Source organism: Streptomyces sp. NPDC051662, assembly GCF_040681655.1.
GTDB lineage: Bacteria > Actinomycetota > Actinomycetes > Streptomycetales > Streptomycetaceae > Streptomyces.
In genome coordinates, this window is record NZ_JBFAZD010000003.1 from 56,319 (window position 1) to 113,819 (window position 57,501).

Genomic DNA, 57,501 nt, shown 5'->3' on the forward strand with positions numbered 1-57,501 from the left:
GCGCGTTGGACCGTGACGGCGGTGCGTAGTTCGTGCGCGGCATTGGCGGCGAACCGTTGCCGGGCCGCGACCAGATGCTCGATCCGGTCGAGCATCTGGTCGAAGGTGTCGGCGAGTTCCTTGAGTTCGCCGGGCGGTGACCGGAGTGCGAGCCGTTCGTGCAGGTTCTCTTCGGAGAGTCGTCGGGCCCTGGCGGTGATGACGCCGACGGGGTGGAGCACCCGGCCGGCCATCCACCAGGCCAGCGCGGCGGAGACGACCGCGAACGCGACCAGGGAGAGGCCGGAGACGGTGAGCAGACGGCTCAGAGCCGCGTCCCCGGCGACCTGGCTCACCGTCTCGGCGACTCGGGTTCCGTCGTCGGCAGGTGTGCCCACCGTGTTCAGCGGGGCCGTCTTCTCGGCCGCGTCCACGCCGGGGTGAAGTGTGAGGGAGACCGCGGCGACCGCGCGACCGATCTGGGATTCGAGGCTCTGCTTCAGCAGGAGGTACACGAGGCCGGTCAGCAATATGCCGGCGAGCATGAGGAGTCCGGTGTAGAGGGCGGTCAGCCGGGCCCTTTCGCTGTTCACCGGCTCGCCCGGAGGCGATAGCCGCAGCCGGGGACCGTTTCGACCACGGGAGGGTCGCCGAGCTTGGCCCGGAGTTTGGAGAGGGTGACGCGGACCGCGTTCGTGCGGTAGCTGGTGCCCTCTTCCCACACCTGCTCGATCAGGTCGTCGCCGCTGACGACCGCGCCGTCGGCCCGCATCAGTGTCTCAAGCACGGCGAACTCCTTGCGGGACAGGGCGAGGAAGCGGCCGTCCCTGGTGACCTGGCGCCGGGCGGTGTCCAGGACAAGTCCGGCCCGTTCGATGACCGGAGGCAGCGCGGGCCAGGCACGGCGTCCCAGGGCGAGGACGCGCGCGAGGAGTTCGTCGTAGACGAACGGCTTGGCGAGGTAGTCGTCCGAGCCCAGGCCGAGGCCGTGCACCCGGTCCCGTACGTCGCCGGCCGCGGTGAGCATCAGGATGCGGGTGAGCAGTCCCTGCCGTACGACGCTGCGGCATACCTCGTCGCCGTGCAGCCCCGGCAGATCGCGGTCGAGAATGAGGACGTCGTACGCCCCGGACCGCAGCTTGTCCAGCGCGGTCAGGCCGTCGTACGCCACGTCTACGGCGATGGCGTCGTGCCGCAGGCCGTCCGCGACTGTCTCGGCCAGGAATTCCTCGTCGTCCACCAGCAGTACCCGCATGGGCCCATTGTGTGCACAACGCGGGGTTTCGTCGTTGTAAACCGAATCGTTGAGAGAAACGAAAGGCGGGATCACGGCACTCTCAGGGCGTTCGCACAGATCACACCATTGACGTCCAGGAGATCGCCGTGCAGAAGCAGAACTCGCTCCCGAAGCGAGTCGTCCGGAGTGCCTCACCACAGCTGTCCGTCCGTGAGCGCCCAGGCCGGAGGCGTCGCCATGTCGCCGCCGCTTGCTGCGTGGCCGTGCTGGCCCTGTTCGGCACGGCGTGCTCGAACAGTGGGGACTCGAAGGACTCCGGGGCCTCGAACGCGAAGACCGCGGCCGACAAGGCCCTGGAGTACCGCAAGTGTCTGCGCGACAACGGGCTGGACATGCCTGAGCCGAGTGAGGGCACGGCCGCGGATCCGGGAATCCAGCTCGGCGGCGGCAACAGCAACGCGACAGTGGAGAAGGCTCTCAAGGCGTGCAAGGACAAGGCTCCCGCCGGCGACGCCGACAGCCAGGAGTCGCAGGCCGACAAGGACAAGCAGCTGAAGTACCGCAAGTGCATGCGTGAGCACGGCCAGGACATGCCGGACCCCAAGGAGGGGCAGGCGCAGCCGCTGCCCGAGCGGAAGAGCGGGGCTGAGGCGAAGAAGTTCGAGGAAGCGAGTAAGGCGTGTGAAGGCGAACTTCGATGAAGCGCGGGAACGTCATCCTGGCCGCACTCTCGCTGCTGGCCGTGGCGGGCGGCTCCACCGCGTTCGTCGCCCTGACCTCTTCCGATGACAGCGGCACGCCACGGGACTCCGGGCTGCCGCCGGCCACCGCCGCCGTCGAACGGGAGAACCTCAGCGAGAGCGTGCTGGCCGACGGGACCATCGGTTATGCGGGCAAGCGGAAATTCAACGCGACTGCCGCGGGCGTCCTGACCTGGACCGCGAAGGCCGGCTCAACGGTTCAGCGGAACGGCTGGTTGTACGCGGTCGACGGCGGGAAGGTCCGGCTGATGTACGGCTCCGAACCGATGTACCGGATGCTCAAGGCCGGCACCGAGGGCGGGGACGTACGGCAGTTGGAGGAGAACCTCGCCGCTCTCGGCTATACGGGCTTCACCGTTGACGACGAGTACACCGACCTCACCGCCCGCGCCGTCAAGCGCTGGCAGAAGGCGAACGGCGACAAGCAGACCGGCACCCTGGGCCCGGAAGACATCGCCTTCGCGTCCGGTGCCGTCCGGATCGAGAGCGCAGACATCTCCGTGGGCGACCTGACGGCACCCGGGCAGGCCGTACTGACCGCGACCGGTCCCAGCCGCGTCATCACCGTGCGACTCGACGTGGAGGAGAGCGCGTCCGTCAAGAAGGGCGACAGTGTGACCGTCACCCTGCCGGACGGCAGTTCCGCACCGGGCAGGATCACCACCGTCGGCACCCAGGCCAAGCCGGGCAGCGACCCGGACGACGACTCCCCGAAGATCACCCTCAAGGTCACCCTGGACAGAGCGGACAAGACCGGTGCTCTGGACCAGGCGCCTGTCACCGTGCGCTTCGTGGGGGAGACACGCGAGGGCGTCCTCACCGTGCCCATCGAGGCACTGCTCGCCCTGCCGGACAAGGGCTTCGGACTCCAGGTCGTCGAGCACGGCAAGGCCCGTGAAGTACGGGTCGAACTCGGCCTCTTCGCCCAGGGCCGGGTGGAAGTCACCGGCGACGGGGTGCGCCCCGGTACGAAGGTGGGGGTGCCGAAAGTATGACGCGTGTCGTCGACCTCAAGGGCGTCACCAAGCGGTACGCGGGTGGCGTCATGGCGCTGCGCGGCGTGGACCTGACCATCGAGAAGGGCGAACTGGTCGGCATTGTCGGGCCGTCCGGCTCCGGAAAGTCCACACTGCTGCACATCATCGGCACCCTGGACCGGCCCACCTCCGGGTCGGTCTCCATCGCCGGGTTCGATGTCCCGGCCCTGTCCGACCGTGAACTGTCCGCCCTGCGCGCACGCCATGTGGGATTCGTCTTCCAGGCGTTCCACCTGGTGCCGGGTATCAGTGCGATGGACAACGTGGCGGAGGGGCTGCTCTACTCCGGGCTGCCACGCGCCGAACGGCGCAGGCGGGCCGCCGACGCACTGGAACGTGTCGGTCTCGCCGACCGCCGAGGACACCGGCCGCACGAGTTGTCCGGGGGACAGAAGCAGCGGGTCGCCATCGCACGTGCCGTCGTCGGCGCCCCCGAACTGCTGCTGGCGGACGAGCCGACAGGCGCGCTGGACTCGGTGTCGGGCGAGTCGGTGATGAGGCTGCTGTACGACCTGAGCGCGACGGGGGCGACCATCGCCATCATCACGCACGACCTTGAGGTCGCGGCACGCCTGCCCAGGCAAGTGCGGCTGCGCGACGGCGAGGTGGTCCAGGACGTGAGGGGTGGCGTAGGGGAGGGCGGCGCGGGGACGCGCCGACGGGACGGCGAGGGAACGGGCGTACCGGGCGGCACCCCGCCTGACGCACCGCCTGACGTACGGGATGGCGCGTCGCCCGGCCTGGCCAACGACGCCTGGAGCGGCTCCTGATGGCCCGCCGCAAGCTCAGACCGGCCCGGCTCAGCCCGCGCGACGTCCTCCACGTCGGCTCCGGCGGTATGCGCAGCCGCCCGCTGCGCGTCGTGCTCTCCGCGCTGGGTATCGCCATAGGCATCGCCACCATGATCGCGGTGGTCGGCATCTCCGCGTCGAGCAAGGAGCAGCTGTTGCAGCGGCTCGACAGACTGGGCACGAACATGCTGGTGGCGGAGCCCGGAGAGTCGATGTTCGCGGGGGAGGACGTCAAGCTGCCCAGACACTCCGTCGGTGTGGTGAGCCGTATCGACGGGGTGGAGCAGGCGGGCGCGACCGGCACCGTCAAAGGGTCCGTACGCCGCAACGAGAAGGTGTCCGAGGACGAGACCGGCGGCATCAGCGTCCGGGCCGCGTCCGAAGGGCTGTTGAAGGTCGTACGGGGCGAGGTCGGCAGCGGAAGCTGGCTCAACAAGGCCAATAGCCGCTATCCGGCCGTCGTACTCGGCCATGTCTCCGCGCGGCGCCTCGGTATCGGCGCGGCGGGGCAGCAGGTCTGGCTGGGCAACCGCTACTTCACGGTCGTCGGCATCCTCGAACCGCTGCCCCTGGCTCCGGAACTCGAACGCGCGGCCCTGGTGGGCTGGGAGGCCGCCGAGCGGTTCCTCGGCTTCGACGGCCATCCGACCGCGGTGTACGAGCGCTCGACGAACGACACCGTCGAGAACGTCCGCGATCTGCTCGCTGCCGGCATCGACCCGCAGAACCCGCAGAACATCAAGATCACCGACCCGTCCGCCAAGCTACAGGCGCAGGCCGCGATGGAGGGGGCGTTCAGCAGCCTGCTCCTCGGGCTCGGCAGTATCGCCCTTCTCGTCGGGGGAGTCGGAGTCGCCAACACCATGATCATTTCGGTGCTGGAGAGACGGTTCGAGATCGGTCTGCGGCGTTCGCTCGGCGCGTCACGGGGCCAGATCCGTATCCAGTTCATCACGGAGTCGCTGCTGCTGTCCGGCCTCGGCGGCCTGGCCGGCGTCCTGCTGGGCGCCGCGATGACGGGGATCTTCGCACGCGTCGACGGGCTGCCGTGGGTGGTTCCGTTGTGGGCCGTCGGAGGCGGATTCGGAGCGACGCTGGTCATCGGGACGGTCGCGGGGCTCTATCCGGCGGTGCGTGCGGCCCGCCTCTCGCCGACGCTGGCGCTCCACGCGGCGTAGCACCGGAACCCTCCTCGGCCCTCGGCACGGTGTGTGACCCCACTTGGGCGGGTCACACACCGTGCCGCCGCGCGCCCGCGCGCCGCGGTGAGCGCCATTTCCGGGCCCCGATGAGCGGGCCGAGATCTTCGCGAGGCCGTCGCGGTCCGATTCGCTCCCACGCGTCCGGCGCCTGAGTGCCCCTCATGAGGGGCCCCTGACCAGGAACTTAGACTATTTCTTTACCTAAGCTTGGTCATCCTTGTACCTTGGGAGTCCCACGCCAGAGGGAGGAACCCAGGTTGGACGTCTCCATGACCATGTGGGTACTCACAGTCGTAGGACTGTGCGTACTCATCGCGGCCGACTTCTTCATCGGCGGCCGAAAGCCGCACGAAGTCTCGATGAAGGAAGCGGGCACCTGGTCGATCGTCTGGATCGCCCTCGCGTCCCTCTTCGGCGCCGGCCTGCTGATCTGGGGCGACGGACAGGCATCCGGTGAGTTCTTCGCGGGCTACATCACCGAGAAGTCACTCAGCGTCGACAACCTCTTCGTCTTCGTCCTGATCATGGCCAAGTTCTCCGTCCCCTCCATCTATCAGCAGCGCGTACTGATGATCGGCGTACTCATCGCACTCATCCTGCGCGCCGTCTTCATCGCCGTCGGCGCCGCCGCCATCAGCACCTTCGCCTGGGTCTTCTACATCTTCGGCGCCTTCCTCATCTGGACCGCCTGGAAATTCATCCAGGAAGCACGGGCCGAGGAGGAAGAGGACTGGGAACCCGGCCGCCTCATGCAGGCCATCCAGCGCCGCGTGCCCTCCACCGACACCTGGCACGGCACCAAGGTGACCATCCGCGAGAACGGCAAACGCCTGGTCACCCCCATGCTGATCGTCATGCTGGCGATCGGCATCACGGACGTACTCTTCGCCGTGGACTCCATCCCGGCGATCTTCGGCCTCACGCAGGACCCCTACATCGTCTTCACAGCCAACGCCTTCGCCCTCATGGGCCTGCGCCAGCTGTACTTCCTCATCGTCGGACTCCTCAAGAAGCTCGCCCACCTCGCCTACGGCCTCTCCGTCATCCTCGCCTTCATCGGCGTCAAGCTCGTCCTGCACGGCCTCCACGAGACAACAAGCCTCCACGTGCCGGAAATCTCCATCCCCGTCTCACTGGGCGTCATCTGCGGCGTACTGGTCATCACCACCATCACCAGCCTGATCGCCGCGAAGAACACATCGAAGACGGCCACAGAGACGGCCACAGAGACAGCCGCGGAGACACCGGCGGAGAACACCGAGGACGGCCGGACGAAGCCGACCGACAGGGCCGACGCCCAGAACTGAGCCCTTTTCACATCAGTCCGGCCGCCCCAGCAACGATGCTGGGGCGGCCGGTTCCCTTAGGCGATCGCGAACTTGGCGACGTACTCGTCGAAGGGTTCGATGCCGACTTCCGCGCGGAGTTCGTCCATGCGCTCGGGCTCCTCGCAAGGCCACGGGATCGGTGCCCCGTCCTTCACACCGGCGATCTGAGTGCCGTAGATCTGCTCGCGGCCCTCATTGACCCGTGTGCGGTCGAGCAGAAAAGCGAGCTCGCGGGGGCCGGCCGAGCCCGCCGACACCGCCTGCCGCATCAGCTGGAGGGCGCGCCGCTGGATGTCGAGCTGCCGGTCGGCGTGCTGAGCGATCAGCCACGCCGCGCGTGCGGCCTCCTCGCCGACCAGTTCCGCCGTCGGCCAGCCGTACTCGGCCATGATCTCGCCGAGCCGGTCACCGTGGCGTGCGGTCAGCCGCCGCCACTCCAACTGCTCGGCCGGATCATCGCTGTTCGCGCGGATCGAGGACTGGTGGTCGGCCGCGGCCATGTCCTTGAGTTCCACCGCCAGCGCGGCGATGTCGTGCGCCATGCTCGACTCCTTTGTGTTGTGTCGGTGTGTTGTGCTCGTTGACCGCAACTCTAAAGGGGCAAATCCACTATAAAGATCATTCCGGAGAACGGTGACAAGCACCTGCGCGCACCTGGATAATGGATCTATACCCGGAGCCGGAGCCGGACCGCTGTGGCGCAGCCGGGCACCTGTTGGCTGTTGGCTGTTGTGGGTGTGTCAGGGGTTGGTGATCTCTGCGATGACTGTGGCCGCTGGGGGGAGTTCGGCGATGTCGGCTGCGATGTGCTGGGCGTGGTGGCGGTAGGTGTGGTGTGTGAGTACCGCTGTTACGGCCGGGGAGATCTCAGGTGGCGAGTCGACGGTGATCGAGGCTCCTGACGCGGCGGCGCGGGCGGCGTTGATGGGTTGGTCGGCGCCTTGGGGCCAGAGCACCATGGGGAGACCGCGTGTGAGGCTGCCGGTGATGGTGCCGATGCCTCCGGCGCCGACTACGAGGTCGGCTTTTTCGAGTAGTTGGTCCAGGGGGATGAAGGGTACGTACCGCACGTTCGTCGAGTCGGTTGGGGCGGTCTGGTTCGCGGTGGGGTGCCTGAGGGATGAGCCGAGTGTGGCGATCACGTTGGCTCCGGTGTCCGCGACGGCTGCCACTGCGGCGGAGAGGGTGTCCGGGTCGGAGAAGATGGTGCCCAGGGTGACGAGTGCTGTGGGTTTGTCGCGTTCGTCGAAGTCGGGCAGGTCGAGGGTGATGTCCTTGGGGCGGCGGTGGGCCTGGGGCCGGACTGTCCGTACCGGGGTGAGGGGGGACCAGTGCGGGTCCTGCAGTTGCCGTGGGCTGGGGTCGATGTAGCTTGAGGCGGTGACGGGGTGAAGGTGGAGCGGCTCGTAGCGGGCCGAGGCCGCGCGTTCGATCTCATCGGTGATCACGGCGGGCAGTGAGGGGCCGATGCCGGCTTGGTGCCAGGGGGTGCCGAGATGGGCGGCGACGAGCGGGCCGACCGCGTCGAACGGCTCGGCGAGGATCAGGTCCGGAGCCCATTGGGTGGCTTGGGTGATGCTGTCCTCGGCGGCGAGGTCGAGGCGGGCGCCGCCGAAGATCTCACCGATGGTTGAGGGTGTCGGACGGAACACGTCGGCACCGGTGCGGCGGCCCGCCTCCGCGGAGAACACGTCCGGCATCACGCCCGCGGCGAGGAACTCCACCTCCGGAGGGAGTTCCTCGCCGACCGCGGCCCGGAACTCCGCACTCGACAGCAGTCCCACGGTATGCCCGGCACTGACCGCCGCCTGCATGAGCGGGACCAAGGGCAGTATGTGACCAAAGGCGGGGGTAGCGCTGAACAACAGTTTCATGAACATCCTCGGAGCTGTCCGAACTGACTCGGTGACTGTGGAACATGTATGCCGGGCAGGACGACGAACCACCTGGGGCAGCCACTATCTGTCCTGCTCGACCCTCGACCGCCCGGACGGCCCAACGCCGGGAGCCGCCGTACGGGCCGCCCGTGCGGCGGCGGCCCGGACGGGCGCAGGCATGTCAGGTCGGTCGGTTGGTTCAGCCGTTGTGAGGAGCGGTGACGTCCAGGACCCAGGTGACGCCGAAGCGGTCGGTGAGCATGCCGTACAGCGGCGCCCACTGCGCGGGCTCCAGTGGACTCACGATGGTCGAGCCCTCGGCGAGCTTGCCCCACAGGACCCTGATCTCCTCGGCTTCGTCTCCACGAACGGACACGAAGAACGAGTTCTCGCCCTGGTTCCAGGGCAGTTGCGAGGGCACGTCGTAGGCCATGACGTGGAAGCCGTTGTCACCGGCCACCGCGCCCCACATCACCCAGTCCGCCTCGCTCTCGTTCCGTACGGCTCCCGCGTCCTTGTAGGTGACCGCGACAGTACGTCCGCCGAAGACGGACTGGTAGAAGTCCAGCGCCTCACGTGCGGTGCCCCGGAAGTTCAGGTGAGTGGTGGTCGTGATGGACATGACCTGCTCCTTGCCTCGGTGTGACACATGTGTGCCGTCGGCCGTCGATGCCGAGCGGCGGCTGCCGTGACCAGGGGTTATGCCTCCCGATCGGCTCGTATGCCACGATGGCAGAGGTAGCGGACAGGGTGTGTCCGGTACTCCGGGAAGTATGGGTGTCATGCATAAAACGTCCGCTCGGCTGCTCGCGCTGCTCTCTCTCCTTCAAACGCCCCGTGACTGGTCCGGCGATGATCTCGCCGAGCGCCTAGGCATCACCTCGCGCACGGTGCGCCGTGACATCGAACGCCTTCGCGAACTCGACTACCCGATCACGACCGTCAAAGGACCGGCCGGCGGCTACCGCCTGGAGGCCGGCACTCATCTGCCGCCTATGTTGTTCGACGACGAGCAGGCCGTCGCCCTGGCCATCGCGTTGCAGACCGCGGCCACCGGCACCACCGTCGCCGAAGACGCTTCCCGCGCCCTGGCCACTCTCAGACAGGTCATGCCGCCCCGTCTGCGCCACCGCGTCGACCTGCTGCACATCACCGCGGTCCAACCGCCCCCGGCGGCCGGCGGCACCCCCCAGGCCGACGCCCAGGTCCTGATGGATCTGAGCCGCGCCATCCACGCCCGCGAGGAACTGCGCTTCGACTACGCCCCGGGTCTGAGCACCTCGGCCGATGACACCCGCCGCGTCCAACCACACCACCTGGTCACCTGGCGTCATCGCTGGTACCTGGTGGCCTGGGACCTCCACCGCGAGGACTGGCGTACCTTCCGAGTCGACCGCATCCGGCCCCGTACACCCACCGGCCCCCGCTTCGCCCCGCGCGACCTCCCCGGCGGCAGCGTCGCCACCTTCGTCACCAGCCGATTCCGCGGCAACGACGGCACCACCACCGACTGGCCCTGCCGAGGCGAGGTCATCCTCCACCTCCCGGCCGCCGACGTCGCGCCCTTCGCCCAGGACGGAATCGTCGTGGAACTCGGCCCGCACCGCTGCCGGCTCATCCTCGGCTCCTGGTCATGGACCGGACTCGCCGCCGCCATCGGCCGCTTCGACACCGATATCGAGGTCATCGGCCCACCCCAACTGGCCACCGCGTTCGGAGACCTCGCCACCCGCTACGCGCGCGCCGCTCGCACCGCAGAACCAGAGACCGGCCCGACGCGGTGAGAACGGAACTCACCACGAAAGCGCTCGATCAGTGACGGGTGCCCTTCGCGCTGGACACAGTGCGTGCGGATGCGTGTTCATGCTCGCGTCGAATCAGTACGAATGGCTTCACTGATGATGCGCACCGCGCGTTCCACGCTCTGCGCCGTCTCTTCACGGGAAGCCTCCTCGGATTCATGGATGAACGCGGTGGCGCCGCGTCGGCTGCCGCAGTAGTCGACGATGCCGTGCTCGATCTGTGTCCGTAGGGAGGTCTCGTAACCGTGGCGCTCGTATGCGTCGGCATCGGCGCCGGCGACGGGCAGGAGATGCGTGGTCAGCCACTGAAGCCTCGGCCGCACGCCCGAGGAAGGGGAGTAGTCGAAAGCCCAGCCGTTGAGGAAGACACGATCGATCCACCCCTTGAGCAGTGCGGGCACCGACCACCAGTACACGGGGAAGACCAGGACGAGATCGGTGACGCGTTCGAGACGACGGTGCTCGCGGACGACATCGGCCGGGTAGGCGCCGCCCTCGCGGTAGGTCCGGCGATCCGCCAAGGTGAACCTGGGGTCGAACTCCTCCTTGAACAGGTCGGCGATCTCGACCGGCCGGGGGTGAAGTGCTTTCTCAAGGCTTCCGAGTATGTGATGTGTCAGGGACTCAGGGTCCGGGCTTGCGGTGACCAGCAGGGTGGACGAGCTGGTGTCGGTGCTCATCACGGTCCTTCCATCATCTGAGAAATGGTGGTTTCGATGTCGTTGAACGGGGTGTCGGCTCGTGGGGCGTCCGCCCCGGTACTGCACCGACCCCCGGCGAGCAGGGTGTCTCCGCTCATGACAACGATGGGAACACGACCGGGGTGGACGATCCATGGGCAGGAAGCCGGGATACCTTTGTGATCGTCCAACCTATTGAGCTGGACGCGTTCAGTGACCTCATCCGCGGATCGGGGTGCGAGTCCACTGGAGGAAAACGGGAGCGACAGCCCTACCGGGTTGAGCACCGACAGCGACTTCACCGCCCACGCCCTGCTCGCCGCCACCCGGGCCGACCCCGTCGAGCACCTGGCCGGACAGGAGTGCGTGCCGCGCGAGCAATTGCGTGCGCAAGGAGCCCCTCGCGGGGGTCACTGGGGCGCGATATGCGACTCCCGACCGGATGATTTTCGGACTTGTTTCCTCGGATCGGCCAGAGGCGTCGCCCAAGCGCGGGGCCTCATGCCTATGCTTCTACAGCTTTGTAGATATTGCGCGGGCGCCGGGCTTCCGGCTGCCCGCCCGCGACGGCCTTCCGGCAGGGAGAAGTGGGCCATGTGCACGCGGCGCCGCCCTCCGGTGAGGCACGTTGGGCGATTCCTCATTCATCCGTATCCCCCTGGGAGGGCTTTCGTGGCTTCGATCGACCTGGACAAGATGCTGGACAAGGCGTGGGCGGACAAGGAGCTGCCCGAGATCCTCGCCGCGCCGGTATCAGCGCTGAAGGGCGTCTCGGACCGGGACGGGGAGCTGCTCCAGGAGGCGTTCGGCGTCAAGACCGTCGCCGATCTGGCCGATCTGAAGTACGCGCGCTGGGCGCAGGCCCTGGCCGTACTGGGCGCCTCCGCCAAGTGATCACGTGCCGCGGTCCGGTGCGTTCCGCCTGATTCCCGCGCACCGGGCCGCGGCTCAGGGACGACACGTAACAGAGAAGGAGTGAACGCGACGATGGTGTTCAAGCGGCTGCTCGGCTCGTTCGGCATGGGTGGCCTCGCGGTGGACACGGTCCTCGACGCGGACGCGGTGCTGCCCGGCAGCGCGCTGACCGGGCAGGTCCATCTGAAGGGCGGCGGCGCCGACTTCACGATCGAGCACATCGCCCTGGAGCTTGTGGCCCGGGTCGAGGTCGAGCACGACGACGGGGAGTCGGACGGGACGGTCGCCTTCGGCCGGTTCGGCGTCGGCGGCGACTTCCGTCTCGCGGCGGACGAGCGACGCGGCATCCCGTTCAGTGTGGCGCTGCCCTGGGAGACCCCGGTCACCGAGCTGTACGGCCATCCACTGTGGATCGCCCTCGGCGTTCGCACCGAGGTGTCGGTGGCCGGCGCCAGGGACAAGGGTGATCTCGACCCGTTCTCCGTACGCCCCCTGCCGGCCCAGGAGGCGGTCCTCGGGGCCCTCGGACAGCTCGGCTTCGGATTCAAGTCCGCGGACTTGGAGTACGGGCAGATCCGTGGCACCGGCCAGGAACTACCGTTCTACCAGGAGATCGAGCTCACGCCCCCCGCGCGGTACGCGCACCAGGTGAACGAGATCGAGGTGACCTTTCTCGCCAATCCCGGCGGCATGGAGGTGGTCCTGGAGGCCGACAAGCGCGGCGGTCTCCTCTCCGGAGGTCATGACGCGGTATCCCGTTTCGCCGTCAGCCACTCCGACGTCGGACAGATCAACTGGTATGCCGAGGTGGACGGCTGGGTGCGTCAGTTGGTCGAGCGCCGAGCCGTGCATGGCTCCCACGGTTGGCCCGGGCACGGCGACACGCACCACGGCGGAGGCGCCCAGTACGGCCGTGGGAGCCACTCATACGGCCACGGCGGACATGACCACGGCGAGGAGCAGGGGCACCGCTCCGGACCCGGTATGGGCACCGTGATCGCCGCCGGAGCGGCGGGACTGGCCGTCGGCGTGGTCGGCGGGATGGTCGCGGCCGAAGTGGTCGACGAGGTCGGTGACTTCTTCGAGGGCGACGACGAGGAGTGACGGTCAGTCGGTCAGCGCCGCGAGCTCCGCGTTGGCGCGCTCGGTGACCAGGGCGAGGACGCGGCCGGCGGCGGCGAGGTCCGCGGCGGGTATCCCGCCCCAGACGCGGGCGCTGACGGGGGCGGTCTCCGCGCCGACAGTGGCGGTCAGTTCGCGTCCCGCCTCCGTGGGCCGAAGATGCGCGCCGTCCGCGACGAGCAGCCGCTTGGCCAGCAGTTCGTCGAGAGTGGCACGGATGTCGGCCGGGTCGGCCTTGAGGTAGCCCTGGACCTGGGTGACGAGATCGTCCGGCGTCCGCGGGGCGTCGGCGGTGAGGGCGGCGCGCAGGGCGATCTGCTGCTGGAACGTGATGCCGTGCCGGGTCAGGACGGACTCCAGGATGCCGCGGGCGGCGTAGTGGGCCAGGGCGAGGGCGCGGGAGTCGGCGACGGGTTCGGTGGTGGTGGACGCGGTGGTGGCGGACGTCGTGGTGGTGGATGGCGTGGTGGTCATGGTGGTGTCCCCTGAGTGCTCTCGTCGTTCAACACGGATGGAGTGAGAGGTGCGTTGAGCAGGGTCGTCAGCTCGTCGGCGAAGGCGCGCGTCCGTGGGGCGTCGAGGCCGCCGAGCGGCTCAAGCAACTGCTGAAGCAGTTCCTGGACCGCCGCGATGGCCTGCCGCGTAATGGCCTGACCCTGCTCGGTGAGGGCGAGCTGTACGGCGCGCGGATCGCGGGGGTCCCGGGTGCGCTCGATCCGACCGGCCGACTCCAGGGCGCGCGCCAGCTTCGAGACGTACAGCGCCTCCAGGCCGGTGTGGTCGGCGAGTCGGCGCTGGCTGGGCCGCTCGCCGCTGCGCTGCATGCCGTGCAGCGACGCGACCACTACGTACTGCGCGTGGGTGAGACCCAGCGGAGCCACCGCGCGATCGACCGCTACGCGCCACTTGTTGGCGAGCCGCCATACCAGGAAGCCGGGCGTGGGGCCCGGTGGAACCTTGCTCATGGCGAATAGAGTACATAGACATTATGTCCATGGCTACTATGTTCCTCGGCCGGAGCTCGCGCCGTGCCGCCGCCGGGCGCGGTCGCACGGGATACGGGCCGTATGCGGGCCGTACTCGCGGATCGGCGGGTACGGCTCGATGAACTGCCGGCCCTGCTGCAACCTACTTATTTGCCAAAAGCACCGCCCGGAATGCCTGGCCAATGCAGTATTCGCCGTCCTCAAGAGTGGCTGCAAGGCGACGGGTGGCTATTTTGTCACCGCTGTTGACTAACTAGTTGGCGGGTGTCAGCATCGCTGCGACTTCTGGAGATTCGTCCGCCCGGTCAAGATCGCACAGGAGACCCGACGTATGACGTCCCGCAGTACTGCTGTGTCCGTACACAATCCAGGAACCGGTGAAGTCCTCGGCGAAATCGAGGACTTCACGGCCGAGCGCATCGGCGTCGCCCTTGAGGCCGCGGCGCGGGGTCAACGGGCCATGGCCGCGCTACCCGCTCATGCGAGGGCACAACTCCTGCTGAAGGCAGCGGAGTTGATCGAGGGAGAGGCCGACGCGCTGGCCCGGCAGCTCGCCGCGGAGAACGGCAAGCCGGTCTTCCAGACCACCGAAGAGGTCCGCGCCGCCATCAGGATCTTCCGTGGCTTCGCGGGCGAGGCCACCCGGCTGCTGGGGAGGCAGATTCCCCTCGACGCGGTGCCGGGCCTCGAACGCCATCTCGCCGTCACGATCCGCGAACCCCTCGGCCCCGTCGCGGCGTTGGTGCCCTTCAACTACCCCGTCGAGCTGTACGCCCACAAGGCGGCGGCGGCACTCGCCGCGGGCAACGCGGTGCTCGTCCACCCGCCGGTGCGCTGCCCGCTGACGCTCATCCGGATCGCGGAACTGATCGCCGCCGCCGGATTCCCCGCCGGTGCGCACCAACTGCTCACCGGCGGCGTGCACGTCTCCCAGGAACTGGCCACCAGGGCGGGCGCCGCCGCCATCAGCCTGACGGGATCCACCACCGCCGGCCGCGAGATCGCCCGCCGCGCCGCGGACACCCTCAAGAAGGTCCACCTCGAACTCGGCGGCAACGACGCCCTGATCGTCTGTGACGACGCCGATGTGGAGGCCGCTGCGCAGGCCGTGATCCTGGGGCGCCTCGCGCGCGGCAACGGCCAGATCTGCTGCGCGGTCAAGCGCGTATACGTCCAGAGCGGTGTGCACGACGCCTTCGTGGACGCCCTCCTGTCGGGCGCCGCCAAGCTCAGTGTCGGCGATCAGCTCGCCGACGGCACCGATGTGGGCCCGCTCATCAGCGAGGCCGCCGCCCAGCGCGTGGAGCAGGCCGTGGGCACCCTCGTCTCGGACGGCGCCCGCAAAGTGGCGGGCGGCGCCCGCCGCGGTGCCTTCTACGATCCCGCCGTCCTCGTCGACGTGCCCACCGACAGCGCGGCCTTCAACGAGGAGATCTTCGGGCCCGTCGCCCCCGTGGCCCGTTTCGAAGACCCCCTGGACGCCGTTCGGATGGCCAACGCCTCCCCGTACGGACTCCAGGCCGCCGTCTTCACCCAGGACATCCAGCGCGCCTACACCCTCGCCAACCGGCTTGACGTGGGCGGTGTCGTGATCAACGGATCCACCGCGCTGCGCGCCGAGAACCTGCCCTTCGGCGGCCCCAAGGACACCGGCGGCTCCGTCGAGGGACTGCATGACACGGCTCTGGAGTTCACCCGGCAGAAGACGGTCATCGTGATGGAGGCCTTCCAGTGAGCGGTGCGCCCGCTCCGCCGGCGCTCGACGTGCGCGGGGTGCACAAGTCGTACGGCGGTACCAAGGTGCTGCACGGCGTGGACCTCAAGGGCCACGCCGGTGACGTGCTCGCCGTGGTCGGCGCGAACGGCGCCGGAAAGTCCACTCTCATCAAGATCCTCGCGGGCGCGGAGCGGATGAGCAGCGGTGAACTGCGCCTCGACGGGGAGGTCGTGGCGTTGCGCTCCCCGCACGACGCGCACACCCATGGCATCAGGACCGTCCATCAGGAGCTCACCCTCATCCCCGAACTGTCCGTCACGGAGAACCTGTTGATGGGCCACTACCCGCGCATGCCGGGCGGCCTCATCAACTGGCGGGCCGCGCACGCCCGCGCCCGGGTGCTCCTGGAGGACATCGGATACGGGGCGATCGACCCCCGGACCAAGGCGGGCGGCCTCACCGTCGCACGCCAGCAGATGGTGGAGATCGCCAAGGCCCTCGTGGACGAGAGCGGGGAGCCGAGGGTGCTGGTCCTCGACGAGCCCTCGGCCGTGCTCGCGGGCGCCGATCTGGAGGCCTTGTTCGCCCTGATCCGGAGGCTTCAGAAGCGCGGTGTGGTCATCGTCTACGTATCGCACCGGCTCGCCGAGGTCACCGAACTGGCCACCACCATCGTCGTCATCAAGGACGGTCGCGTCGTCGCGGAGACCACACCGCGGCAGACGGACGAGAACGAGATGATCCGTCTGATGGCGGGACGCCGGCCACAACAGCTGTACCCCGACCGCCGCACCGACGTGGGCCGGGAACTGCTTACGGTCCAAGGGCTCAGCAGACCCGGCGAGTTCGACGATGTCTCCTTCACACTGAGGGCGGGTGAGATCACCGGCCTGTTCGGTCTTGTCGGATCGGGCCGCAGCGAGCTGGCACACTGCGTCTTCGGTGCCCGGCGCGCTGCCCAAGGGACGATCAGGGCCGAAGGCTCACCCACCGACCGGTTCCGCAGCCCCAAGGAGGCCATCGGCGCGGGGCTCGCCCTGGTCACGGAGGACCGTAAGCGCACCGGTCTGGTCCTCGGCCTCAGCACCGAGGACAACATCGGTCTGACCACCCTCAAGAGCGCGACCAGGGGACCGCTCCTCGACACCGCCCGGCGCAGGCGCGACGCCCTGGCGATGACCGACCGGCTCGACATCAGACCCGCTCACTCCGCACGGTTGCCCGTACGCGCGCTCAGCGGCGGCAACCAGCAGAAGGCCGTTCTGGCGAAGTGGCTGCTCACCTCGCCGCGTGTGCTCCTTCTCGATGAGCCGACCCGTGGGGTCGACATGGCGACCCGGGTGGAGATCTACCGCATGCTCGACGAACTCGCCCGTGACGGAATGGCCGTCCTCCTCATCTCGTCCGACCTCACCGAGGTCCTCGGCGCAACCGACCGCGTGCTGGTGATGCACGAGGGGCGGATCGCCGCCGAGCTCCCCTCTGACCGTACGTCCGAGGACACCGTCCTCGCCCACGCGATCGGACACGCCGCATGACGGATCAACTCTCGGCCTCTCCACGGGACTCCGAACGACTCCCCGAGCACGGCAGCACCGGGGCGGGAGGCGGCCCGCGACTGCCCAGGATCAGGGTGGCGGGGCGCGACATCACCCTGGAAGTGGGCCTCGCCGCGCTGCTCGTCGCCTTCATCGCGATCGCCGGTACGACCACCGACGCCTTCCTCACCGAGGCGAACGTCACGAACCTGCTCAAGCAGATGGTCACCACCGGACTGCTCGCCTTCGGCATGCTCACGGTGATCCTGACGGGCGGTATCGACCTCTCGGTCGGCTCGGTGGTCGCCTTCTCCGGCATTCTCGCCGCGGGCCTGTCGGCCGGGCTGCCCGTGTGGCTGGCGATGCTGATCGGAGTGGCGTCGGGCATCGGGTTCGGGCTGGTCAACGGGGCACTTGTGGCCCGCTTCCAGCTCGCCCCCTTCGTGGTGACACTCGCCGCGCTCACCACCATCCGGGGTCTGGCCTTCGTCTACTCGGAGACCCCGGTCGCACCGGAGAAGGCCGGCTTCTTCGAACTGGGATCCGCCGCGGTGGGCCCTGTACCCGTCTCCACGATCATCATGATCGCCGTCTTCCTGCTCGGCGGAGTCTTTCTCGGCCGTACGCCCGCGGGCCGGGCACTGACCGCGATCGGCGGCAGCGCGGAGACCGTACGCCTCGCGGGCATCGGCGTACGACGCCATGTGGTGCTCGCCTACACCATCAGCGGCGCCTGCGCCGGACTCGCGGGTGTCATTCTCGCCAGCCGTGTCGGAATCGCCCAGCCCAGTGTGGGCACCGCCTTCGAACTGGACGCCATCGCCGCCTGTGTGATCGGTGGTGCAAGCCTGGCCGGTGGCAAGGGCACCGTGCGGGCGACCTGCGCCGGTGTGCTGGTGCTCGCGCTGATCAACAATCTGCTCAACCTCTATGACGTACAGAGCTTCTGGCAGCAGGTTTTCAAGGGGCTCATCATCGTTGCCGTCATTCTCGTCCAGCGCGCGGGGCGGCTCCGCCCCGCCGCCGGAGCGACGACCCCGGGAAAGGGATCGCTGTCATGATCGCCCGTAACAAGACGCGCCGCGCCGGACTGCTCGCCGGGGCCGTTCTCGTCACCACCCTGTCGGGCTGCTCGTCCGACAGTGGGAACGCGAGCGGTGAGGGGGACGGCGACTACACGGTCGGCGTCGCCAATTTCACCTTGAGCGGGCCCTACTTCAACGGCATGGACCGCGCCATCAAGGCTCAGGCGAAGAAGAAGGGCGTCGAAGTCCGCAGCACGGATGCGGGCGGTGACGCGGCCAAGCTCGCCTCCAACGTCGAGGACCTGCTGAGCAAGGGCGTCGACGCGGTCATCATCTCGGGTGGCCCCCTGGAATCGGCCCCCGCCGTCCTCAACGCCATCAAGGCCGCGGGCAAGCCGGCCGTACTCGTCGACCGCAAGTTCAAGACCGGCGACTACACGAGCTGGATCGGCCCCGACAACGAGGCGATCGGCAAGCAGAACGGCGAGTTCCTGGCCGGTCGGCTGCCCGACGCGGCCACGGTCGCGATCGTCAAGGGGGGCCCCGCGGACAACAGCATCGGCCTGGCCCGCACCAACGGCGTCAAGAGCGCCCTCACCGGTGCGGGACTCAAGATCGTCGAGGCCCCCGACTTCGGCAACTGGAGCTCCGACGGCGGACTGACCGTGACGGAGAGCCTGCTCGCCTCGCACAAGGACATCGACGCGGTGTTCTGCGAGAACGACGCCATGTGCCTGGGCGCCCAGCGCGCCATCAAGGACGCCGGCCGGGACAAGGACATCGTACTGGCCGGTGTCGACGGCCAGGCCGAAGCTCTCAAGGCCATCTCGGACGGCACGAACTACCTGGTCACCGGCCTCAATGACGCCGATGAGATCGGCAGTCTCGGTCTGGACAGGACCATCGACATCCTCGGTGGCAAGAAGACGGAGAAGGACACGGTCGTGCCTTCGCCGCGCGTCACCAAGGAGAACGCCAACACATACTACGACCCGGACGGGGAGTTCTGATGAGCCGCACCGACTCGGACCAGGGCCGTCTCCCTTTGCGAAGAAGGCACCGCTACGTCATGACCGCCCTGCTCGGCGGCGCACTCGCCCTCACGCCGCTGCTCGCCGCGGCGCAGACCACGGACGAGTCCGCTTCCGCGTCCCTCGCGGACCAGAAGGGGCCCGCCCAGAAGCCGCCGACGAAGCAGCAGTGGAAGCTCCTGCACTCCGAGGACTTCTCGAAGAAGCTCGACCCGGGGAAGGCACCATGGGTCAGGGAGGCCTACGACAACCCGTTCGACACTGTCATGGACGACAACGGCAAGTGGTATCACAACGATTACGGTGATGCCTGGGACGAGCAGCTCGACTCCTTCGCCACCTACCGGAAGGAATTCCCGGTCGGCGAGGACGGCTGGCTGACCGCCTCGCTGTCCGCCCGCGACTGGGACAAGGACGGCACCATCGAGAAGCCGCCGTCCATCACCAACGGCAGAGCCGGCGAGTCCACCGTCGCCGAACTCGATGTTCCCGACCACACGGGCGGCGCCATCTTCCGGCCCACCGAGTCGCTTCCCGAGCAGTACCGCATCGAGTACAAGCTCAAGACACTCGACTTCGGCGGCAAGCGCAACGGAACCATCGACTACGACAACCGCGTCAACGGTTACAGCAAGGACGGGTGCAAGACACAGCACCCCTGGGGCGAGGGCTCCAGAAGCCCCGGCTGGGAGGGCGACGCCTCCGCCCCGTACTGCGAGTGGCAGGACGTCCGCGCGGGCAAGTACGGCTACAACGGATTCCACTATCTGTCCATCGTGGACTTCGCCGACCCCGCTCCCCGCAACAACCACTTCTGGCACTACCGGCGCAAGGTGCTCATGGACTCCTTCGCCCAGCACCCGGACCGTGTCGGCACGGGCACCGGCGGCCGTGTCTGCAACGCGAAGACCGACGAGTACTACGACTACAAGGACAGCAGCTTCAACACGGTCAACATGTGGATCAGCGGACTGCCGAACTGGGCCCCGGGCCAGGGCGGTCTGGCCGGTAACTCGCAGTGGTTCATGACCAGTTGTTCCGACGGTGTCGCCGAGCAGCAGCTGTCGTCCGCGGCCGAACTCCAGCCCGAGCTGATGCCGAACGAGGACTACACGTTCGCCATCGAGCGCGACGCGACCGGCTACACGCTGGAGGCCAGCGGGAACTTCGCCCGCGCCGGACAGCAGACACTCCGCTTCCACCGCGACTTCATCGTGAACAACAATCCGATCTGGCACTACAACGTCAAGCCCGACGAGTACGACGGCCGCTACAACAACACCCTCGTCCAGGGCAAGGACCTGAACGGGAAGGCCGCATGGCCCGACCAGTGGCCGAAGGACTCCGCCTACCCGGACTCCTTCGTCATCGGCGACCTCTACACCAACGTGTACGAGGGCAGCGCGAGCCTCACGGACATCAAGCTGTTCGTGCCGAAGCCGGGGAAGAAGTGAACTGACCCGCCGAGCCCGCGGCTCCGCCTCCTCGCCCGGTCACCGGTGGGCGAGGAGGCGGAGCCATGTCACATGGGCTCGTGGTCGCACGGACTCGCGCCGTGGATGACGGTGGCAGCCAGGCGGAGCGTCGTCGACATGATCGGTAATTCGCTGGCGGGGAGGGTGAGTTGACGTGCACACTCGCTGTTCGCCCAGTTCCCGCGGGCCCCCGCAGGACTCCCGCGGTCCAGGAAAGGCAGCCATGCCCGTCATCGAGGTGACCGATCTCGTCAAGGAGTTCCGCAGACCCAAGCGGCAACACGGCTCGTTCGCGGGCATCCGCACCCTGCTCACCCGCGAGTACACCGTCAACCGGGCCGTCGACGGCATCTCTTTCGGGATCGAGCCGGGCGAGATGGTGGGGTACCTCGGCCCCAACGGCGCCGGGAAATCCACCAGCATCAAAATGCTCACCGGCATACTCGTGCCCACCTCCGGGACCGTCCGGGTCGCCGGGGCCACGCCCTGGCGCGACCGGGCCCGTAACGCCCGCCAGATCGGTGTGGTCTTCGGCCAGCGCAGCCAGCTCTGGTGGGATCTGCCCTTGCGCGACTCGCTATGGCTGATCGGCCGGCTCTATGACGTGCCGGCGGGCCGGTTCGCCGAGAAACAGAAGCGGTTCACGGAACTGCTCGACCTCGGCTCCTTCCTCGACACCCCGGTGCGTCAGCTCTCGCTCGGCCAGCGGATGCGCGGCGACCTCGCCGCCGCGATGCTCTACGACCCGAGCATCCTCTACCTCGACGAACCCACCGTGGGGCTCGATGTCGTCGCCAAGGAGCGAATACGCGGCTTCGTCGCCGAACTCAACCGCCAGTCCGGCACCACGGTCGTCCTCACCACCCACGACCTCGACGACGTCGAGGAGCTGTGCGAGCGCATCGTGCTCATCGACCACGGCAAAGTCGCCTACGACGGCGACGTGGCGGAACTGAAGGCGCGCTATGCCCCACACCGCGAACTCGTCGTGCAGACCGACCATCTTGAGGAGGTCGAGGGCGCCGAGATCGTCCGCCGCGAGGAGGGCAAGGTGTGGCTCCGCTTCGACCCCACAAGGACCTCGCCCGCCCGGCTGGTCGCCGCGGTACTGGCGCGACACCGGGTGACCGATCTGTCGATCGTGGAACCCGAGCTGGAGAGCGTCATCCACCGGATCTACGCGGACCGCCGATGAAAGCCCATCTCGCCTGCGCCCGGATGGAATTCCGCGTCGCTCTCGCCTACCGCGCGTCGTATCTGTCGACGTTCGTGATGATGCTCCTGCAGATCTATCTGCTGACGGTGGTGTGGAGCGCGTTCTACGACGGCCGTGAGGAGGTGGAAGGGATCACCCTCGGCACCATGACGGCGTACGCGACCCTGGCCACCCTCCAGTACAACCTGGTCAGTCCCTGGCGGTCCTCGCCCATCGACCAGCGGGTGCGTGAGGGCAAGGTCGCGGTGGATCTGCTGCGCCCCATCGGCTTCCCCGGGCAGATGCTGGCCGGTCAGTTCGGATGGATCTCCGCCTCGGTGCCGGTCCTGGTGGTGGCGCTGCCGTTCGCGCTGCTGGTCGGCGCGGGCAGGGCCCCCGAGTCACCGGCGGCCGCGTTCGCCTATCCGCTGGCCCTGCTCGCCGCTCTGGTCGTCAACCAGTTGCTGGGGTTGCTGCTCGGCATGGTGTCCTTCTGGACTCTGGAGGTGAGCGGAGCCCTGCTGGCCTACCGTTTCGTCGCCCAGTTCTTCTCCGGGGCCCTGGTCCCGTTGTGGTTCATGCCGGACCCGGTCAGGGCCGCCGCCGAACTGCTCCCCTTCCAGGCGACCGCGCACACCCCGGCCGCCGTCTACCTCGGCCAGATCGAGGGTCCGGGCATCGCCGCCGCCCTCGGTGTGCAGCTGTGGTGGATCGTCGCCCTGAGCGGGCTGGCCGCGCTGGTCTGGTCACGGGCGCGGCACCGAGTCCTGTCGCAGGGCGGGTGAACGCGATGCGAGGGCTCCGTGTCTATCTGCTGCTGGCCGGTGCGGCGTTCCGTTCCGAATTCCAGTACCGGGGAAACCTGTTCATCAACATCATCGGCGGTCTGTTCTACCAGGGTGTCGGTCTGGCCTTCATCTGGGCGGTCCTCGACCGTTTCGGCGAGGTCGGCGGCTGGGGGCTGAGCGAGATCGCCTTCCTCTACGGGCTGCGGCTCACCGCCCATGGTCTGTGGCTCGTCCCCGGCCATCAGCTGATCCATGTCGACGAGGTCGTGGTCGAGGGGGAGTACGACAGATATCTGATCCGGCCCGTGTCGCCGCTGGTCCAACTCCTCACCCGAAGACTCCGGCTGAGCGCGCTCGGCGACCTGGTGGGCGGGTTCGTGCTGTTGGCCATCGCCTCGGCCCGCGCGCCGGTCGACTGGTCACCGGGGGCCGTCGGTTTTCTGCTGCTGGCGGTGGTCGGCGGCGCGCTGGTGGAGGGTTCACTGCAACTCGCCGCGTCGGGACTCGCGTTCAGGATGAAGAAGGTCACTCCGATCAAGTTCGCCATCGACATGATCTTCAGCGACTTCGGCAACTACCCGCTGAAGATCTTCGGTTCGGCCGCCGGGTTCGGACTGACCTTCGTCTTCCCCCTGGCGTTCGTCGCCTACCTCCCGGCGACCGTACTGCTGGACCGCGAGGAGGAACTGGCCGTGCCCGCGTGGCTGGGCTGGGGCGCGCCCGCCGTCGGCGTCCTGCTGATGTACGCGGCGTATCGCTTCTGGGAGCACCAGTCCCGCCACTACGAGAGCAGCGGGCACTGAGCTGGACATCGCGTCCGTGTGCGGGGGCGACCCGCTCCACCAGCCGAACCAGCTCCCCGCGGTCCACCGACCGGCGACCGGCGAACGGCCCGTCAGGGTGGCCGCGTTCGTGCTGGACTCTCCGCTGCGAGCGTGCCGGGGCGGGTGGTGTACGCGCTGCTGCCCGCGCCCGCGGAGCACGGTGTGCCGCGCGGACCGAGGGGCTTGACGATCCGCCGCTCGATCTCGGTGCCGATGCTCCGCCCGGTGACCTTGGAGACGATCAGGGAGTCGTTGACGCTGTCATCGAGGTCGAGCTTTCCCTCGCCGACGACCTTGCGGCCCGTCCTGAGATCGGCGAGACCCACACCGCCGCTGACGACGCCGCAGCGCGGACTCTTCACCGTCACGCCGATCCCCGAGGCGCCCACGGTCCCCAGCGCCTTCAACGCCGTCCGGACAGGCTTCGTATCGCACCCCGGTGCCGCCGCGGCCGACATAACCCGGCGACGTCGGCGGTCATCTCCGGGATACTGGTCGCCCATGGATGAGGTCAAAGTCGTTGTCGCCCATTCCGAGCGCGCGACCCTGCGCGTCGGCGATGTTTTCCTGAAGGTGGACGCCGATCAGGCGCGCGTCGACGTCGAGGTCGAGGCGATGTCCCTCGCGCCGGTCCCGACCCCGGAGGTCCTGTGGCGCAAGCCGCCCGTGCTCGCGATCGCCGCACTCCCGGGGACGACGCTTGGGCGCCTCGGCGGGCCGTCGACCGGGTCGTCGGCGGCATGGGCCGCGGCGGGCGCCGCCATCCGGAAGCTGCACGACGCGCCGCTGCCGCCCCGGCCCGGCCGGGCCGGCCGGAGCATCCTCGCGCTGACGGCCGAACTCGACGACGAGTGCGAGTCGCTCGTGACGAACGGCCTCCTGCCCGCTGACCTGGTCACCCGCAACCGCCAGGTCGCCGAGGCCGCGCTCCGGCCGTGGACCCCGGCGTTCACGCACGGCGACCTGCAGATCGCGCACGTCTTCGTCGACGGCGACGAGGTCACGGGCATCATCGACTGGTCCGAGGCGGGCCAGGGCGATGCCCTGTACGACCTCGCCACCTTCACACTCGGACACGAGGAGCACCTCGACGACGTCGTCGCCGGCTATGGCACCGACATCGACCTCGACGTGATCCACGCGTGGTGGTCGTTGCGAAGCCTGCTGGCGGTTCGCTGGCTGATCGAGCACGGCTTCGACCCGTTCGCGCCGGGCTGTGAGGTCGACGTGCTGAGATCCCGGATGTGAGGCAGATGACGGCGCAGCCGACTCCCTGATCCGGCCTGATCCAAACGGAAGGCCCTAGCTGTCTGAATCGCCGAGTTGGGTCGGGTGCTGGCTCCGGCGCGTACGCTTCGCCCGGCGCACCAACTCGCCCGCCGCCAGGGTCGCGCCGGCCACTCCGCGCACCCAGCGCGGGCCGCCCCGCGCCGCCCACACGACACAGACGCACCCTCCGAGGGCGAGCACGAGGACGCCGGACAAGATGAGCACGGCCATGCGCATTCCCTTCCTACTGTTGCGGTGTACGCGCCATCCTCTCAGTCTGCGGAACAGGCCGTCGCAGTGGCCCAGCTGTCTCCCGGCGCGGAGGGGGCGAGCTCGGCCCGCCGTGTGTGGTTTGCCCCTGTGCTGTACTGGTGCCCACCCGACCTGACACCACCCTCGGAGGCCTTCGATGGCCCGGTTGTACGTTCGTCCCGGCATCGACCCCGACGAACCTGACGCGCCCGTCGTCGTCCTCCTCGTAGATCCCGAGGGCGCCCCCGGGGAGCGCGCCGTGGTCCGGCTCGGCGATTCCTGTCACGAGGCGAACGGGTGGGCCTGCCTGTTGCGGACCGATGGTTGGGCCGAGCACGCACGCGACGGCGATCAGCTGGTGGTCGACATCGCCGTGTACCCGGTCGGGTTGCGCGCGGTCGGCGTGGACCCCGCAGGCTTCCCCCTCCGGTCGGCCGTCGACCCGGAGGCCGTGGTGATCCTGCGCGCGCGGACAGCGGTCGGCCCGGAGTCGTCCGTACGACTGTCCGAGGGCACGGCCGTGTTCAGGGCGGGCCCGGACGTTCCCCTGGACGAGCTGCTCGCGACCTATGACGACTGGCCGATGCTGCTCGCGCCCCCGCCCTACCGTTCCTCAGCCCAGTGACAAGTCGCCCTGATCGTCCTTGATCTTCACCTTGACCCAGGCACGCCCGCTGCTGTTGCCGTCGCCGACGCCGACGACGCGGCATTCGAACTCCCGGCCCGCCTCGACGGGGACGGAAGCGGGGCAGCTGACATCGTCGATGGTCGGGGGCTTGGCGAAGGAGCTGTCGGATTCGACGTTGTTGAGCACGGCTCGCGCCAGCGCGTCCTGATCCAGCACGCGTTGCGGCTGTACGGCGGGACTCCCGGCCAACACCATGATGGTGAAAGTGAGCGCACAACAGGCGATCACGGCCAGGGAGAGCGTGATGACGGTACGGGCGAAGCTGCGTTGATCAGTCACATGGACAGTCCTATCCGGCTGTTCGTGCTCATACAACCCGTGTGGTGACGTGAAGTCGCGGAGCGGCGCCATGAGCGCTGCGGTCATCTGTGAGCCGTACCAAGGAAACCCACGATCCTGTGGTATCTCACGTAGCGCCGCCGCCACCTCGGCTCGGCCCGCGCGCCATTGGTCCAGCAGCACCGATCGCGGTTCGGCCGCTCCCGCGGCGGCATCGAGGTCCGCGTACTGGCTGCCCGCGGCTTCGGCCCGCCTCAGCACAGCGTCGAACGCTTCCGGGGTCCGTATGGCGATGAGGACGTTCAGCCCCCTCGGCCACAACGGTGGAGGACAGGGGGAGCGGAAACGAGAACACTGTTCTTGACTTTGCGCGAGGAGTGGATCCATGATTCAGAGAACAGTGTTCTCGGATTTCTCCCGCCCTCGAAGGAAGAGAGTCATGACCACAGCAGCTCGCACGGTCCCCAGCAGCCCGTCGCAGCGTTGGGATCTCATCGGCCGCGGCCTGATGGCCCTCAACTCCGCCGTTACCTTCGCGGTGTTCATCAACGGGTTCTTCCTGATGGCGGACGCGAGCGACGACCGCATGATGGTGGAAGGATGGCGAACCTTCGGATACCTCGTGTTCAGCGCCATGTGGGCGATGCTCGCGTACCGGCCGCGTCAGGTTCCGGCGATCTGGGAACTCGTGATCTTCCACAAGGTCGCGGCATCGATACTCGCCTACACCATCCTGGACACCACCGAGGGTATGCAGTCCTCGATCACCGACAGCTCGGTCGCGGTGCTCACCATCTTCGCCTACGTGGTGTGCCGAGGGTGGAGGTCGTGGCGGGTCCTCAAGCCGGCGGTGCCCCGCTGAACGCGGCCTGAGCCGGTCACGTCCGGCAGCGTCACGGCCGGGCCAAAGGGAACTCCCCAGGCGCGGACCACCACCCCCCGACCGTAGCCGGGCCGTGATACCGCGGTCGGGCTACGCTGCGGCTCCGGCCTTTGCTTCTGAGCAGGGGAAGTGCTGTTGGTCCAGGAGAGAGATACACCGTGACTTCACGTCAAGTGGCACGTGAGCAGATGATGCGTGACATCGTCCGCGTGGGACGCGGACACCTGGAGACGGTACTGCCGGCCGACCTGTCCCTACGGGCTGTGGCCCGGGACATCGGAGTCGTGCCGTCAGCGCTCTACCGCTACGTCCGCGACCGCGAAGCGCTCATCACCCTGCTGATCGTCGACGCGTACGACGAACTCGCCGATGAGGTCGAGGCGGCCCTCGCGGCCGCGTCGCGTCTGTCGCACCGTGAGCGGTTTGTCGCGGCGGTGCTCGCGGCGCGCGCCTGGGCGGTCCGTGAACCGTCCAGATTCGCCATGCTCTACGGCACACCGGTGCCCGACTACGCGGCTCCCGGCGACCAGACCCGGGCGCCCGGCACGCGACTGGCCCTCGCTCTCGCCGGAGTGGTCGAGGATGCTTGGCAGGCGGGCGAACTGAGAACGGTGGCGGCACCGACCAATCCGACCGTCCGCGCCGACATGGAACGACTGCGCGGCCTTTATGGTTTTGACATGCCGGTGGGCAACGCCTCCCGGGTCTACGGACTGTGGTCGGCGGTCATCGGCGCGATCCTGTTCGATGTCTTCGGTCAGTACGCGGCGGATACGCTCAGCGATCCGGAAGAGTTCCTCCGCGCCCACACCGACGGCCTTGCGGACACTGTCGGTCTCTGACCTCGCGCGGCAGACATACCGTGCGGTGACGATGCGGTGTGACACAACGCTGTGCCGCGGGCCGGTGGCGCGCGCTCACCGCGGCGGAAGGGGACGAACACACAGGTCCGAGCTCCATGGACCGGTTGGGCAGCAGCGGCCGGTGAACTCCCCGTCCACATCCGGCAGTTCATGTCGACGTATCAACCGACCACGATCCACCAATCATGATCATTTGATGACACCGCCCAGCCGGGGCTAGGTTGGACTGATCAACATATAAATCCCCCTGGAAAGGGACATGAATCGGTATGCCCGTCGCCTCACAAGCCCCGGCCCAAGTCCCGACTCACGTCCCGGCCCGAGGCCGTGCCGCCCGGTTGGTGGGGCGAGCTCCCGCCGGGGTGCGGCCGTATCTGGAGTTACTGCGGCTGGACCGGCCGGTGGGGGCCTGGCTGCTGGTGGTCCCCGGATGGATCGCCCTGGGAGCGATCGCAGGGCCCCGGGACGGGGCCCTGCTCGGACTGCTGCTCCTGGTGTACGGGGTGCTGTCGAGAGGGGCCGCGAGCGGGCTCAACGATGTGCTGGACGCGCGGTTCGACGCACAGGTGCCGCGTACGGCGGGGCGGCCCATCGCCTCCGGGCGGCTGGCAGCCGGGCGGGCGCTGGTGCTGTGTGTCGTGGTGGGGGCCGTCGCTCCACTGGTGATGGGGTTCTGGAGTGTGGAGGCCGTGGTGTGGGCGGCGGCCGGGGCGCCCTCGCAGCGGTGTATCCGTATATGAAGCGGGTCACCCACTGGCCGCATGTGTGGCTGGGGATCAGCATCAACTGGACGGTGCCGCTGGTGTACGGCCTGCTCACCGGAGGGCTCGGGCTCGCGGGCGGGGTGCTGTACGGGGCGCTGATCTGCTGGGCCGTGGGGACGGACGTGATCTACGCCTGCCAGGACCGGGAGGCCGATGTGCGGGCCGGGGTGCGGTCGGCCGCCGTACTGCTGGGGCGCCGTAGCCGGGTGCTGGTGGGCGGTGTGTACGCGGGGTGTGTGGTGCTGCTCGGCTGGTTCGGGGTCGTGGCCGGACTCGGACCGCTGTACTGGCCCGGACTGTGCGTGGTCGCGGGGCAGTTGGGATGGCAGGTATGGCGGGCCGACCCCGCGGACGTCGGCGCCTGCGGGCGGGCGTTCGGCACCAACCCCCTGTGCGGGCTGCTCATCCTCGTGGCCGTGCTCGCCGGGCGGGTCGGTACCCTCGGCTGAGGAGCACGGACCCTGGAGGTGCTGGTGGGACTGCGGGAACGGATCGCGACGGAACTCACGGCGACCATGCACGGCGGGGATCTCAAGCTGGAGCGGTACGCGGGGCCGCCCGGTGATCCCGGGCTGTTCGGGATCGCGCCGGGGGACCCGGTGTGGCGGGTGCACGGGCAGGCCACCGGCATGCTCACCGGCGGGTTCGCCGCGCTCATGCTCCAGTCGCTGCATCCGCTGGCCATGGCGGGGGTCGACCAGCACTCCGACTTCCGCGCCGATCCGGTCGGGCGGCTGAACGGAACCGTACGGTTCATCACCACGACCACCTTCGGCTCCTCGGTCGCCGCCCACGAGGTCATCGACCTCGTCCGGCGGATCCACACCCGGGTGCACGGCACCGCCCCCGACGGCCGGCCGTACCGCGCGGACGACCCCGACCTGCTCACCTGGGTACACACCGCCGAGGTACACAGCTTCCTCGCCGGCCACCAGACCTACGCACCCCGGCCGCTCCGGCTGACCCCCGCCGAGTGCGATGCCTACTACCGCCAAGCCGCTCCCATGGCCGAGGCGTTGGGCGCGCGGAACGTACCGCGCACGTCCCTCGAAGCCGAGGGCTACCTGGCCCGCCTCCGCCCCCAACTCCACGCCACTCCGGCCGCGTTGGACTCGGTGCTCTTCCTCCGTCGCTTCGGACGCACACGACGGGAGCGGCTGGTCGTAGGGTTGCTCACCAACGCCTCGATCGGACTTCTCCCCGACTGGGCCCGCACCGAACTCGGCATTCACCGCCCGGCCCTCGTCCGCACCGGCTGGGACCGGCCCCTGGCGACGGCCGTCGGACGCACCCTCCAGTGGGGGCTCGGTCCCTCCCGGATCCAGGCCGCCGCACGGGGGCGGCTGGCGGGGGCGCGGCGGTGATGACGACGAGATCCCGCTAGCCCTCGTGGCCCACGGGGCCGGCCTGCTCGGGCTCGGGCTCGGGCGAGCGCAGCCCGGGCGACGAGCGCTGCCGGCGGCCAGTTCCTCCACGAGGTGGGTCACACGGGCAGCCCCCGTATTGGAGGGTTCGCGCAGGCAACACTCCGCCACGGCGTCCAGCAGCAGTGCCCTGCACGCAGGTTCTTGGGTTGACATGCGCTGAGTGCGCTGGGCTCATTACCCTGTGTTGTGGGGGAGTGCCGAGTTGAGCGGGGAAAGCGATGAGCACGGGGGACGCGGTGCGTCGAACGGCCGCGGTGGAGCGGGGGATCGCGTCCGCCGACGCGCTCTTCTCACTGGAGGGCATCCCAGAAGGAGCCGTCGTACCGGAGCCGGAGGGCGAGGCGGCGACCGAGGCGGCGGTCGAGCGACTCGGCAGCCGGTTCGCCCGACTGGACGGCCAAGTACGGCACGCGCTGAGACGTACCCGGGATCACGCGGGCAATCTGTCGAGCGACCGTCTCCAGGGACTCTCGGAGATCGTGCAGAACGCCGAGGACCTCGGCGCCACGGACGTACGCATTCTGACAAGGGGACGGGAACTCCTCGTCGCCCACAACGGCAGTCCCGTACGGCTGCCGGACGTTCTGGCCCTGGCGATGCCCTGGCTGACAAGCAAGGCTGAGCAGGCGGACTCCACCGGCAGGTTCGGGATCGGCCTGATGACCCTCCAGTCCCTCTCCCCGCATCTGGAGGTTCATTGCGGGCATTACCGGTTCCGCGTGGGGGATCCGGATATCTCCGTGGCCGAGCCGTTCCGGGTGCCCGACTGGTTCGCGGGTGACACCTGGACGGTTCTACGGATTCCTCTGGAGCCGGGTGTGCTCGGTGCGGACGAGGTGGACGAGTGGCTTGCCGAGTGGGGGGACAGCGCGCTGCTCTTCCTCGGCCGTGTCGGCAGTGTCACGCATCTGGACGAGCAAGGTGGTGTCCGGTACCGGCTGGCGCTCGACCGTGAGACCGGCGAGCCGTTCGAGGCCGTGGTGGGCGGGCAGAGCGTCGACGTGGAGACCGGCGAGGCACGCGCCGGTGACGGGTCCCGGTGGCTGGTGTGCCGTACGACCGTTCCCAGCCCCTCCGGGATCACCCGGTCCCACAAGGCGGTGGGGCCCACCACCGCAATCGCTGTGGCTCTTCCTCTCGGACCCGATGACGCCGGACGGATCTACGCCGGTCTTCCGGTCACGGACACCGCTCTGGCCCTCTGTGTCAGCGCCCAGTTCGACCCGATCGCCAGCCGTCAGGCGCTCGACGACACCCCGTGGAACCGCGCACTGAATGAACTGGTGGGCGACCTGTGGACGGTCGCCGTCCGGTGGCAGTTCCGGGCGGATCCGGCACGGGCCTGGCGCGCCGTGCCGCTCCCCGGCGAAACGCGCGATGCCCGTGGCCCGGTCGCCGCGCTGGAGCGACTGCTCCTTGACCGTGCCAGGGCAGGCGTGTCCCACCGTCTCGTCCTGGATGTCGCGGGGCAGGGGCCGCTCGGCCTGGATGATCTCGCGGTGGAGGACGAGACGCTGGTTGGCGTGGTCACCGAAGAGGAGGTCTCCCGCGTCGCGGAGCGGGCCGCCGTACTGCCCGGGGTCGCGCGGGACGAGGACGGCCGATGGCGTGAGGTGCTGGCGGACTGGGAGGACCACGACGGTGCGGCTCCCGTGACGGTGGACCTCTACGACGCGCTGCGCCTCCTCGACGATGAAACCCGGTCACCGCGGGCGAACATCCGCCTCGCCGCGGCGGGACTCGCCGCGGACATCTCCTCCTCCCTGCTGTCGAGCCGCTGGCTCGTGGACAGCTCGGAAGGCCGTCACCGTGTGCCCCGGCCCGCGGAACCCGCGGTGTTCACCGACGTCCCGCGGGGTCTCGGTGCCAGTCTCGGGTTCTCCCAGGAGATCCATCCGGCATTCCTCGCCGACACCGATGAGGCGCGTTCGGTGAGGGCGTGGCTCCGTAAACGGGGAGCGCTACTGACCGACGCGGACGCGGTGGCCGTGATCCGGCGCCTCGCGGCCATCGGTGCGGCGGGGAGCGGCAGCTCGGATGTACTGCGGCTGACGGATGATCAGCTCATCGAACTGCGTGATGGGTTCGCACGTGTGCCGGACCCCGAACGTGAGACCTTGGGGCGCGATGTGGGCCACGCGATCCGGTTGCAGGGGCATCGCTTCGACCAGGCCGGGAAACGCGAGGACATCGACGTCGCTCCCGCCAGGGCCTACCTGCCCGCCCGACTGGACAGTTCGGAACGCGAGGAGAGCTTTGCCTTCGCTGCCGGTCGCACGGCCGGGCTGGTGTGGCTGCGGCCCCGGTACGCCGAGGTCCTGCAGCGCGGCGGCGCGGGGATGGGCGCCCGTAAGTTCTTGAGGCTCCTGGGCGCGGAGACCGCGCCCCGGTTGCGCAGGCACCCGCGGGCGCGGGAACGCTTCACGCAGAGCCCGAAGGGGCTGCCGGCGGACGTCACTTCGGGCCCTCGGGCACGCAGAGCCGCCCTGCGAGCTCTGGACGCGACCTTCACGCTCGACGACTACGAAAGCCCCGACCTACGTGCCGTTGCCTCGGGCATAGCGGCGGAGCGGAACCCAGGGCTCCGCAGGCGCAGGGCGGCAGCGCTGTTCCATGTCCTCGGGCGGGCGTGGAGCCGCTTTTCCGACCACGACGAGGTGGATGCCGTCTACGACTACTACGCATGGCAGAACCGGGGCAGGACCGCGGCCTTCTGGCTTTGGCAGTTGCGCGACACACCGTGGCTGGACGACGGTAACGGCGCACCGTCTGCCTCGGCCCGACTCCGCATGCGGACCACGGGCACGGTCGCGGTGTACGGGGCGGACGACGAGCGATTCCTCCATCCCGAGATCCAGCAACTGGTCGGCAGACGCAGTGATGTGCTGCGCGCCCTGGGAATCTCCGCGGAGGCCCGCACCGAGGACCTCGTGGAATGTCTGCAGCGACTGCGCCGACGGGAGGAAGAAGGCGGCGACAGGGATGTGCCCGCGGCGCTGATCCTCTACCAAGCCCTGGCCGAGCGTGCCTTCGGCCGTGGCGCGGGCGCCTCGGAGGAGATGTCCCCGAGCTCGGTCCTCCGGGCGTTCGGCGCGGGAAGCGGCCTCGTCCTCACGGACTCCGGCTGGCGCCGGCCGAGCCAGTGCCTGCGCGGGGCGCCGGTCTTCGGCCCGCTCCGCGCGTTCGCTCCCACGTTTCCGGGCAGCGAGGAATTCTGGCAGCGGCTCGGAGTGCGCGTGCCGACCGTCGACGACGCCACGGCCGTGATCAAGGAGCTGGCACAGCGGGACCGGAAGCAGGGCCGGGACGAGCCGGAAGGGACGACCCAGTCCATCATCCTGGAGACCCTGAAGATGCTCGCCGCTCTGGGCGGTACCCATCCCGGCGCGTTGACGGCCAAGCGCCTGGGACGCCTGCCTCTTTGGACGAGCCAGGGCTGGCGAAGCAAGCGACCCGTGTACGCCGTCGAAGACCCGGTGGTGGCCGAGGCGCTGGGCCGGGAACGTGCGGTGTGGTGCCCGGGAGCCGAACTGGAGCAGTTCCGGCCGTTGATCGGAGCTCTGCGCGTGAGCGAGCTGGCCGCGGAGCATGTCACCGTGTACAGCCCTGGCCCGGCCCCGGCGGATCCGGACGCCACAGCGCTGGTCCGGTCAGCCGTCACCCATCTCCGTGAGGACCTGCAGCGCAACGCCGCGAGCGTTGCCCAGTCCCTGGACTGCTCGTGGGACCAGCTGGCTGACCTGACTGTACGCATCACCCCTCACCTGGCCTGCGGCCTCGATCTTCCGGACACGGGCGAGACGGTGCACGTGCCCGTGGGCGCCGGGATCGACTGGTCCTCGGGCACGCTGTACGTCCGTGACACCGCCGCTCTGACACGCACATCCGGGGTGGGCCGGTCGATCGCCGCCCGGTTTCCGGGCAGCCGCCGCGACGTGGCCCTTGCCTGGGGAGCAGCGTGTGACCAGGCCGAGAAGGGCCGTACGGCCGTACAACTGAGCCTTGCCGACGACCAGGTGCGGCGGGACCGGGAAGCGGCGGAAGCCGAACGCGAACGAAGGCTCAGGGAACTCGGAAACGAGGTGAACCAACGCCGTACCGCGACCAAGGCGCGGACCAGCACAGCGGCGGGCAACTCAGGGACGGCGGCAATCCTCCCGTCTGTCCCCGGCGCACCGCCGCCCGCGACGGGGCCGTCAGCTCCGCCTGCGCCCCCCGCCGCTCCACCGCGCAGGCTCGTCGACCCCGGCAGACTCCGGCTCGTCGACGCGAGCGGCATCATCACGCCGCCGAAGTCCTCGGCCGCGCCCACCGCACGGCCGAGCGGGTACACCTCCGGTACGTCCGGACTGCCGCAGCCCCGCGCCGGATCGGCGATCCCCCAACAGCACACGCCACCGCGCCCCTACACGGGAACGGAGCAGGAAAAGGTGGCTCTGGACATCGTGCGCAAGGCACTCGCCGCCGACGACGACTGGCTTCGCGACCTACGGGCCCAGCGCGGTCTCGGCGCCGACGCGGTGGACGCACTGTCGCGGTTCTACGAACTCAAGGCATACAAAGACGCCGAGCCTGACACAGTGCTGTTGACGCCCGCGGAGTTCCAACGAGCAGCGGAGAGCGACGACTTCTTCCTCGTCATCGTCTCCGGGCTGGAGGCGGGAACCGCCCCCGTCTCCGTACGCATCATTCCGCAGCCGCTCCAACAGTTGACCTGTCGTCCGAGCAGCAGCGTGACGGTTACGGGCATCCGAGGCGCGCACAGCCGGGTGTACCAACTTGAGGAGGGAGGATAGGCCGGCCGGTTGACGGGTGCGAGGCGTCGGATGTCGGCAGCCCGCCACCTATGGATAGGCGGCAGCACCGCGGGGCCGCCACCGCTCAACTCCCCTTTCGGGGAAAGATCATCCTCTATCCAGGTCTGCCGCTCTCTGTGTAGCATCCTGCCCCAAGGTCCGGTCTTTTGTTCTATGTTCGGACACATCGCTTGAGCGACCGATAGGTTCGAGGGTTCGAGGCCGCTGAGTCACGCGGGCCACGCCGCATCCTTCGGTCGGCTCCCTGACCAGAAGTGGTACTCCATTGCGCTCCAGACCCTCAAGGTCTCGAAGATCCTTGACTCGATACTCCCGCTTGACCAGCCGTCTGCTCCCGCCGTTGCTCGCCATGGCCGTGTTGGCCGGGGCGGGTGTGAGCGACGGGTACACGGCACCGCCGACCGAGTTGGCCAGTGACTACGACTGGTACGAGGACACCGCCGCCGAGCTGTTGCGGCAGGACCAGTGCCTGATGGGCGACGTACTGCGGCTGGGCGGGCCGGCCATGGCCACCACCGCGAAGGACGCGCTCAACCAGAGTCCGGAGCGGCTGCGGGAGCTGGCGAACCGGGACTACTGGGAGGACACGCCGCTCGCCACCGCGTACGAGTCGGACCGGGATGCCGCGCTTGCTGAGCTGGACCGGCTCAACGAGCTCCATGACAGCTGGAAGATAACCGGGCTTGAGACGCCGGGCGGATTTGATTCCGTCACCGACTTCGAGTGGCCGCCCGGGACCGGCGGCAGTGACGATCGTGAGGACTTCCATTCCCAGACCGGCCTCACGGGGTGGATCGCCGACCGGTTCTGGAAGGACGAGAGCGACTTCTACGAGGACGCGACTCCGCCGGCCGACGCGGAGACCGTCGCGGCGGTCAAGGCTCTGGGGCAGCCGCTGTACGGCAAGGACCCCGACCCGTCCCTGCCCGACTGGAACCGACAGATCGCCCTGCGGGACGGCTACGAGCACCTGACGGACTGGAGCCTGGAGCCCACCGGCGCGGACAATGCCCGCCTCTTCCTGAGCTCGGGCGGCTTCCCGAACAAGGCGCCGGTGCCGGGTACCGCCGAGCACCGGGTCGCGGTCGAGGACCTCAAGTCCCGCTTCGCCGCCTGTGCGTGGCGTGATCCGATGGACCCGGAGAAGGTCCTGGGCGAGGTCTCCGCGGCAGCTGCGGCGGAGTGGCAGCAGGAGATCGGCTCGCAGGCCGCCAAGCGCAACGACATCCTGACCGCGAACAAGAACGCCGTCCAGGCGCTGACCGTGGCCTCCGAGTCGATGGGCGAGATGCTCGGCCACTCGTGGGTCGCCGACCACATCACCCGCTGGCAGGACTACTGGTCCTCGGGCGGCATCGGTTGGATCGGCGACTCCCCGATGGCCATCCAGATCCCGGGCGCGACCGGCAAGTGCCTGGGCGTGCAGGGTTCCGGCACCGCGAACGGCACGGCTGTCGAGGTCGTCGCCTGCTCCACGGCCGCCGCCCAGCAGTGGAGGATCAACGGGGGCTACGGCGATGGCTACAGCCTGCAGAACGTGAACTCGCAGAAGTGCCTCGACGTCGCCACCAACAAGACGAAGATCCAGATCTGGACCTGCAACGGCACGCCCATGCAGGTGTGGAAGTTCAGCGTCCGGGCCGGCGCCACCCTGGAGAACGTGGGGGCGAGCAAGTGCCTGAACTTCCCCGCGTACACCACGGGTCAGGACGCGCTCGCCGCCGCCTGTAGCACCGCTGCCACGCAGAAGGTGCTGTTCAAGGTCTCCGAGCACAACGGCAACGTTCCGCCGACGGCGGAGTTCACCAAGGCGTCGACGCGGCTGAGCGCCGCGCGCGCGGGGGCGAAGGCCGAGCTGGCCGAGCTCAAGCGCCAGGCGACGGCCGCGACGGCCGCCCAGAGCGCCAGCGGCACCGCCGAGCAGGCGGCGTACGCGATCGCGGACGCCAACGGGGCGCCGCGGGGTCGCGGTCTGCTGGTAGGCCAGCAGAAGGCGCAGGTCACGCAGGGTGCGGCAGCCGCGGTCACGGCGCTGGTGAAGGCCGGCGAGACCGCCGAGGCGGCCACCCGGGCGGCTGCCGCGGACAGCGCCACGATCGCCCAGCGGGCGCTGGCGCAGGCCGCGCAGTCCAAGGCGGAGTTCCGCAAGCAGGCGGCCTACCGGGCCGAACTGCAGGCCAAGTCGGCCGCGGACGCGGCCAAGCTGCACCGCGACAACGCCAAGAAGGACAAGGAGCTGGCCGAGGCCAAGCTCGCCGAGTCCCTCGCCGCGGAGGCGGACGCGAAGGCGGCGGCGGCCGAGGCGCACGCCAAGCGGCTGAAGGCCGAGGCCGAAGAGGCCACGGCGAAGAAGGAGAAGGAGACCGCCGACCTCAAGAAGTCGGAGGCGGCCCGGCACCGGCAGACCGCGGAAGCCGAAGCGGTCAACGCCGAGACCGCCAAGGGCAGGGCCGAGACGGCGGAGGCCACGGCGGTGGCCCGGAAGGACGACGCCGAGACCGCCCGGGATCGTGCCAAGGAACTGCGTGATGACGCGTGGGACGCCGAGCAGAAGGCGGACGCGGCGCGCGCCAAGGCCGACGCCAAGGAGGCCTACGCCGAATCCCTGGACGCGGGGGACGCGGCGGACGCCGCGCGGGCGGCGGCCAATGAGGCCGACCGGCACGCGGACGACGCCGGGGCGGCGGCCGGCCGGGCTCGTACCGCGGCCGACGCGGCCACCCAGGCGGCAGCGGACGCGGACGCGGCGGCGACCCGTGCGGAGGCCGCCGCGAAGCGTTCCCGGGCAGCCGCGGACGAGGCGCAGGCGGCGAAGCTGCGGGCGGACGCCGCGGTGCGCACCGCGACCAGCGCCGCCGCCGACGCCATCGACGCCTCCGAGCACGCCTCGGCCGAGGCCGCGTTGTCGGTCGAGGCGGCCAACGAGGCCGAGGCACAGGCGAAGACGGCCAAGGCCGAGGCGGACGCGGCGCAGGCCGAGGCCAACAAGGCCACCGTCGCCGCGGCGAAGGCGGGCGGGTTCGCCTATGTCACCGCGCAGGCGGCGGTGGACGCCGGGAACGCGGCCGCGCAGGTCGCGGCTCCCGCGAACGACGCGATCCAGCTCGGCTCGCCGTACATCACCAAGGACTCGGCCGCTTCTCTGGTGGTCCTGTCCGGCCAGGCGGCGAAGACCATCGCCGAGCAGCAGCAGGCCGTCGCGGCTGCCCACGCCACCAACGCGGCGGAGGAGGCCGCGGCCGCCCAGATCATCGCCAACCAGGCACAGGGCGACGCCAAGGCCGCCTACCAGCACGCGGCGAACGCCGCCAAGCACGCCGCGGACGCCCGCGGTTACTCGAAGGAGGCTCTGAGCTACGCGGCCGCGGCGGCGACCGCCGCGGCGAAGGCGCAGCAGTCGCTGGCCCGCACCATCGACTACCAGAGCCAGGCCACCGCCGACGCGGCAGCCGCCGACAAGGCCGCCGGTCGCGCCGAGGGCTACGCCGAAGCCGCCCGCAGCTCCGCCGACGCCGCCGCTCTCGACGCCGCCGCCGCCCGCGAGGCCGCCGCGCAGGCGGAGGAGTCCGCCAGCCAGGCCAGAGCCGCTGCCGAGCGGGCCGACACGGCCGCCACGGCGGCGGAGGAAGCCGCCAAGGACGCCCAGGAGTTCGCCGAATCAGCACAGCAGGCAGCCGAGTCCGCCGAACGCAAGGCCGCCAACCAGACGGTCAGCGACGGCGCCGGCACCAGCTTCGGCGGCGGCACGTTCTTCGTCGTGGACGAGGACAGCGTCGAGGTCACGGATGTCAAGCAGCAGCAGCCGTGCGAGCTGCCGCCCGGCGTCGGCACGAGCTGCACGGTCACCTTCACCTACACCTTCAACGTCAAGGTCGACTACTACCTGTGCACCAACGCCAACGTGCCGGCGACCCAGTCGGGTTGCCCCTCGGAGGACACGGTGCACCTGGGTTCAGAGCCCTTCACCGGCCTGAAGAAGGACATCACCAAGACATTCACCCAGTGGGAGATCCTGCAGGGCCTGCTCAAGACCTATCTGGAGATCGGCAAGCAGATCCTGGTCCAGGACTTCCTGGACTGCTGGCACGGCAGTGCGTCCGGCTGTGCCTGGGCGGCGTCCAACTTCATCCCGGGCAAGGCGCTGGGCAAGGTCGTCGAGGGACTCAACGCCCTGAAGACCGCCATGCGCACGGGCACCGGGGTGCGGGAGGCGTTCAACGCGCTGAAGGCACTGGACGTCGACCCGGCGACCCTCGCCAAGATCGAGAACACGGTCGACGCGTATGAGGACCTGGTCACCACCTGCACCCGGAACAGTTTCCCCGGAGGCACCCAGGTACTCATGGCGGACGGCTCCCGCAAGGCGATCCGCGATGTGCACGTCGGTGAGACGGTGCTGGCCACCGACCCGCGCAGCGGGCAGTCCGCGGCCCAGCCGGTGACCGCGACCTTCAGCCACGACACCACGCGGCTGGTGGACATCACCGTCAGCGGCGGAGTCCTGACCAGCACGGCCGGTCACCGGTTCTATGTCGCGGAGCGCGGCTGGACGCTGGTCTCGGACCTGCGGGTGGGCGACCGCCTGCGCACCCCCGACGGAAGCCGGCACCGGGTGGAGGGCCTGCGCGACCGCGCCGGCCTGGCGCCCCGTGAGGTGTTCGACCTCACGGTCGACGGGTTCCACTCGTTCTACGTCGGCACCGCCGGGCAGCGTTCCCGCGACGTCTTGGTGCACAACTGCACCAACATCCTCGCCGACGAGGGCGTCGAGGGTGCGCACACTCTCGGGGACCATGTGGACCTCAGCCCCCAGAGGCTGGCCGAGAAGCTGGCCAAGGACGGCGTGGCGACGCAGTGGGCCAGCAAGAACGTCGCCGTCGCCGCGGTCGACCAGGCCATGGCAGACTGGATCAAGCTGCCCGGCAACGCGGACAAGCTGGAGGCCTGGCGCCTCAGGCAGGCCCAGCGGGTCGGCAAGGGTATCGGCTTCGACCCGAGAAAGGACCTGCTGCCCATCCGCATACCGGTCACCGGGCACGGCGCCTCGCTCGGTACGAAGTGGGTGAGGGGCGGCGACGCGGCAGGCCAGGCCGTCGGCAACACGGTGGTGATCCAGCTGAAGTTCGCCAAGGGGCATATGAAGCCCAAGACCTGGGTCGTCTACACCGCCTACCCGGAGTAAACATGACATACGAGACCGGCCTCACCTGGCTCTCCGAGCAGTGCGATGAGCTGGCGGATCTGCCTCCCGCGGAGATGGACTGCCTCATCGAACGGGGGCCGGTCTCGGCCATACTCCTGATCACCGAACGGTCGGTCCGGGAGCTCGGCCACCCGGCGTCCCTGCAACTGGGCCGTGACATACGGCGGCTACTGAACTCCGGCCTGGCGGACGACACGATCCGCACGGCCTGGGTCGGCTCAACCGACCACGCGTTCGACCCGGCCAAGCAGCAGGTCGGAGCGCGGGAGTGGCTGGAGCGGATCGAATCGGCCTGGTTCGCGGCGGAATCCCACCGTGACCCCGGCTTCACCCCGCCCCCGGCCGACCCCGTGACAGACGAGTCGCTGCGCGCCGCGGTGCACAGGGCGATGGCCCCGCTGGCCGCCGCGCTGACGCGGGCACACGAGGAAGGAGAGGTGTTCAACCCGCTGCCGCTGCCCGCGCCCCTGGTACCGGCGCTGGCGCAGGTGATCTCCGGGGCGTGCGCCGACCTCGGGTTCCGGCTCTTCCTGCGCGCGGTCAAACGCCACGCGCTGCCGCTGGACGGCCCGTGCCGGGCAGCGCTGGTGGCCGTCGGCGAACGTCTCGGCCACCCGGAAGCTGCGGTCGAACAGGGCCTTCGGAGGGGCTGACGTGACGAGAGGTGGGCGGGACGCACGTTCCGCCCACCCCTCGCAGCAGACGTCCTGAGCCCGGACCCGGACGACGAGGACAAGATCCGAGACCGTCTGCTCGGCCATCCGGGAGTCGGGTCGGGCACCTCTTCTCAGGCCCTTAGAAGAATCCGAGCTTCTTCGCCGAGTACGAGACAAGCAGATTCTTCGTCTGCTGGTAGTGGTCCAGCATCATCCGGTGGTTCTCGCGGCCGATCCCCGACTGCTTGTAGCCGCCGAACGCGGCGTGTGCCGGGTAGGCGTGGTAGCAGTTCGTCCAGACTCTGCCCGCCTGGATCGAACGGCCCGCCCGGTAGGCGGTGTTCATGTCCCGTGTCCAGACGCCCGCGCCCAGACCGTACAGCGTGTCGTTCGCGGTTTTGATCGCGTCGTCGAAGTCGCTGAAGGATGTCACCGCGAGGACCGGGCCGAAGATCTCCTCCTGGAAGATCCGCATACGGTTGTGGCCCTCGAAGATCGTGGGCTGGACGTAGTAGCCGCCGGCCAGTTCGCCGTCGTAGTCGATCCGCTGACCACCCGTCAGCACCTTGGCTCCCTCCTGCCGGCCGATGTCCAGATACGAGAGGATCTTCTCCAACTGGTCGTTGGAGGCCTGCGCGCCGACCATCGTGTCCGTGTCCAGCGGGTGGCCGGGCACGATCGCCTCCGTGCGGGCCACGCCCGCCGCCAGGAACTCGCTGTAGTGGCCGTCCTGGATCAGCGCGCGTGACGGACAGGTGCACACCTCGCCCTGGTTGAGGGCGAACATCGTGAAGCCTTCGAGCGCCTTGTCGCGGAAGTCGTCATCGGCGGCCCAGACGTCGTCGAAGAAGAGGTTCGGGCTCTTGCCGCCGAGTTCCAGGGTGACGGGTTTGATGTTCTCGGAGGCGTACTGCATGATCAGCCGCCCCGTCGTGGTCTCGCCGGTGAACGCGACCTTCGCCACGCGCGGACTGGACGCCAGCGGCTTGCCCGCCTCGACGCCGAAGCCGTTCACGATATTGACGACGCCAGGCGGCAGCAGATCGGCGATCAGACTCATCCAGAGATGGATGGAAGCGGGGGTCTGCTCCGCGGGCTTGAGCACGACGGCGTTCCCGGCGGCCAGCGCGGGCGCCAGCTTCCATGTCGCCATCAGGATCGGGAAGTTCCACGGGATGATCTGGGCCACCACCCCGAGCGGCTCATGGAAGTGGTACGCGACGGTGTCGTCGTCCAGCTCGCTGAGCGTGCCCTCCTGGGCGCGCAGCGCCCCCGCGAAGTAGCGGAAGTGGTCAATGGCGAGGGGGATGTCGGCCGCGAGGGTCTCCCGGACCGGCTTGCCGTTCTCCCAGCTCTCCGCGACCGCCAGCTCCTCCAGATGCTCCTCCATCCGGTGGGCGATCCGGTTGAGGATGTTGGCACGGTCCGACGCCGACGTCTTCGCCCAGCCGGGGGCCGCGCCGTGCGCCGCGTCGAGGGCGCGCTCGACATCGTCCGCCGTGCCACGGGCGATCTCGGTGAAGGGGCGGCCATTGACCGGGCTGGGGTTCTCGAAGTACTGGCCGCGGGCCGGCGGTACGTACTCCCCGCCGATCCAGTGGTCGTAGCGGGACTGGTACGAGACGATCGCGCCCTCGCTGCCGGGCGCTGCGTAACGGGTCATCTCTGTGGCCTCCCGGATTCCGCGCCGCCCGCCGTTGGACGGCGCCCGCGCCCGACCTTATGGAGCGGGAGGTTGCGACGACGTTGCACCGCCGCCGTGGTCGTCCACGCGGTCCGGCGGTCCCGGTTCACCGCGCCCCGGTTCACCGCGCCCGGCCTCACTCCGGCTCGGCTCACTCCGCCTCCGCCTTGATCATGTCCGCGCACTTCTCGCCGATCATCATCGTGGTGATACAGGGATTGACCGTGGTCAGGAACGGCATCACGGACGCGTCGGCCACCCGCAGCCCGGTGACGCCCTTGACCCGCAGCCATGGATCGAGCGGCGCGTCGACCTCGCCCGGCGCCCCCATCCGTACCGTTCCCGCCGGGTGGTAGACGGTGTTGTGGGTCTCGCGGATGTACGCGAACAGCTCCTCGTCGGAGCGTGCCGCCGGTCCGGGTGCCAGCTCGGTCCCGGTCCATGGGGCCATCGGCGCCTGGGCGGTGATCTCCCGCGCCAGCCGCAGCCCGTAGGTCATCACCCGGATGTCGTGCTCATGCGTGAAGTAGCGCGGGTCCACCACCGGCTTGTCCCGGAAGTCACGGGTGCGCAGCCGGACCGTCCCCATGGACCGGGCCCTGGTGACATTCGGGGTGAGACAGAAGGCGTTGTCGGTGGTCGGGTAGCCGCGCCGGTAGGTGTTGAGATCGAACGGCACCGAACCGTAGTGGAACATCAGATCGGGCCGGTCCAGGCCGGGTTCGGTGTCCACGAGGATTCCGATCTCCCACCACTGGGTGGACGAGGTGACCATCGGCCGCTTCGCCTCCCACATGATCACGCCCTCGGGATGGTCCTGGAGACGCGAGCCGACGCCGGGGGAGTCCACGCGTACGTCCACCCCGACATCCCGCAGCCACCCGGCGGGACCGATGCCGGACAGCATCAGCAGCTTCGGCGAGTCGATGGCACCGCAGCTGACGATCACCTCGCGCCGGGCCGCGACAGCGCCGCTGTGCATCGTGTCGGGTTCCAGATACTCGACCCCCGTGCAGCGCCGCGCCTCGTCGAACAGCAGCCGCTTGGCCTGGCGACCGGTGCGGATCTCCAGGTTCGGCCGGTTGCCCAGGACGGGATGCAGATACGCCACCGAGGCGGAGGAACGGACGCCGTCCTCACGCGCGTTGATCTGGAACCAGTGCGCCCCGCGTACCACCGTGGAGCCGGTGTTGAACGGGGTGACGGGGATTCCGGCGGCGGCACACGCCTCCAGCAGCGCCACACCGCATGGATCGTTCGGCGGTACGGTACGGATCGTCACCGGCCCCGAGCGCCCATGGTGGTCGCCCGGCGCGTCATTGGTCTCCAGCCGCCGGTAGAGCGGGAAGCACTCCGCCGCGCTCCACCCCGTACAGCCGAGCGCGCCCCACTCGTCCAGATCCTCGGCCGGCGCCCAGAAGGCGATACAGGAGTTGTGGGACGAGCAGCCGCCCAGCACCTTGGCGCGGGCCTGCCGCATGAAGTCGTTGCCGTTCTCCTGCGGCTCGATGGGGTAGTCCCAGTCGTACCCGGACTCCAGCAGCGCCATCCACCGGTCGAGTCTGAGGACGCTGTCGTCGCCGACGTCCGAGGGACCGGCCTCCACCACACAGACGGTGACCTCCGGATCCTCGGTCAGCCGCGCGGCGACGACGGCGCCGGCGGTTCCACCGCCGACCACCACATAGTCGAACTCACGCACAGGGTGTTCCTCGGACATCGCTGCTCCAGGTCCAGGTCAGAGGTGTTCAGGGGGTCGTGGCGGGCGGTTCGGGCTCCTCGGCCGGGGACCGGTGCGCTTCGAGCGTGCCGGTGCGGGTGCGCTGGACGAACCAGTAGTAGGTGAAGCCGCCGGCGGCGACGGCGCCGACGAAGAGGAACGCGCCCCAGCGCAGGTACCAGTGGTACGGCGGTGCCGCGTTGTACACCTCGTGGCGTGGCCACGCCAGGTTGAGTGACATGGCCGCGCCCCACAGCACGGCGAGGACATTGACCGGCAGCCCCAGCCCACCCAGGGAGAAGTGGCCCACGGCGGGTGTCCAGGTACCGCGCAGCCGGCGGACCAGCATGGGGAGGGTGACCATCAGATAGGCCACATAGATCATGATGATCGCGATGCTGGTGATCACCGAGAAGATCTGTGGCTGGTCGATATTGATCACCAGGATGCAGATGGCGACGAGCCCGATGAAGATGGCCGGCACCACCGGCGTCCCGAACCGCGGGCTCACCCGGGCCACCAGCGAGGACGCGGGCAGACAGTTGTCACGCGCCATCGCGAACGCCAGCCGGATACCGGCCGCGTGGACCGCGAGCGCGCACACGGTGATGGCGACGACCACGCACCACAGCACGATCTGGCCGACGGTCGAGCCGAGCGTGGAGAGCACCACGTACTGGAGCCCGTCCACGGACAGCGCCTTGTTGTGCAGATCGGGCACGGCGAGCAGCGCGAACAGCAGGATGAGCCCGCCGATGAGGAAGGAGGCGATGAGGGCCCGCAGGATGGCGCGCGGCCCGTTGCGCCTGGGGTTGAGCGATTCCTCGCCCAGCGAGGACGCCGTGTCGAAGCCGTACATCACATACGCGGAGGCGAGCGACGCGGTCAGAAAGGGGCCCACATAGCCGAGCGGCTGACCGGCGCCGAAGCCACTGGTCGTGACGATCGCGCCGGGTCCGCGGGTGATGTGCGCGGCCAGCAGCCCGATCAGTACGATCGCGGCGATCAGCTCGACCATCACCCCGGCGGAGTTGATGGTGGCCATCAGCTTGACGCCGAAGGCGTTGACCAGGGTGGTGAAGACGATCAGTACCGTGCCGAGCAGCACGGCGTTCTTCGCCGCGTCCGTCTTTCCACTGCCGTTTCCGACGATCTGGAAGACGCTGGAGATCTGCGGCAGCGTGATCTGGTAGGCGAGGGCGACCGCCGCGAGGGAGACCATGGTGGCGGTCACCATCATCCAGCCGCCCAGCCAGCCGATATGCGGTCCGCCGAGTTTCTTGGACCAGTTGTAGATCGAACCGGCGACCGGATAGCTGGCGGCCAGCTCGCAGAAGCACAGGGCCACCATCAGCTGGCCGAGGAACACCATCGGCCAGGACCACCAGTAGCCGGGTCCGGCGAACTTGACCCCGAAGTAGAACAGCTGGAAGGTGCCGGTCAGGATCGAGATATAGCTGATCCCGGCGGCGAAGGTGTGGAAGTTGCCGAGGGTGCGCTTCAGTTCGGGCTTGTAGCCGAACGCCTTGAGGGAATCGTCGTCGTCCTGGCTCTGGATGTCCTGGGCGCTACGGGTATCGGGCGCGGGCTGATCGGGTGCGGGCTCCGGACCCGACGGTGCGTGGCCGGGGCCCGGGGTCACTCGAACCATCCCAGGGGCCGCGGTGAGAGATTGCGCCACACATGCTTCGCCTCCTGGTACTCGGCCAGCCCGGCGGGACCGAGCTCCCGGCCGAAACCCGACTGCTTCATCCCGCCCCACTCCGCCTGGGGCACATACGGCTGGAAGTCATTGATCCATACGGTGCCGGCGCGCAGCCGGGACGCCACCCGGTGCGCACGGCCGACGTCCTGCGACCAGACGGCCCCCGTGAGTCCGTAGATCGTGTCATTGGCGAGTGCGAGCGCCTCTTTCTCGTCGCGGAACCGCTCAACCGTGAGGACCGGTCCGAACGACTCGTCGCGCACTACCGACATCCCCGGGGCGCACTCGTCCAGCACGGTCGGCAGATAGTAGAAGCCGTCGCGCAGCGCGGGGTCGTCGGGCCGCGCGCCCCCGCAGCGCAGCACAGCGCCCTCGGCCAGCCCGGCCGTCACATAAGCCTCGACCTTGGCGCGGTGCGCGGCCGAGATCAGCGGTCCGGTCCTGGCGTTCTCGTCGAACGGTCCGCCCAGCGGGATCGCGCGCGCCCGGGCCACCACGTCCTCGACGAACGTGTCGTGCAGCTCTTCCTGGACGAGCAGCCGCGCCCCGGCCGAACAGACCTGTCCCGAATGCAGGAACACCGCGGTCAGCGCGTAGTCGACGGCGGCCTCGTAATCGGCGTCGGCGAAGACGATATTGGGGTTCTTGCCGCCCAGCTCCAGGGCGAGCTTCTTCACGGTCGGTGCGGCGGCGGCCATGATGCGCCGGCCGGTGACCAGACCGCCGGTGAACGACACCATGTCGACCCGCGGGTCCTCGCTGAGCGGCGCGCCCGCGGTCGGTCCCGCGCCCAGGACGAGATTGGCGACCCCGGCGGGCAGCCCGGCCTCGGTCAGCAGACTCATCAGCATGATGGCGGTGTGCGGGGTCAGTTCGCTGGGCTTGAGGACGAAGGTGTTGCCCGCGCCGAGCGCCGGGGCGACCTTCCAGGCGGTCTGGAGCAGTGGATAGTTCCATGGGGTGATCAGCGCGCAGACACCGACCGGCTCGTGCACCACTCGGCTGTCCACACCGGGGTTGCCGGTGTCGACGACCCTGTCCGTGCCGCCGGCCGCCGTCAGATTGCCGAAGTAGCGGAAGCAGTTGGCGATGTCGTCCATGTCGTACTCGCTCTCGACGAGCCGCTTCCCGGTGTCCAGGGACTCGGCTCTGGCGAGTGCCGCCTTGTCGCGCTCCAGCAGCTCCGCGACGCGCAGCAGCCGTGCGCCGCGCTCGGCGGCCGGCGTGAAGGGCCAGGGACCGCTGTCGAAGGCCTCACGGGCCGCACCGATCGCCGCGGCGGCGTCCTTCGGCCCGGCCTCGTCGACGGTCGCGACCAGCGTGCCGTCGGCGGGGCAGCGGATCTCGCGCGTCTGCCCGCTGACGGCGGCGGTCCACCTGCCACCGATGAACAGCTCCGGCATGAAGGCCCCTCCGGTTCCGATCGGGGCACCCGGCGGAGTGCGGCCCGTCGCACGGGCCATGCGCCGTGGTGCTCTGTGAACCGACAGTAAGGAGGGAGGAGCGGGTTCGCAGCGCGGGAGGCGCCGAGCGGGGGCGGCCGGAAGAGCGGTTCATCGTATGTACGTTCGCATTCGCGGTCGGGGTCGCGCCGTCACCTCCGCTGCCACGCGTCGAGTTCCCGTACCCGCGCGAGTGCGGCCGGCCGCTGCTGTACGGGGAGTACGGCGGCGAGTGCCCGCCACACCTGCAGGTCGTCCTCGCCCCAGGGGCTGTACGCCCAGTCGGCCAGCAGCCCCGGGTCACCGCGGGCGATCAGCGCGGCCCGCAGCTGGTCCGCGAGACGCCGGCGCAGCCGTACCACCGTGGGCGCCCGCGAGGCGGGCAGCAGCGGCCCGGCGTAGGCGCTCATCGCGGAGGTCACGGAGCCGGAGGCCAGCCGCCGGGTCACCGTGCCGAAGTCCGACTCGACGGGGGCCGCCAGCCGGTAGGGCCGCGACCTCAGCAGCCCCGGGCCGAGCAGCCCGCGCAGCCGGGAGAGTTCGGCGCGCAGCGTGACGGGGGTGACCGACTCGTCCTCGTACAGCTCGACAAGCAGCTCGTCCCCCGCCATGCCCTCGGGACGGCGAGCGAGCAGCGTCAGGATCTCGCTGTGCCGGGGGCTCAGCCGCAATTTGCGGCCGGCCGCCACCAGCAGCGCCTCGTCCCGTCCCAGCGCTGTCAGCCGTACGGCCTCCGCGTCCCGAGGCGGCGCGAGCAGCGCGAGCTGTGACTCGGCGGCCCGCGCGACCGCGCCGACGAAGGCCAGGCTGTGCGGATGGGCCAGCCGGTCTCCACCGGTGATGTCCACGGCTCCCAGCAGCCGTCCGCTGAGCGGATCGTGGACGGGCGCCGCCGCGCAGGTCCACGGGTGCACGGGCCGCTGGAAGTGCTCCGCGGCGAAGACCTGTACCGGCCGGTCCACGGCGATCGCCGTGCCCGGCGCGTTCGTTCCTGCCACGGCCTCCGCCCAGCGGGCTCCCGGTACGAAGTTCATCCCGCCCGCGAGCAGCCGGGTCGCCCGGTGCCCCTCGACCCAGAGCAGTCTGCCGTGCGCGTCGCACACCGCCATCAGATGTTCGCCGTCCATGGCGTACGCGCCCATCAGCTCACGGAAGAGCGGCATCACCCGGGCCAGCGGATGGGCGTCGCGGTACGTGGCGAGTTCGTCGTCGGACAGTTCCACGCGCGCCACGCCCTCCGGGCTGACATGGGCGCGGGCGGACCGCCGCCAGGAGGCGGCCACCACCGGCCGCACCGGATGCTCGACCCGCCCCGCGCTCGCGTACGACTCGTACGCGCGGCGCAGCGCCCCTCTGCGCTTCACCGGATCTGCGCCCGCTTCCAGTGCCACCCAGGTGTCGGTCAACGCGGCCTCCCCGGTCGGACATCACCGGACGTGACCATCGTCGCCCGGACGGCCCGGCCCGGCAAGCGTCCCGCCGGGCATCCGGGCCGTACGGATCACCTCACTCCGCGAGCGCCTCCGCCAGGGCCGCCGCGGGATCGGGGCCGCCAGGACCCGCGGGAGCCCACCGACCCCGCTCCTTGCGGTACGGCCACCAGCGCCCGTCGCGGCCGTACCGCAGCTGGACCGACGCCTCGGCCACAGTCCAGCGCCCGCCGCCGGCCGCCCGCAGCCGCGGCCGGTCCCCGTCCTCCCAGGCCGCGTCGAGCGCCGCCGTGGCCCGTGCGAGGGATCCGGGCTCCGGGGTCCAGGTGTCCTCCAGTACGGAGAGGGCCGCCGCGCCGCCGTATCGCCAGGCGCGCACCGCGAGGTCCAGCTCGGCCGGCCGCCGGCCGGAGCCCGCGGCGAGCCGCGCCACCAGCCGCTGGTCGGACGCCGTGGCGGCCAGCCGCACCGCATCCTGCCCGGGCGTCAACTCCGGCTCCTCCGACTGCTGTTCATGGCCCGGCAGCAGCGCTTCCGACAGCAGCCGCAGCGCCCGCGCCGCCGCGTCGGCGGCGAGGAACTCCAGGGCGTCCGGGTCGACCCCGGCCGGCGGCGCGCCCTCCGTGTCGAGGGCCGGAGGCTGCCCCGGCTCCGGCGGCAGCGGCGGGGGAGCGGGCAGCGGGGGCAGGAGGTCGCGCGCCGCGAAGGCGGCCACGGCCGGTACGCCCGCCTCCTCGCCGCTCCGGGCGCCGCCGTCGCCCGTACCGTCCCCCGGCTCCTCCTTCGTACGGGCCGCACGCGCGACGCTGCGTACCTGAAGCTCGTCGAGCAGCCGGCGCTCGCTCCTGCCCCGCATCAGCAGCAGGACGAACGGATCCTGGTCCAGCAGCCTGGCCATCTGATAGCAGAGCGCGGCCGAGTGCGGGCAGTGGTCCCAGGCCTCACAGCCGCACTCCGGCTCCAGATCACCTATACCGGGGAGGAGTTCGACCCCTGCGCCCGCGGCGTCCTCCACCAGATGCGGCGGCATCTCCCGGTCGAGCAGCGCCGCGATATGGCCCGCCCGGTCGACCGCCATGTCCAGGAAGCGGTCCCACTCCTCCTCGCTCAGCTGCTGCAACAGCACATCGCTGCGCTGGGCGGTGCCGTCCCGGTCCTGGACGACCGCCGTGATCCGTCCCGGCCGTACGGACACGGCGCCGACGGCGCCCTCGCGGGCCTGCCTGCGCCCCCGTTTCAGCTGCTGGGCGTCGAGCGCGGTGTCCTCCAGCGCCTTCAGCCAGGCCCGGCCCCACCAGGTCTGTGCGAAGGCCCGGCCCCCGGCGGGCGCCAGGGCGGCGAAGGTGCGCTCGTCGCCGTCCGCCGAACCGTCCTCGGAACCGCCGTCGTACCTATCGCTCATCGGGCGCTCCCTCGCAGCTCCACCAGATCCGCCAGCTCGGCGTCGGTCAGTTCGGTCAGGGCCGCCTCGCCGGAGCCCAGTACGGCGTCGGCCAGCCCCTGCTTACGTGCCAGCATCTCGGCGATCCGGTCCTCGATCGTGCCTTCGGTGATCATCCGGTGCACCTGTACGGGACGGAGCTGCCCGATGCGGTACGCGCGGTCCGTCGCCTGTGCCTCGACGGCGGGGTTCCACCAGCGGTCGAAGTGCACGACATGCTCGGCGCGGGTCAGATTGAGCCCGGTGCCCGCCGCCTTCAACGACAGCAGGAAGACCGGCACCTCACCGTTCTGGAAGCGGTCCACCATCGCCTCGCGCTCGGCGATCGGTGTACCGCCGTGCAGAAACCGGGTCGGCACGCCGCGCGCCGCCAGATGCCGCTCCAGCAGCCGCGCCATCTGTACGTACTGGGTGAAGACCAGCACGCTCGCGTCCTCCGCGAGGATCGTGTCGAGCAGTTCGTCCAGCAGTTCCAGCTTCCCGGAGCGGTCGGTGAGAAGGGGCCGCTCCTCCTTCAGATACTGCGCCGGGTGATTGCAGATCTGCTTGAGCGCGGTCAGCAGTTTGACGACGAGTCCGCGGCGTTCCATGCCGCCCGCCTCCGCGATCGCGGCCAGGGTCTCCCGTACGACCGCTTCGTACAGTCCGGCCTGTTCCCTGGTGAGGGAGACGGCGCGGTCGGTCTCGGTCTTGGGCGGCAGTTCGGGCGCGATCCCCGGATCGGACTTCCGGCGGCGCAGCAGGAACGGGCGGACCAGCGCGGCGAGGCGCTCGGCCGCCGCCGGGTCGTTACCGCTCTCGACGGAATCCGCGTAGCGGGTACGGAACGTACCGAGGCGGCCGAGGAGCCCCGGGGTCGTCCAGTCGAGGATCGCCCACAGCTCGGAGAGGTTGTTCTCCACGGGGGTGCCGGAGAGAGCGACCCGGGCCCTGGCTCCGATGGTGCGCAGCTGCCGGGCGGTGGCGGAGTACGGGTTCTTGACGTGCTGCGCCTCATCGGCCACGACCATGCCCCACTCGGTCCCGCCGAGTCTCGCCGCGTCCAGCCGCATCGTGCCGTAGGTGGTGAGGACGAACTCGCCGTCCGCCAGGCCCTCCAGACCGCGCGAGGCACCGTGGAACCGGCGCACCGGCGTGCCGGGGCCGAACCGTTCGATCTCGCGCTGCCAGTTGCCCATCAGAGAGGCCGGGCAGACGACGAGCGTCGGGCCGGCCGCCGCCGGGTCGGTCTGCCGGTGCAGATGGAGCGCGATGAGGGTGATCGTCTTGCCGAGCCCCATGTCGTCGGCGAGACAGCCGCCGAGTCCGAGCGATGTCATGCGGTGCAGCCAGTTGAGACCGCGTAGCTGGTAGTCGCGGAGCGTCGCGGCGAGCGCGGCCGGCTGTCCGATCTCCTGTTCCGCGCTCTCCGGATCGGCGAGCCGGTCGCGCAGAGTGGCGAGCCAGCCCGTCGCCCGTACCTCGACCCGGCGGCCCTCGACCTCGGTGGAGCCGGTCAGTACGGCTTCGAGCGCGTCGACCGGACTGAGCTTGCGGTCCTGGCTCTCGCGGGCGCGCCGGACCTCCGCCGGGTCGATCAGAACCCATTGGTCACGCAGTCGGACGACGGGACGGCTCGCCTCGGCGAGCCGGTCGAGCTCGGCGCGGGAGAGCCGCTGATCGCCCAGCGCGAAGTGCCAGTTGAAGGAGAGGAGGGCGTCGGCGGACAGGAAGGAGGGCAGATTCGTCTCCGGCCGGGGAGATCCGCCGGTGTCCGCCGTGCCGGCGGTGCCCGCCGCGTCCGCTGTGCCGGGGTCAGCCCCTTCGTCCGGTGGGCCGATGACCGCGCGGGCCGTCAGCGTGCGCGCCAGCTCCCTGGGCCAGTGCACGTGGACGCCGGTCGCGGCGAGCGCCCCGGCCGCCTCGCCCAGCAGTTCGGTGACCTCCTCGTCCGCGAGCTCGATGGCGTCCGGCACGGCGGCCGAGAGCAGCGGGGTGAGCGGCGGCCAGGCGCGGGCGGCGCGGCGCAGCGCGAGCAGGGCGTCCATCCGGGCGCGCGGGCCGAAGGCTGCCGACGCAGGACCCGACCACACGTCGGTGGCGTCGCGGACCGCGGAGGGATCGCTGACGCTGTGCATCTGGAGGACGGCGCGGAAGGCGGATCCCGGCGTGCTCGGCGTGCCCGGTGTGTCCGACGTACTCGGCGTGCCCGGCGTATCCGGCGCGTCAGGTGCGTCAGGTGCATCCGTCAGACCCGGCAGCTCGACGCGCAGCGAGAGCCGCACGCCCGCGTCATGTCCCGCCGCCACAGCCGCGGCCCAGTCACGCAGCTCGGGAACGCGGCGCGGCGGGGCGGCGGCGAAGGCGGGTTCCGCCGTGACGAGCGTGGCGGCCGGTGTGCGCGGCAGCCCATCGGCGACCGCGTCCAGGAAATCCCTCAACAGCCGCTCGGGCCGGGGGAGAAGCACCGTATCCGCCGATCCGGCGGTCCGCCCGGCAGTGGCGCCGAGCGGTACGGCGTGCGCGCTGGGCGGCATGGCGGCCGCCAGCGCCCGGATCCGCTCCAGGTCCTCGGCGGTCAGTGGTCCGGCCCGCCACGCGTCGTGATCCGAACCGGTGAGACCGGGCAACAACCGGCCACGGGCGGTGAGTTGCAGGGCAAGGAGCGCCGCCGCACCCCAGAAGGCCGCCGACGGGGACGCGTTCGCCGAGGCGCGCGCCCTGGTCAGCGTGGGGAGGGCGGTGGATACGGGACTCAACAGCGCCCTGACCGTGAGAGGGTGGCCTTCGGTGTCGACGACGGCCAGTTCCTCCAGAGAGCCCGGTGCGGACGGCGGCTCCGCGCCGTCGGGTCGCCAGAAGGCGATCCGCCCGGTGCGAGCCGGATCCGCGGGGAGAAAGACGGTGGAACAGTGGGCGAGTTCGGCGGTCCGGGAGAGCGTTGCCGCGGGGAGCCTGTGCACAGCGAAGACGCATTCCTCAAGTTTGACTAATGCGGGTCGGAGCCGCCGAGGGTACCCCACCGCGAAGCCACGCGGGGACGGCACCGCCGTGACCTGACTCACTCACGCGACACCCCTGGGTGTAGCCAGCACCACCCCCACCCCCCCGGACAGCACCCAGCTTTTCCGGGTGGTGGCGTCATGGCTGCCCGGCATCACGCACCCCTAGGTTTCAAAGGGGCCGCCGCAGTCCGCGCGGCCCTCTCTCAGCGCCCATCTCGGCCTACACAGACCGGAGACCGACATGCCCCAAGCCGCCGCCATCCCCCTCGCGGAGCCCCTACCCGACCCCGCAGTCGGCCGCGTCGGAGGCAGCGACTTCGCACCTCTCCTGCGTACGGTCAGGGAACAGGGTCTGCTGGAGCGCCGGGTCGTCTGGTACGCCCGGGGTATCACCGTCAACTTCCTCTTCCTGGCGGCGATCGTCGCCGGAATGGTGCTCCTCGGCCCCTCCTGGTGGACGCTGCTCCTCGCACCGCCGCTGGCCGTCATATCGGCGCGCATGGCGTTCGTCGGCCATGACGCGGGACATGCCCAGATCACCTCCGATCGGGGCAGGGGCCGCTTCATCCAGCTCGTTCACGCCAATCTGATGCTCGGTATGAGCCAGGAGTGGTGGAACGACAAGCACAACAGGCACCACGCCAACCCCAACCACATCGACAAGGACCCGGACGTCGCCGCCGACATCCTCGTCTTCACCCAGCACCAGACCGCGGGCCGCACCGGACTGCGCCGCTGGCTCACCCGGCACCAGGCCTGGCTGTTCTTCCCGCTGACCACCCTGGAGGGCATCGCCCTCAAGGTGTACGGCTTCCAGGCCGTCTTCTCCCGCGGCGAGGACCGGATGCCCGCCCGCCGCCGGGTGACCGAGGGAGGGCTCCTCATCGCCCATGTCGCGGCGTATGTGACCCTGCTGCTCACCACGATGACCGTCGGCCAGGCCATCGTCTTCGCCCTGATCAACCAGATGCTCCTCGGTCTCCATCTGGGCATGGCCTTCGCGCCCAACCACAAGGGCATGGAGATGCCCGATCCGGAGAAGAGCGAGGGCTGGGGCCATCTCCGCCGTCAGGTGCTGACCTCACGGAACGTCCGTGGCGGACTCCTGACCGACTGGTTCCTCGGCGGGCTGAACTACCAGATCGAGCACCATCTCTTCCCCAGCATGCCGCGCCCCCATCTGCGGCTCGCCCAGCCGATGGTGCGCGCCCACTGCCTCTCGCTGGGGCTCCCGTACACGGAGACGGGACTGATCGAGTCGTACCGCCAGGCGCTCGGCCATATGCATGAGGTCGGCGAACCGCTGCGCGCGGGCGCATAGTGGAACTGGCGGACGCCCGTACGCGTTCACTGGGCAGGAAGCGGCCTGGCCGCGAAGGAGGCGTCGAGATGTCGACACGTACGAAGATCACCATCGGGGGAGTGGCCGTCGGCCTTCTTCTGATACCGCTGATCGGTTTCTGGTTCTCACTGCTGGTGGTGCTCGGCGTGCCGGCGGTCGCGTATCTGATGCTGGACCCGTCGCAGCGCCGCAGGCTGCGGAGGATCAGCCGCAAGGAGCTGGGCCGCTGACGCCGCCGGGCCGATCATCCGTGTGCGGGGTCCCGGGCAAGACACGCCCTGGGCCCCGCACATGGACGCGGCTGCGGCCCGGGGCCGTCTCAGGCCGGGCGTACGGCCATGGTGTCGAGCGCCGTCAGCAGCTCCGGCAGTTCCGTGCCCCGGCCGACCGGTAGGACGTCCCCCGGCTCCTCGTCCAGCAGGACGAACGCCATGTCGTCGGTCCTGGCGACGAAGGACCAGCCGGGGCCGTCGGCGCGCAGCGTCCGCGCCTCGCCCGGGGCGAAACCGGACCGTACGCGCCCGAGCGGCGGCGGCGTGTCCAGATAGCCGCGCAGTTCCTTCAGCACTCGTCGCACGCCCTCATGGGCGGGTCCCGGTGCGCCGTCGCCGTCAGCGGCCTCCGGCTCCTTTCCGTGCAGCTGTTCCCGCCAGGCCGTCCACTGGAGGGCGATTCCGTCCGCGCCGAGGCGGCGCTGGGCCGGGCCCCAGGACTCGGTGTCGGGCGGTGCGAGGGGCGGCCGGAGACCGTCCTCCTCGGAGCCGGGTTCCGGTTCGGGGTCATGCGGGGCGGGTACGCCGGGCGCCGCGACGGCGAGGGCGACCGGCCAGCCGGGCAGGGCGCACACCACGGTCCGTTCCCCCGGTGACAGGTCGTGCTCCATCCCGCAGTCCCAGGCCGCGATCGCCACGGCGACGAGTGACACGTCGTCCACCACCACCGTCCACCGGGCGCCGTCGCCGTCCTGCCCCATGACCAGCCCGTATCCCCGGTCGTACGGCTCAAGGCCGAGGGCGGCACAGGCTTCCGGGTAGTCATCGCCGAGTACGGCCGGGAACCGCGCCGGGGTGAGCAGCGCGGCGGTCAGCACATACAGTGCGTCGTCCTCCACGGAGTCTTCCGTTCCGGTCACCGCGCCTCCCGAACCGATCGGTTGTCGGCGCACCCTAGCCAGTGGGCAACCCGGACGTCGAGAGCGCGGTACGAGCAGGCTTTTCCGGCCCTGGTCCAGCCCTCGGGGCCGGCCCCGGGCCTTGGCACCGGTGCGGGGGTCGGTCCCGGCAGGGCCGGTGGTCAGACGGTCGGCAGGCCCAGCAGGCCGCGGGCCACGGTCTGCGGCGACTCGTTCCGCTCACGGGCCAGCGCGATGACCGCCCGGCAGGCGAGTTCGCTGACACCGAAGGAGAGGGCCTCCGGTGAGACCCAGTCCGTCGCCTCGTCGATCCGCCGCTGATCGTCCTCCGCGCACGCCGACACATAGGTGGCGGCGGCCTCGAATATGTTGTGCGGCCTGGCCGGTGGCCGCTCCGCGGCCGGGCCGGCGCCCCGGTCCGACACATGGTCCGGTACGAGGATCCTGCGCAGTCTGCTGAACACGTGGTCCACCTTCCCTGCTGCCTGGCGTGGTGCGGGCCGTATCGGTCGTCCGGTCGTCCGGGCCGCTGCCCGGGCCGCCCTTCCAACGTACGGTCGCGGGTGCGCCGGCAGAAGAGGCCCTTCCCCGTGGCAGGTGCTTTTCGGGGTCCAGGACATGGGGCAAGGGCCCCGTACAGGGGGGAGCGCTGGGCTCAGCCGTGGCGTACCGCCAGGGCCAGGAAACGGGAGTCCTCGTCGGTGTACGACTCCAGTCGCCAGCCCGAGCCGGCCAGCAGCGGACGGAGATTGGGCTCGGCGCGCAGATCCTCGTCCGTGATCCGTCGGCCCTGCCGGGCCGCCAGCGCCGCCCGGCCGATGGGATGGAACAGCGCCAGCCGGCCGCCCGGCCGTACGACCCGGGCCAACTCCCGCAGATTCTCGTCGGGTTGCGGGAGGTGGGCGATCAGCCCCGCACCGAACACCGCGTCCAGCACCGCCGTCCGCACCGGCAGCCGGCTCACATCGGCGAGCAGCAGCTGTCCGGCGGCGCGGCGGCCCGCCCGTACCGCGGCTTCGAGCATCTCCGGGGTCAGATCGACCCCCAGGACCGTGCCCCGCACGCCCACCGCGTCCCGCAGGGGCGGCAGCGCGCGGCCCGTACCGCATCCCGCGTCCAGTACGGCGTCACCCGGGCGCAGCCCCAGGTCCGCGACGGCGGCGGCGTAGGCCGGACCGTCGTCGGGGAAGCGCGCGTCCCAGTTCGCCGCCCGGGAGCCGAAGAATTCGTGCACCTGTGTGTGGTCATGGGCCATGGGGCAATGATCCCCGGCAACGCCGTCGCACGGCGCGCGGGCCGCCGCACTTCACTGGCCCACTTCGCCGCCCCACTTCCCGTCGGCTTTTCCCGGGGGTAACTTGTCCCAGAGGAACACCAGAACATCCGGGATGTCCCGGATGTTCTGAGGTCTCGAAGGCCCCCGGGAGCTTCTCACGGAGATTTTTCCGAGAAATCTTCGCCGGTTCCGTCGAGGATGTCGAAATCACGGCGCGTGCTTCTACCTGTCACTGAGAGAGCGCCGAGAAGGGCGCGACAGTGAGGAGAACGTCATGAAGTACATGCTGCTGATGCAGTTCAGTGAGAAGACCGTGGACTTCGCGCCGCTCACGGAGTGGACCCAGGACGAGGTCAAGGCCCATATCGCCTTCATGCGGGACACGAACAGCAAGCTCTCGGAGGCGGGCGAGCTGGTCACGGCGGAGGGGCTGGCGGGTCCTGAACAGGCCAGGATCGTACGGGCGGGTGGCGACGGCTCCGCCGTCATCACCGAGGGGCCCTTCCCCGAGACCAAGGAATTCCTCGCCGGTTACTGGATCGTGGACTGCGAGAGCGAGGAGCGGGCGGTGGAGCTGGCCGCGTATGTGTCGACAGCGCCCGGCCCCGGCGGAAAGCCGCTCAACATGCCGATCGAGGTGCGCCAGGTGATGGCGGGACCGCCGGAGGAGATGTGAGCGCTGACTGATACGACCCCCCGCCCGGTGGAGCCCGAGCCCGATCCCAGGACGGATCCGGGAACCGGCGGGGAGATGACGCCCGAGGACCTGCTGCGCACGTTGGCGCCGCAGGTCGTCGGCGTGCTCACCCGGCGCTTCGGGGATTTCGACTCGGCCGAGGACGCCGTACAGGAAGCGCTGCTGGCGGCGTCGACGCAGTGGCCCGACGAGGGCGTGCCCCGCAATCCGCGCGGCTGGCTGATCCAGGTCGCGAGC

Annotated in this window: 49 protein-coding genes and 2 pseudogenes (2 of these 51 running past the window's edge); 30 read left to right on the forward strand and 21 right to left on the reverse strand. The window is 69.8% G+C overall.

Annotation, left to right across the window (positions count from 1 at the left end; translation table 11 throughout):
- Both AB0M67_RS05745 and AB0M67_RS05750 read right to left on the reverse strand, forming a co-directional pair.
- Positions 1-572, reverse strand: partial view of an ATP-binding protein gene (locus AB0M67_RS05745; RefSeq protein WP_365742997.1) — the start only. It extends 595 nt beyond the left edge of the window; the window shows 572 of its 1,167 coding nt (coding positions 1-572); the start codon lies at positions 570-572; its stop codon lies beyond the left edge, outside the window.
- Complete coding sequence (locus AB0M67_RS05750) at positions 569-1,234, reverse strand: response regulator transcription factor (protein WP_365742999.1); 666 nt, start codon at positions 1,232-1,234, stop codon at positions 569-571. The genes AB0M67_RS05745 and AB0M67_RS05750 overlap by 4 nt, the downstream gene beginning before the upstream one ends.
- Positions 1,235-1,362: 128 nt before the next feature.
- Here AB0M67_RS05750 and AB0M67_RS05755 point away from each other — a divergent pair, with 128 nt between their 5' ends.
- The 5 genes from AB0M67_RS05755 to AB0M67_RS05775 all read left to right on the forward strand — a co-directional run bounded on the left by AB0M67_RS05755 (position 1,363) and on the right by AB0M67_RS05775 (position 6,314).
- Positions 1,363-1,917: a hypothetical protein gene (locus tag AB0M67_RS05755; RefSeq protein ID WP_365743001.1), complete on the forward strand. Its 555-nt coding sequence runs from the start codon at positions 1,363-1,365 to the stop codon at positions 1,915-1,917.
- Positions 1,914-2,972, forward strand: coding sequence for a peptidoglycan-binding protein (locus AB0M67_RS05760; RefSeq protein ID WP_365743004.1), 1,059 nt, complete (start codon positions 1,914-1,916; stop codon positions 2,970-2,972). The genes AB0M67_RS05755 and AB0M67_RS05760 overlap by 4 nt, the downstream gene beginning before the upstream one ends.
- The gene (locus AB0M67_RS05765) at positions 2,969-3,784 is read left to right on the forward strand and encodes an ABC transporter ATP-binding protein (RefSeq protein ID WP_365743006.1); all 816 of its coding nucleotides are present in this window, start codon (positions 2,969-2,971) and stop codon (positions 3,782-3,784) included. Before AB0M67_RS05760 ends, AB0M67_RS05765 begins: the two co-directional genes overlap by 4 nt.
- Complete coding sequence (locus tag AB0M67_RS05770; RefSeq protein WP_365743008.1) at positions 3,784-4,983, forward strand: ABC transporter permease; 1,200 nt, start codon at positions 3,784-3,786, stop codon at positions 4,981-4,983. The genes AB0M67_RS05765 and AB0M67_RS05770 overlap by 1 nt, the downstream gene beginning before the upstream one ends.
- A gap of 281 nt (positions 4,984-5,264) precedes the next feature.
- Positions 5,265-6,314: a TerC family protein gene (locus AB0M67_RS05775; RefSeq protein WP_365743010.1), complete on the forward strand. Its 1,050-nt coding sequence runs from the start codon at positions 5,265-5,267 to the stop codon at positions 6,312-6,314.
- Positions 6,315-6,370: 56 nt separating this feature from the next.
- On the opposite strand, the gene AB0M67_RS05780 is transcribed toward AB0M67_RS05775, so the two are convergent.
- The 3 genes from AB0M67_RS05780 to AB0M67_RS05790 form a co-directional block, all read right to left on the reverse strand.
- Entirely contained in the window at positions 6,371-6,877 is a 507-nt protein-coding gene (locus AB0M67_RS05780) for a DUF6624 domain-containing protein (protein ID WP_365743012.1), read from the reverse strand.
- Positions 6,878-7,075: 198 nt separating this feature from the next.
- Complete coding sequence (locus AB0M67_RS05785) at positions 7,076-8,209, reverse strand: nucleotide disphospho-sugar-binding domain-containing protein (protein WP_365743014.1); 1,134 nt, start codon at positions 8,207-8,209, stop codon at positions 7,076-7,078.
- A gap of 202 nt (positions 8,210-8,411) precedes the next feature.
- Complete coding sequence (locus tag AB0M67_RS05790; RefSeq protein WP_365743016.1) at positions 8,412-8,834, reverse strand: VOC family protein; 423 nt, start codon at positions 8,832-8,834, stop codon at positions 8,412-8,414.
- 160 nt (positions 8,835-8,994) lie between these two features.
- Between AB0M67_RS05790 and AB0M67_RS05795 the strand changes: the two genes are divergently transcribed.
- The gene (locus AB0M67_RS05795; protein WP_365743018.1) at positions 8,995-9,996 is read left to right on the forward strand and encodes a WYL domain-containing protein; all 1,002 of its coding nucleotides are present in this window, start codon (positions 8,995-8,997) and stop codon (positions 9,994-9,996) included.
- Positions 9,997-10,073: 77 nt separating this feature from the next.
- Here the strand turns inward: AB0M67_RS05795 and AB0M67_RS05800 are convergent, their stop codons facing one another.
- Positions 10,074-10,694, reverse strand: a complete 621-nt coding sequence (locus AB0M67_RS05800; RefSeq protein ID WP_365743020.1) for an NAD(P)H-dependent oxidoreductase — start codon at positions 10,692-10,694, stop codon at positions 10,074-10,076.
- Between the two features lie 276 nt (positions 10,695-10,970).
- On the opposite strand from AB0M67_RS05800, the pseudogene AB0M67_RS05805 reads away from it, so the two are divergent.
- From AB0M67_RS05805 to AB0M67_RS05815, 3 genes and pseudogenes are all read left to right on the forward strand, one after another.
- Positions 10,971-11,093, forward strand: a pseudogene (locus AB0M67_RS05805) (TetR/AcrR family transcriptional regulator); the annotation flags it as partial.
- Between the two features lie 273 nt (positions 11,094-11,366).
- Entirely contained in the window at positions 11,367-11,588 is a 222-nt protein-coding gene (locus AB0M67_RS05810) for a hypothetical protein (RefSeq protein ID WP_365743691.1), read from the forward strand.
- A 93-nt stretch (positions 11,589-11,681) separates the two neighbouring features.
- On the forward strand, positions 11,682-12,713 hold the full coding sequence (locus AB0M67_RS05815) for a sporulation protein (RefSeq protein ID WP_365743022.1): 1,032 nt from the start codon (positions 11,682-11,684) through the stop codon (positions 12,711-12,713).
- Between the two features lie 3 nt (positions 12,714-12,716).
- On the opposite strand, the gene AB0M67_RS05820 is transcribed toward AB0M67_RS05815, so the two are convergent.
- Together AB0M67_RS05820 and AB0M67_RS05825 are read right to left on the reverse strand one after the other, a co-directional pair.
- Positions 12,717-13,205 (reverse strand): MarR family transcriptional regulator, encoded by a 489-nt coding sequence (locus AB0M67_RS05820; protein WP_365743024.1) that lies wholly within the window; start codon positions 13,203-13,205, stop codon positions 12,717-12,719.
- The gene (locus AB0M67_RS05825) at positions 13,202-13,696 is read right to left on the reverse strand and encodes a MarR family transcriptional regulator (RefSeq protein WP_365743026.1); all 495 of its coding nucleotides are present in this window, start codon (positions 13,694-13,696) and stop codon (positions 13,202-13,204) included. The genes AB0M67_RS05820 and AB0M67_RS05825 overlap by 4 nt, the downstream gene beginning before the upstream one ends.
- Before the next feature lie 352 nt (positions 13,697-14,048).
- Here AB0M67_RS05825 and AB0M67_RS05830 point away from each other — a divergent pair, with 352 nt between their 5' ends.
- From AB0M67_RS05830 to AB0M67_RS05865, 8 genes are all read left to right on the forward strand, one after another.
- On the forward strand, positions 14,049-15,452 hold the full coding sequence (locus AB0M67_RS05830; protein WP_365743028.1) for an aldehyde dehydrogenase family protein: 1,404 nt from the start codon (positions 14,049-14,051) through the stop codon (positions 15,450-15,452).
- Positions 15,449-16,972, forward strand: a complete 1,524-nt coding sequence (locus AB0M67_RS05835; protein ID WP_365743030.1) for a sugar ABC transporter ATP-binding protein — start codon at positions 15,449-15,451, stop codon at positions 16,970-16,972. Before AB0M67_RS05830 ends, AB0M67_RS05835 begins: the two co-directional genes overlap by 4 nt.
- On the forward strand, positions 16,969-18,033 hold the full coding sequence (locus AB0M67_RS05840; protein WP_365743033.1) for an ABC transporter permease: 1,065 nt from the start codon (positions 16,969-16,971) through the stop codon (positions 18,031-18,033). The genes AB0M67_RS05835 and AB0M67_RS05840 overlap by 4 nt, the downstream gene beginning before the upstream one ends.
- Positions 18,030-19,007, forward strand: a complete 978-nt coding sequence (locus AB0M67_RS05845) for a substrate-binding domain-containing protein (protein WP_365743035.1) — start codon at positions 18,030-18,032, stop codon at positions 19,005-19,007. The genes AB0M67_RS05840 and AB0M67_RS05845 overlap by 4 nt, the downstream gene beginning before the upstream one ends.
- The gene (locus AB0M67_RS05850; RefSeq protein WP_365743037.1) at positions 19,007-20,482 is read left to right on the forward strand and encodes a mucin-5B; all 1,476 of its coding nucleotides are present in this window, start codon (positions 19,007-19,009) and stop codon (positions 20,480-20,482) included. Before AB0M67_RS05845 ends, AB0M67_RS05850 begins: the two co-directional genes overlap by 1 nt.
- 244 nt (positions 20,483-20,726) lie before the next feature.
- Positions 20,727-21,698: an ATP-binding cassette domain-containing protein gene (locus AB0M67_RS05855; protein ID WP_365743039.1), complete on the forward strand. Its 972-nt coding sequence runs from the start codon at positions 20,727-20,729 to the stop codon at positions 21,696-21,698.
- Complete coding sequence (locus AB0M67_RS05860; RefSeq protein ID WP_365743041.1) at positions 21,695-22,483, forward strand: ABC-2 family transporter protein; 789 nt, start codon at positions 21,695-21,697, stop codon at positions 22,481-22,483. The genes AB0M67_RS05855 and AB0M67_RS05860 overlap by 4 nt, the downstream gene beginning before the upstream one ends.
- 5 nt (positions 22,484-22,488) lie before the next feature.
- Positions 22,489-23,289 (forward strand): ABC-2 family transporter protein, encoded by an 801-nt coding sequence (locus AB0M67_RS05865; RefSeq protein WP_365743044.1) that lies wholly within the window; start codon positions 22,489-22,491, stop codon positions 23,287-23,289.
- Between the two features lie 92 nt (positions 23,290-23,381).
- Here the strand turns inward: AB0M67_RS05865 and AB0M67_RS05870 are convergent, their stop codons facing one another.
- A complete protein-coding gene (locus AB0M67_RS05870) occupies positions 23,382-23,678 on the reverse strand; it encodes a hypothetical protein (RefSeq protein ID WP_365743046.1) in 297 nt (98 codons plus the stop codon).
- Positions 23,679-23,811: 133 nt separating this feature from the next.
- Between AB0M67_RS05870 and AB0M67_RS05875 the strand changes: the two genes are divergently transcribed.
- On the forward strand, positions 23,812-24,558 hold the full coding sequence (locus AB0M67_RS05875; protein WP_365743048.1) for a phosphotransferase: 747 nt from the start codon (positions 23,812-23,814) through the stop codon (positions 24,556-24,558).
- 54 nt (positions 24,559-24,612) lie between these two features.
- Here AB0M67_RS05875 and AB0M67_RS05880 read toward each other — a convergent pair whose 3' ends face one another.
- Positions 24,613-24,810: a hypothetical protein gene (locus AB0M67_RS05880; RefSeq protein WP_365743050.1), complete on the reverse strand. Its 198-nt coding sequence runs from the start codon at positions 24,808-24,810 to the stop codon at positions 24,613-24,615.
- A 178-nt stretch (positions 24,811-24,988) separates the two neighbouring features.
- Between AB0M67_RS05880 and AB0M67_RS05885 the strand changes: the two genes are divergently transcribed.
- A complete protein-coding gene (locus AB0M67_RS05885; protein WP_365743052.1) occupies positions 24,989-25,456 on the forward strand; it encodes a hypothetical protein in 468 nt (155 codons plus the stop codon).
- Here AB0M67_RS05885 and AB0M67_RS05890 read toward each other — a convergent pair.
- Complete coding sequence (locus AB0M67_RS05890; RefSeq protein ID WP_365743054.1) at positions 25,445-26,185, reverse strand: DUF4333 domain-containing protein; 741 nt, start codon at positions 26,183-26,185, stop codon at positions 25,445-25,447. The two genes, AB0M67_RS05885 and AB0M67_RS05890, sit on opposite strands and share 12 nt — an antisense overlap.
- Before the next feature lie 52 nt (positions 26,186-26,237).
- Here AB0M67_RS05890 and AB0M67_RS05895 point away from each other — a divergent pair, with 52 nt between their 5' ends.
- The 7 genes and pseudogenes from AB0M67_RS05895 to AB0M67_RS05925 all read left to right on the forward strand — a co-directional run bounded on the left by AB0M67_RS05895 (position 26,238) and on the right by AB0M67_RS05925 (position 40,408).
- Complete coding sequence (locus AB0M67_RS05895) at positions 26,238-26,660, forward strand: hypothetical protein (protein ID WP_365743056.1); 423 nt, start codon at positions 26,238-26,240, stop codon at positions 26,658-26,660.
- A 179-nt stretch (positions 26,661-26,839) separates the two neighbouring features.
- Positions 26,840-27,523 (forward strand): TetR/AcrR family transcriptional regulator, encoded by a 684-nt coding sequence (locus AB0M67_RS05900; protein ID WP_365743058.1) that lies wholly within the window; start codon positions 26,840-26,842, stop codon positions 27,521-27,523.
- 290 nt (positions 27,524-27,813) lie between these two features.
- Positions 27,814-28,757, forward strand: a pseudogene (locus AB0M67_RS05905) (4-hydroxybenzoate octaprenyltransferase).
- A gap of 24 nt (positions 28,758-28,781) precedes the next feature.
- Positions 28,782-29,672, forward strand: a complete 891-nt coding sequence (locus AB0M67_RS05910; RefSeq protein ID WP_365743060.1) for an oxygenase MpaB family protein — start codon at positions 28,782-28,784, stop codon at positions 29,670-29,672.
- 281 nt (positions 29,673-29,953) lie between these two features.
- Entirely contained in the window at positions 29,954-34,531 is a 4,578-nt protein-coding gene (locus AB0M67_RS05915) for a hypothetical protein (RefSeq protein WP_365743062.1), read from the forward strand.
- Positions 34,532-34,901: 370 nt separating this feature from the next.
- The gene (locus tag AB0M67_RS05920; protein WP_365743693.1) at positions 34,902-39,734 is read left to right on the forward strand and encodes an RICIN domain-containing protein; all 4,833 of its coding nucleotides are present in this window, start codon (positions 34,902-34,904) and stop codon (positions 39,732-39,734) included.
- Positions 39,735-39,736: 2 nt separating this feature from the next.
- Positions 39,737-40,408, forward strand: a complete 672-nt coding sequence (locus AB0M67_RS05925; RefSeq protein ID WP_365743064.1) for a hypothetical protein — start codon at positions 39,737-39,739, stop codon at positions 40,406-40,408.
- Positions 40,409-40,550: 142 nt separating this feature from the next.
- Here AB0M67_RS05925 and AB0M67_RS05930 read toward each other — a convergent pair whose 3' ends face one another.
- From AB0M67_RS05930 to AB0M67_RS05960, 7 genes are all read right to left on the reverse strand, one after another.
- Entirely contained in the window at positions 40,551-42,074 is a 1,524-nt protein-coding gene (locus AB0M67_RS05930; protein WP_365743066.1) for an aldehyde dehydrogenase family protein, read from the reverse strand.
- Between the two features lie 172 nt (positions 42,075-42,246).
- Positions 42,247-43,815, reverse strand: a complete 1,569-nt coding sequence (locus AB0M67_RS05935) for a GMC family oxidoreductase N-terminal domain-containing protein (RefSeq protein WP_365743068.1) — start codon at positions 43,813-43,815, stop codon at positions 42,247-42,249.
- Between the two features lie 28 nt (positions 43,816-43,843).
- Positions 43,844-45,373, reverse strand: a complete 1,530-nt coding sequence (locus AB0M67_RS05940; protein ID WP_365743695.1) for an amino acid permease — start codon at positions 45,371-45,373, stop codon at positions 43,844-43,846.
- Positions 45,374-45,453: 80 nt separating this feature from the next.
- A complete protein-coding gene (locus tag AB0M67_RS05945) occupies positions 45,454-46,923 on the reverse strand; it encodes an aldehyde dehydrogenase family protein (RefSeq protein WP_365743070.1) in 1,470 nt (489 codons plus the stop codon).
- A 191-nt stretch (positions 46,924-47,114) separates the two neighbouring features.
- Entirely contained in the window at positions 47,115-48,368 is a 1,254-nt protein-coding gene (locus AB0M67_RS05950; protein ID WP_365743072.1) for a GAF domain-containing protein, read from the reverse strand.
- 100 nt (positions 48,369-48,468) lie between these two features.
- Positions 48,469-49,794: an SWF or SNF family helicase gene (locus AB0M67_RS05955; protein WP_365743074.1), complete on the reverse strand. Its 1,326-nt coding sequence runs from the start codon at positions 49,792-49,794 to the stop codon at positions 48,469-48,471.
- Positions 49,791-52,775, reverse strand: coding sequence for a DEAD/DEAH box helicase (locus tag AB0M67_RS05960; RefSeq protein ID WP_365743076.1), 2,985 nt, complete (start codon positions 52,773-52,775; stop codon positions 49,791-49,793). The genes AB0M67_RS05955 and AB0M67_RS05960 overlap by 4 nt, the downstream gene beginning before the upstream one ends.
- Positions 52,776-53,058: 283 nt before the next feature.
- Between AB0M67_RS05960 and AB0M67_RS05965 the strand changes: the two genes are divergently transcribed.
- Entirely contained in the window at positions 53,059-54,138 is a 1,080-nt protein-coding gene (locus AB0M67_RS05965; protein ID WP_365743078.1) for an acyl-CoA desaturase, read from the forward strand.
- Between the two features lie 68 nt (positions 54,139-54,206).
- Positions 54,207-54,389 (forward strand): hypothetical protein, encoded by a 183-nt coding sequence (locus AB0M67_RS05970; RefSeq protein WP_249950353.1) that lies wholly within the window; start codon positions 54,207-54,209, stop codon positions 54,387-54,389.
- 89 nt (positions 54,390-54,478) lie between these two features.
- On the opposite strand, the gene AB0M67_RS05975 is transcribed toward AB0M67_RS05970, so the two are convergent.
- The 3 genes from AB0M67_RS05975 to AB0M67_RS05985 all read right to left on the reverse strand — a co-directional run bounded on the left by AB0M67_RS05975 (position 54,479) and on the right by AB0M67_RS05985 (position 56,546).
- Complete coding sequence (locus tag AB0M67_RS05975) at positions 54,479-55,291, reverse strand: hypothetical protein (protein WP_365743080.1); 813 nt, start codon at positions 55,289-55,291, stop codon at positions 54,479-54,481.
- Between the two features lie 161 nt (positions 55,292-55,452).
- Complete coding sequence (locus tag AB0M67_RS05980) at positions 55,453-55,716, reverse strand: hypothetical protein (protein WP_365743697.1); 264 nt, start codon at positions 55,714-55,716, stop codon at positions 55,453-55,455.
- 230 nt (positions 55,717-55,946) lie between these two features.
- Complete coding sequence (locus AB0M67_RS05985; RefSeq protein ID WP_365743082.1) at positions 55,947-56,546, reverse strand: methyltransferase domain-containing protein; 600 nt, start codon at positions 56,544-56,546, stop codon at positions 55,947-55,949.
- Between the two features lie 295 nt (positions 56,547-56,841).
- Between AB0M67_RS05985 and AB0M67_RS05990 the strand changes: the two genes are divergently transcribed.
- Positions 56,842-57,243: a YciI family protein gene (locus tag AB0M67_RS05990; RefSeq protein WP_365743084.1), complete on the forward strand. Its 402-nt coding sequence runs from the start codon at positions 56,842-56,844 to the stop codon at positions 57,241-57,243.
- A gap of 75 nt (positions 57,244-57,318) precedes the next feature.
- Positions 57,319-57,501: the 5' portion of a sigma-70 family RNA polymerase sigma factor gene (locus AB0M67_RS05995; RefSeq protein ID WP_365743086.1), read on the forward strand. It continues 1,056 nt past the right edge of the window; the window shows 183 of its 1,239 coding nt (coding positions 1-183); it begins with the start codon at positions 57,319-57,321; its stop codon lies beyond the right edge, outside the window.

Coding starts and splice junctions, on each gene's coding strand:
- AB0M67_RS05845 (WP_365743035.1), top strand. CDS start 18,030: ATGATCGCCCGTAACAAGACGCGCCGCGCCGGACTGCTCGCCGGGGCC.
- AB0M67_RS05865 (WP_365743044.1), top strand. CDS start 22,489: ATGCGAGGGCTCCGTGTCTATCTGCTGCTGGCCGGTGCGGCGTTCCGT.
- AB0M67_RS05935 (WP_365743068.1), bottom strand. CDS start 43,815: ATGTCCGAGGAACACCCTGTGCGTGAGTTCGACTATGTGGTGGTCGGC.
- AB0M67_RS05795 (WP_365743018.1), top strand. CDS start 8,995: ATGCATAAAACGTCCGCTCGGCTGCTCGCGCTGCTCTCTCTCCTTCAA.
- AB0M67_RS05945 (WP_365743070.1), bottom strand. CDS start 46,923: ATGCCGGAGCTGTTCATCGGTGGCAGGTGGACCGCCGCCGTCAGCGGG.
- AB0M67_RS05885 (WP_365743052.1), top strand. CDS start 24,989: ATGGCCCGGTTGTACGTTCGTCCCGGCATCGACCCCGACGAACCTGAC.
- AB0M67_RS05785 (WP_365743014.1), bottom strand. CDS start 8,209: ATGAAACTGTTGTTCAGCGCTACCCCCGCCTTTGGTCACATACTGCCC.
- AB0M67_RS05920 (WP_365743693.1), top strand. CDS start 34,902: ATGGCCGTGTTGGCCGGGGCGGGTGTGAGCGACGGGTACACGGCACCG.
- AB0M67_RS05915 (WP_365743062.1), top strand. CDS start 29,954: ATGAGCACGGGGGACGCGGTGCGTCGAACGGCCGCGGTGGAGCGGGGG.
- AB0M67_RS05990 (WP_365743084.1), top strand. CDS start 56,842: ATGAAGTACATGCTGCTGATGCAGTTCAGTGAGAAGACCGTGGACTTC.
- AB0M67_RS05930 (WP_365743066.1), bottom strand. CDS start 42,074: ATGACCCGTTACGCAGCGCCCGGCAGCGAGGGCGCGATCGTCTCGTAC.
- AB0M67_RS05850 (WP_365743037.1), top strand. CDS start 19,007: ATGAGCCGCACCGACTCGGACCAGGGCCGTCTCCCTTTGCGAAGAAGG.
- AB0M67_RS05790 (WP_365743016.1), bottom strand. CDS start 8,834: ATGTCCATCACGACCACCACTCACCTGAACTTCCGGGGCACCGCACGT.
- AB0M67_RS05830 (WP_365743028.1), top strand. CDS start 14,049: ATGACGTCCCGCAGTACTGCTGTGTCCGTACACAATCCAGGAACCGGT.
- AB0M67_RS05815 (WP_365743022.1), top strand. CDS start 11,682: ATGGTGTTCAAGCGGCTGCTCGGCTCGTTCGGCATGGGTGGCCTCGCG.
- AB0M67_RS05860 (WP_365743041.1), top strand. CDS start 21,695: ATGAAAGCCCATCTCGCCTGCGCCCGGATGGAATTCCGCGTCGCTCTC.
- AB0M67_RS05985 (WP_365743082.1), bottom strand. CDS start 56,546: ATGGCCCATGACCACACACAGGTGCACGAATTCTTCGGCTCCCGGGCG.
- AB0M67_RS05840 (WP_365743033.1), top strand. CDS start 16,969: ATGACGGATCAACTCTCGGCCTCTCCACGGGACTCCGAACGACTCCCC.
- AB0M67_RS05855 (WP_365743039.1), top strand. CDS start 20,727: ATGCCCGTCATCGAGGTGACCGATCTCGTCAAGGAGTTCCGCAGACCC.
- AB0M67_RS05970 (WP_249950353.1), top strand. CDS start 54,207: ATGTCGACACGTACGAAGATCACCATCGGGGGAGTGGCCGTCGGCCTT.
- AB0M67_RS05880 (WP_365743050.1), bottom strand. CDS start 24,810: ATGGCCGTGCTCATCTTGTCCGGCGTCCTCGTGCTCGCCCTCGGAGGG.
- AB0M67_RS05825 (WP_365743026.1), bottom strand. CDS start 13,696: ATGAGCAAGGTTCCACCGGGCCCCACGCCCGGCTTCCTGGTATGGCGG.
- AB0M67_RS05800 (WP_365743020.1), bottom strand. CDS start 10,694: ATGAGCACCGACACCAGCTCGTCCACCCTGCTGGTCACCGCAAGCCCG.
- AB0M67_RS05955 (WP_365743074.1), bottom strand. CDS start 49,794: ATGAGCGATAGGTACGACGGCGGTTCCGAGGACGGTTCGGCGGACGGC.
- AB0M67_RS05965 (WP_365743078.1), top strand. CDS start 53,059: ATGCCCCAAGCCGCCGCCATCCCCCTCGCGGAGCCCCTACCCGACCCC.
- AB0M67_RS05760 (WP_365743004.1), top strand. CDS start 1,914: ATGAAGCGCGGGAACGTCATCCTGGCCGCACTCTCGCTGCTGGCCGTG.
- AB0M67_RS05750 (WP_365742999.1), bottom strand. CDS start 1,234: ATGCGGGTACTGCTGGTGGACGACGAGGAATTCCTGGCCGAGACAGTC.
- AB0M67_RS05925 (WP_365743064.1), top strand. CDS start 39,737: ATGACATACGAGACCGGCCTCACCTGGCTCTCCGAGCAGTGCGATGAG.
- AB0M67_RS05875 (WP_365743048.1), top strand. CDS start 23,812: ATGGATGAGGTCAAAGTCGTTGTCGCCCATTCCGAGCGCGCGACCCTG.
- AB0M67_RS05780 (WP_365743012.1), bottom strand. CDS start 6,877: ATGGCGCACGACATCGCCGCGCTGGCGGTGGAACTCAAGGACATGGCC.
- AB0M67_RS05820 (WP_365743024.1), bottom strand. CDS start 13,205: ATGACCACCACGCCATCCACCACCACGACGTCCGCCACCACCGCGTCC.
- AB0M67_RS05765 (WP_365743006.1), top strand. CDS start 2,969: ATGACGCGTGTCGTCGACCTCAAGGGCGTCACCAAGCGGTACGCGGGT.
- AB0M67_RS05770 (WP_365743008.1), top strand. CDS start 3,784: ATGGCCCGCCGCAAGCTCAGACCGGCCCGGCTCAGCCCGCGCGACGTC.
- AB0M67_RS05890 (WP_365743054.1), bottom strand. CDS start 26,185: ATGGATCCACTCCTCGCGCAAAGTCAAGAACAGTGTTCTCGTTTCCGC.
- AB0M67_RS05895 (WP_365743056.1), top strand. CDS start 26,238: ATGACCACAGCAGCTCGCACGGTCCCCAGCAGCCCGTCGCAGCGTTGG.